Source organism: Pigmentiphaga sp. MLSB6-MA01 (assembly GCF_058793475.1).
Genome location: NZ_JBXAFV010000004.1, coordinates 1 through 55,266, shown reverse-complemented (window position 1 = coordinate 55,266; position 55,266 = coordinate 1). Strand labels below are relative to the sequence as shown.

Genomic DNA, 55,266 nt, shown 5'->3' with positions numbered 1-55,266 from the left:
GGACTGCCGCGGGTCGGTGCGGGGCTGGGAGGGGCCGGCCGTCGCTTCGTCCGGATGGGGCGCGGGGGTGGGAGCCAGGGTGGGTCTGATCGGGAACATGGTGCACGGTACGCAGAGGGTTTTCTGCATCGTGGGTAACCCGGTTCCGCCCAAAGTTCCTCCGCGGTCGCCGCGGAGGGGGGGACTGCCGCATCCCGCCAGGGTTCAGGCGGTTCCCGCCGCGTCCATCGCGTTCGCGTTGCCGTTGAACAGATCCGCCGGCAGATGCCTGACCGCCTCATAGGTCGTGCTGATGTGCTCGGACAGCAACTGGCCGGCGCGCTCCCCATCCCGCGCCAGCGAGGCTTCCAGGATGTTGCGGTGCTCGTCGTGCACGTCGCGCGGAATCGGCTTGCGGGTGACGACCAGCCGCCGGTAGCGCTCGGCCTGCTGGTACAGGATGCCCAGGAAATGGTGCATCCAGCGCGAGGTACAGGCGCTGATCAGCGCCTGGTGGAACTCGCGGTTGCGGTCTTCCCATTCGTCGAAGCGGTTGACGGGGTTGGTGGCCAGCCGTTCCTCGGCCCGGCTCAGGCGATGGAAGGCGGCGATGATGCGGCTTTCCCAGACGTCGTCGCCGGCCTGGATGGACTGTCGCAGGGCTTCGCATTCCAGCAGGATGCGATTGCGGGTGATGTCCAGGAAATCTTCCATCGAGATGGGCGTGACGTGGAAGCCGCGCTGGCCGTGGGAGACCACCAGCGCGTCGGACACGAGCAGCGACAGCGCCTCGCGCAGCGTGCCCGCGCCGACCCCATACGAATCTTTCAAGTGCTCCACGCGCAGGCGCGAGCCGGGCGGGAGCTTGCCTTCGATGATGTCGCGGCGCAGGGCGGCATAGGCCGTGCCCACGAGCGTGGTGGGAGCGGCGGCGTGCGCCAGGGGCGGTAGTTCCAATGGGATTCCAGGCATGCGTCTCGGGCGGCTGCGTGCCCCCTCTCATGAGCGATGGCTAGATTCTAGTCGATTCTCGACGAAATCCTCTCGCATTAGGGAAATCCATAAAATCTCGATAAAAATATTTCCAACCGATATTTTGTGGCGTATCGTGTCTGTCTACGAACGTGCAGGGGGCTGCTTCCATGGCCCCAAGCTGGAGACACCGGTGATTCATCTACACGACATCCGCTACGTGCGGCTCGGCACGCCCGACCTGGACGGCTCGGTGCGCTACGCAACCGAAGTCCTGGGCCTGGAAGTGGCCCGCCGCGACGGCAAGGCGGTCTATCTGAAGTCCGACAGCCGCGATCACACGCTCTGCTATTTCGAAGGCGATCCGCGCGACCATACCTCGGCTTTCGAGGTCGATACGCCCGGGGAACTGGACCAGGCCATGGCGCTGCTGGAGCAGTCCGGCTACGCGGCCACCCGTGGCAGTGTCGAGGAAGCCGAGAAGCGCCACGTGCGCGACTTCATCAACTTCAAGGACCCGTCGGGCAACAGCGTCGACCTGGTCCACGCGCCGCACCACAGCGGCCGCCGTTATTTCCCGTCGCGCGATGCGGGCATCACGGGGTTCAGCCACATCGGCCTGCGCACCCTCAATCCCCGCCGCGACGAAGCCTTCTGGACCCAGTTGCTCAGCGCCAAGGTCAGCGACCGCATCGGCGAGGCGCCCCTGCTGCGCATCGACGAAGTGCACCACAAGATCGCGCTGTTCCCGTCCAGCTATCCGGGCGTGCAGCACATCAACCATCAGGTCGAAAGCATCGACGATGTGATGCGGGCCTATTACATCCTGCTGGAGAAGCGCATTCCCATCCGCTTCGGCCCCGGCCGCCATCCGACCTCGGGCGCGATGTTCCTGTATTTCGAAGGTCCGGACGGCATGATCTATGAGTATTCGACGGGCGTGCGCCTGATCACCGAAGAGGACGAGAAGACCTACCGTCCCCGCACCTTCCCCGCCATCCCGTCGTCGTTCTGCATGTGGGGATCCAAACCCGATATTCCGGAGTTCAAGACTTGAGCCAGCACGACAATGCACCGACCGCCCGGCAGCAGAGCCTGGTGCGGGCGGCGGCGCGCGCCCTGGCGCGTGCCAATCTGGTCCATGCCTACGGCCATTGCAGCCTGCGGCTGGACGCCGACCGTTTCCTGGTCTGCGCCGCCAGGCCCATGGGCATGATCGGCCCGCACGAGGCCGGCACCGTGGTGCCGGTGAACGGCGAACTGCCCGAGGGCGTGCTGGGCGAAGTCCGCATCCACCAGCATATCTATCGCTTGCGCCCCGAGGTCGGGGCGGTGATCCGCAGCATGCCGCGCGACGTGATGACCCTGTCGTCCGCGCGCGTGACGCCGGCGCCGCGCCATGGCATGGGTTCGTATTTCTCGCCGGCCGTGCCGCTGTGGGACGATCCTCAACTGATCCGGACCGACGAACAGGCCGCGGGCGTGGCCGCGAAGCTGGGCGCCGCCTCGGCCGTGGTCATGCGCGGCAACGGCGCGGTGGTGGCCGCGCCCAGCATCGAGCAGGCCGTGGTGCTGAACTGGTACCTCGAGGACGCCGCGCGCATCGAGCTGCAACTGCGCGCGGCCGGATTGGCCGACGGTCCGACGCTGTCGCCGGAAGAGGCCGCCCGCCGCGCCACCGGCGCCGGCCGCATCTTCGAACGCATGTGGGAATACCTGTGCGACGGGGATCCCGAATTTGCAGATGTCATCTAAAGGTATGTCCATGAACGAATTCAAGAATTTCATCAATGGCCAGTGGGTCGCCACCGGCAAGACTTTCGAGAACCGCAATCCCGTCGACAACAGCCTGATCGGCCCGGTGCACGAAGCCGGCCAGGCCGAGGTCGACGCCGCCGTGCGCGCCGCCCGGGCGGCGCTGTCCGGCCCGTGGGCGACGATGAAGGTCCAGCAGCGCGTGGAGATGCTGCATGCCATCGCCGATGGCATCACCCGCCGCTTCGATGATTTCCTGGCGGCCGAGATGGCCGACACCGGCAAGCCGCACGTGCTGGCCAGCCACGTGGACATCCCGCGCGGCGCCGCCAACTTCAAGGTTTTCGCCGACCTGATCCGCAACGTGCCGGGCGAAAGCTTCGACATGGAAACCCCCGACAACGGCTTCGCGCTGAACTACTCGGTGCGCGTGCCGCGCGGCGTGATCGGCGTGGTCTGCCCGTGGAACCTGCCGCTGCTGCTGATGACCTGGAAGGTCGGTCCGGCCCTGGCCTGCGGCAACACCGTCGTGGTCAAGCCTTCGGAAGAAACGCCCGCCACCGCCACGCTGCTGGGCGAGGTCATGAATGAAGTGGGCGTGCCGCCGGGCGTCTACAACGTGGTCCACGGCTTCGGACCGGACTCCGCCGGCGAGTTCCTGACCCGCCATCCCGACGTGGACGGCATCACTTTCACCGGCGAGACCCGCACCGGCGAGGCCATCATGCAGGCCGCCGCCAAGGGCGTGCGCCCGGTGTCGTTCGAGCTGGGCGGCAAGAACCCCGGCATCGTCTTCGCCGACGCCGATTTCGACAAGGCCGTGGCCGGCATCGCCCGCTCGTCCTTCGAAAACAGCGGCCAGGTGTGCCTGGGCACGGAGCGCGTCTACGTGCAGCGTCCCATCTTCGAGAAGTTCGTCGCCGCGCTCAAGGCCAAGGCCGAAGCGTTCAAGCTGGGCGACCCGCATGACCATGCCACCAACTTCGGTCCGCTGGTCTCGCAGGTGCATCGCGAGAAGGTCCTGGGCTATTACGCCAAGGCCCGCGAGGAAGGCGCCACCGTCGTGACCGGCGGCGGCGTGCCCGACATGCCCGGCGCCATGGGCCAGGGCGCCTGGGTGCAGCCCACGATCTGGACCGGCCTGCCCCAGAGCGCCGCGGTCATCCGCGAGGAGATCTTCGGCCCCTGCTGCCACATCACGCCCTTCGACACGGAAGAAGAGGTCATCAAGATGGCCAACGACACGCCGTACGGCCTGGCCGCCACGGTGTGGACGCAGAACGTGGGCACCGCCCACCGCCTGGGCAAGGCGCTGAACGTCGGCATCTGCTGGGTGAACTCGTGGTTCCTGCGCGACCTGCGCACCTCCTTCGGCGGCGCCAAGCAATCGGGCATCGGCCGCGAGGGCGGGGTGCACTCGCTGGAGTTCTACACCGAACTGCGCAACGTCTGCGTGAAACTGTAAGGAGCACGCCATGCCTCTCATCCAGGTGCAAATGATGGAGGGCCGCACCGACGAACAGCGCGCGGCCCTGATCGAGGAATTGACCGAAGCGACCCACCGCGCCATCGGCGCTCCGCGCGAGTCCGTGCGCGTGGTGCTGGTCGAAGTGCCCAAGACGAATTTCGGGATCGGCGGCAAGACCGCCAAGGCGCTGGGGCGCTGATTTCCCGCTATTTCCCGACGAAGGAGACATAGTCGATGATGAAGAAACAAACCGCCGTCCTGATCGCGGCGGCCCTGATGGCCGCCGGCGCCGCGCATGCCGAGGTCAAGGTTGGTTTTTCCGGCGTGCTGTCGGGTCCCATGGCCGCGCTGGGCCAGGACCAGTACGACGGTTTCATGCTGGCCGTCGAACAACTGGGCGGCAAGCTGGGCGGCCAGCCCGTCACCGTGCTGCGCGAGGATGACCAGCTCAAGCCGGACGTGGGCGCGCAGATCGTCCAGAAGTTCATCGAGCGCGACAAGGTCGACGCCATCGTCGGCCTGGGTTTCTCGAACGTGCTGATGGCCGAGATCCGCCGCATCAAGGATGCCGGCGTCGTCGCGTTGTCGACCAACGCGGGCCCGGCCCCGATCGCGGGCAAGAGCTGCATGGCCAACCTGTTCGTGATGGGCTGGCAGAACGATGGCATGTCCGAGGCCATGGGCAAGTACGCCAAGGAGCAGGGCTACAAGAACGTCTACCTGATGACGTCGAACTACCAGGCCGGCAAGGACAAGCTGGCCGGCTTCAAGCGCTTTTACGGCGGTACGATCCAGAATGAGGTCTACACCCCGCTGGGCCAGCTCGACTACGCGGCCGAGATCGCCGCCGTGCAGAGCGCCAAGCCCGACGCGCTGTTCGTGTTCTATCCCGGCGGCGTGGGCGTGAACTTCGTGCGCCAGTTGAACCAGGCGGGCCTGATGGGCAAGCTGCCGTTCCTGTCCGAGAGCCTGATCGACTCCAACTCGCTGGCCGCGCTCAAGCAGCAGGCGATCGGCTCGGTCTACGGCACGCCGTGGGCGCCGGTGCTCGACAATCCGCAGAACAAGAAATTCGTGGCGGGCTACGAGGCCAAGTACAAGCGTCCTCCCACCGAGTACGCGGTGGCCGCCTATGACGCCGCCTACCTGCTGGATGCGGCCATCACCAAGCTGGGTGGCAAGGTGTCGAACAAGAAGGCCTTCGCGGCCGCCGTCAAGGAAGCCGGTTCCAAGTTTCCCACGGCTCGCGGCAAGTTCGCCTTCAACACCAACAACATGCCCATCCAGCACTACTACGCCTACGAGATCGTCAAGAGCGGCGACGGCGTGGGCTACAAGCAGCTGTCGCAGGTCCTGACGGACCACAAGGACGCCTACGCTGCTGAATGCAAAATGTAGACCCCCCCTACGCGCTGACGCGCGCCCCCCAGGGGGAGATGCGGGTGGACCGGCAAAGCCGGATCCACCGCATCCTGGGTCTTTGTGGGGTCGTCTTGGTGCGGAGTACCGTTTACTTGCCCTGATCCAGGGCGCCGTGGATCCGGCTTTGCCGGTCCGCCAGCGCCGCCCCCTTGAGGGGGCCCGCGTAAGCGGGTAGGGGGTGGGCTTTCCTTCAGGGGTGGCACCGATGGATGGCGATGACGGGCGCCGTTATGCTGGGTGGCGATCGCCGCCACGGGATCGGGGAGTGCATGGGCACTAAGAACGAAAGAACCGGGTATGCGGGGAAGACCCGGGTTTTGACACGGAAGTCTGTCAATGAATAGTTCGCTGTTTTTGTCGCAGTTGCTCAATGGTGTGCAGCTAGGCGTGCTGTTGTTCCTGCTGTCGTCAGGGTTGACCCTGATCTTCGGCATCATGAATTTCATCAACCTCGCGCACGGCTCGCTGTACATGGTCGGCGCGTTCATCGGGGCGGCCAGCTATAACGCGAGCGGGTCGTTCATCTTCGCCATCGCCGCGGCCATCATCGCCGCCGGGCTGGTGGGGCTGCTGCTGGAGCATCTGGTCGCCAGGCCGCTGTACCGGCACGACCACCTGTACCAGGTGCTCGCCACCTTCGGCCTGATGATGTTCTTCAATGAACTGGCCATCGTCGTTTTCGGCAATCGCCCCTATTACGCGGCCATTCCATCGGTCCTGAACGGCGCGGTGACGCTGTTCGGCTCGCAGTATCCCGTCTACCGTATCCTGATCATCGCGGTCGGCGTGCTGGTGGCGCTGGGTGCCTGGTACCTGATCCAGAAGACGCGCTTCGGCATGCTGATACGGGCCGGGGCCAGCAACTCGCCCATGGTCAGCGTGCTGGGCGTGAACATCGACCTGCTCAAGAAGCTGCTGTTCATGCTCGGGGCGGGGCTGGCAGGCCTGGCGGGCGCGCTGGCCGGGCCCATCCTGTCGGTGCAGTCCGGCATGGGCGAGCCGGTCCTGATCCTGGCGCTGGTGGTCATCGTGGTGGGCGGCATCGGCTCGATCCGCGGCGCGCTGGTGGCGGCGATGCTCATCGCCGTGATCGACACGCTGGGACGCGCCTACATTCCTCACATGCTGGGCTCGTTCATGCAGCCGGCCTCGGCCAACGCCGTCGGTCCGGCGACCGCCTCCATGCTGATCTACATACTGATGGCGCTGGTGCTGGCGTTCCGGCCCAACGGCATCCTGAGCAAGAGGTAACCCCCCCTACGCGCTTACGCGCGCAAGGGAAGCCCACCCCCTACGCCCTTCGGGCGCCCCCTCAAGGGGGCGATGCGGGTGGACCGGCAAAGCCGGATCCACCGCATCCTGGGTCGAGGGGCGCCTGTTTCATGCAGTGTGGAAGACAGCAATTGAAATTCTTGCAAGGTACATGACATGAACCGCGTCAAATTCGGGGCCTGGATGATTCCGGTCTTGTTCATCCTCCTGGCGGCCGTGCCGTTCGTGGCGCAGGCGATAGGCGAGCCGTTCTACGTGACGTTCTTCGCGCGCGTGCTGGTCTATGCGCTGGCCGCCTGCGCGCTGAACCTCGTGCTGGGCTTCGCCGGCCTGGTCAGCTTCGGCCATGCCATGTTCATCGGCCTGGGCTGCTATGCCGTGGGCATACTCAGCTACTACGGCATCAGCGACGGCTGGCTGCAACTGCTGACGGCCGTGGTCGTGTGCGCGCTGGTGGGCCTGGTGGTGGGCACCGTGTGCCTGCGCACCTCGGGCATCGGCTTCATCATGATCACGCTGGCCTTCGCCCAGATGTTCTACTTCCTGATGGTCAGCATGACCACCTTCGGCGGCGACGACGGCCTGAACATCAACGAACCGAGCAACTTCGGACTGTTCGAACTGTCGGGCAGCACCGAGGTCTACTGGGCGGCCTGGGCCGTCCTGCTGGCGGTCACGATATTCCTGGCCCGGCTCAAGAAGTCGCCGTTCGGGATGGTGCTGCAGGCCACCCACATCAACCCGCGCCGCGTCAATGCGTTCGGCTACTCGGTCTTTCGCGTGCAACTGGCCGCCTATGTCATGTCCGGCGTGCTGACCGGCCTGGCGGGCCTGCTGCTGGCCAACCTGACGGCCTTTGCCTCGCCCAGCTACATGTCGTGGCCGGTGTCGGGGGAACTGATCGTCATGCTGGTCATCGGCGGGCTGGGCACGATCACCGGTCCCATCGTGGGCGCGATCGCCTTCCTCGTCATGGAAGAATTCTTCAAGGGCCTGACCCAGCACTGGATGCTGATCATGGGGCCGGTCATCGTCGTGATCGCCCTGCTGAGCAAGAACGGCTTCGCGTGGCTGACCCGCCGGCGCGAAGAACCCGCCGCGGCGCCAGCCGCGGCCCCCAAGGTCGCCGCCGCTTCCGCGGGAGAATCGCAATGAACGCCATCGGACTGCGTACCCAGGACCTGGTCAAGCGCTTCGGCGGCCTGCGCGCCACCGACGGCGTGACGCTGGAGATCGAACCGGGCGAGTTGCACGCCATCATCGGCCCCAACGGCGCAGGCAAGACCACGCTCATCAATCTGCTGACCGGCGAGCTGCGCTCGGACGAGGGCAGCATCGTGCTGGGCGGCGAAGAGGTCAGCGGCACGCCGGTGCAGCAGCGCGTGGGCATGGGGCTGTTGCGCTCCTACCAGATCACGTCCATCTTCGACGCCTTCACGGTGGTCGAGAACGTATGCCTGGCCGCGCTGCGCAGGAAAGGTGTGCGCTGGGCCGTCTGGAGGCCCATGTCGTCCTACGGGGATGTCATGGAGAAGGCGCGCGCCGTCATCGAGCAGTGCCACCTGTCCGACGTGGCCGACACCGTGGTGTCCAACCTGGCCTATGGCCAGCGGCGCCAGCTCGAAGTCGCCATGGCACTGGCGGCGGATCCGCGCATCCTGCTGCTGGACGAGCCCATGGCAGGCATGAGCGCGGCCGAGGGCGCCGCCGCCATCGAACTGCTGCGCTCGCTGAAAGGCCGCTACACCATCCTGCTGATCGAGCACGACATGAACGCCGTCTTCTCGCTGGCCGACCGCATCAGCGTGCTGGTCTACGGCAAGATCGTCGCGACTGGCTCGATCGAGGAAATCCGCAATCATCCCGAAGTGCGCCGCGCCTATCTGGGCGACGACGCCGATGCCTGAGGCAGGAGTTCACGCATGCTTTCCATACAAGGACTGGCGGCCAAGTACGGTTCGTGCCAGGCGCTGTTCGACATCGACCTGGAAGTCAAGCGCGGCGAGGTCGTGGGCCTGATCGGCCGCAACGGCATGGGGCGCACCACGGTGATCAACTGCCTGTTCGGCCTGCTCAAGCCCGCGGCCGGCAGCATCACCTTCGACGGGCAGGCGCTGAACGGCATGGCGCCGTACCGCGTGGGCCGGCTGGGACTGTCGCTGGTGCCCGAAGGCCGCCAGATCTTCCCCACGCTGACCGTGGAGGAAAACCTGATCGCCACGTCCAAGCGCACGGATGCCTCGGCCTGGACGCTGGAGAAGATCTACGACCTGTTCCCCCGCCTGAAGGAGCGGCGCGCCAACCTCGGCACGCAGTTGTCGGGCGGCGAGCAGCAGATGCTGGCCATCGGCCGCGCGTTGATGACCAACCCCCGCCTGCTGGTGCTGGACGAGGCCACCGAAGGCCTGGCCCCCATCGTGCGCGCCGAGATCTGGAGCGTGCTCGCCCGGCTCAAGCAGGAGGGCCTGACCATGATCGTGGTGGACAAGAACACCAAGGCCTTGCTGCGCTTGTCCGACCGCAACTTCATCCTGGACAAGGGAGTGACGGTCTGGCGCGGCACGTCGCCGGAGTTGTCGGCGCGCCCTGAATTGATCGCCCAGTATGTAGGCGTCTAGGGCGGGCCCACCCCCTGGCGCTTCGCGCGCCCCTTCAAGGGGCGGCACTGGCGGACCGGCAAAGCCGGATCCACGGTGCCCAGGGCCCCCGGTTGAGGACGGCTGGTGTTTTTCCCGTTTGTGGCCATGGGACCACTTGGAGCAGCAATGAGGTTGAAGGACAAGACGGCACTGGTGACCGGTGCCGCGGGCGGTATCGGGCTGGCGATCGCGAAGCGGTACAGCCAGGAGGGCGCCAACGTGGTGCTGGTGGATCGCGCCGAGAAGGTCCAGGGCGAGGCCCTGGCGGCCATGGCCGGTCCGGCGCGCGCGATGCGCGGCGACGTTACCGATCCGGCCCAGGTGGCCGAGATGGTGGCCTTGTGCGAGCGCGAGTTCGGCGGGCTGGACATCTGCGTGTGCAATGCCGGCGTGATCCGCGCCGCCGAGTTCCTGGACGTGACGCTGGAGGATCTCGACTTCGTGATGAACGTCAATGTCCGCGGGACTTTCCTCGTGGCCCAGGCCGCTGCCAAGGCCATGGTGCGCGGTGGGCGCGGCGGCAGCATCATCACGCTGTCGTCGATGACGGCCGAGCTCGCGATGTCCAACCAGCTGGCCTACGGCGCCAGCAAGGGCGCGGTGCGGCAGATGACCAAGGCCATGGCGCTGGCGATGGCGCCGCACGGCGTGCGCGTCAACGCGCTGGGGCCGGGCAGCATCGATACCGACATCATGTCGACCATCACCGATGACCCCAAGGCACTGCATACGGTGTTGTCGCGCATTCCGATGGCGCGGCTGGGGCGGCCGGAAGAGGTGGCCGGCGCCGCGGTGTTCCTGGCCAGCGAGGACGCCAGCTACGTGACCGGGCAGACGGTGTTCGTGGACGGCGGCCGGCTGGCGCTGAACTACACGGTCGATGTGCCGGGCGCGCCCAGGGAATAGATACAGATACCGCGCGTGGTCCCGCGATGTGTGAAGGCCCCGGGGGCATGCGCCGCCGGGGCCTTCGTACGTCAGGGGTGGTGCTTGCGCGGCGCCGGTCAGTCCAGGGAAATGTTGGCCTTCCGGATCACCGGTCCCCACAGTTCGTGATCGGCCTTGATGCGGGCGGCGAACGCCTCCGGGCTGGCGGTGTAGACCACCGAGCCATGCGCTTCGTAGAGCTTCTTCATGTCCTCGGCCTGGACCGCCTTGGCGATCTCGCGGTTCAGCTTCTGCACGATGTCCGCCGGTACGCCGGTCTGGGCCACGATCCCCAGCCACACGGTATCTTCCAGGCCCGGCTGGCCCTGTTCGGCGAAAGTCGGCACGTTGGGCAGGCTGGGCAGGCGTTCCCGCGTGTTGACGCCCAGCGCCTTGAGCCGGCCGTCCTTGACCTGGGGCTCGATCAGGGCGGAGCCGGCCAGGTAGAGCTGGGTCCGGTCGCTGATCGTGGAGTTGAGCGCATCGGGGCCGGACTTGAACGGGACGTGCAGGATATCGGCGCCGGTCTGCAGCTTGAACATCTCGAACAGCACGTGGGGCGGCGAGCCGGTGCTGGAGGATGCGTAGTTCAGCACGCCGGGCCTGGCCTTGGCCAGCGAGACCAGTTCCTTGAGCGAGCCCGCGGGCAGGGCGGGGCTGGCGGTCAGCACCATGGGGATGACGGCGATGGGGCTGACCGCCTGGAGATCGGCCTGCGGATCGTAGGGCAGCTTGCTGAACAGGTACTGGTTCCAGACGGCGTGCGCGTTGGTGACCACCGCCAGCGTGTAGCCGTCGGCCGCGCTGTTCTTCAGGTTGGTCATGGCGAGCAGGCCGCCCGCGCCGGGGCGGTTGTCGATGACCACGGCCTGCCCCAGCGATGTCCGCATCTTCTCGGCGATCGGGCGGGCGAACAGGTCGGGCAGGCTGCCCGGCGCGCCGTTGACGATCAGGTGGATGGGGCGCGCGGGATAGGCGGTCTGGGCATGGGCCGGCGCGGCGGCAAGCATGAGCAGCCCCAGGGCGGGGGCGGCAAGGTAGCGGTGTGGGTGCATGGCGGTGTCCTTGCGGGGGGATGGGGTCAGGCCACCAGGCGGCGGCGGGCGATCTCGATCATCATCGACATGCCGACGGGCAGCACCTCGTCGTTGAAGTCGAATTCGGGGTGGTGGCACATGTGGCCGCCGTTGCCCAGGAAGAAGTAGCAGCCGGGCTTTTCCTGCAACATGTAGGCGAAATCCTCGGAAGCCATCAGCGGCGGAATGTCGGGCTCCAGGCCGTCCTGGCCGACCACCGCCAGCGCGGCTTCGCGCACGACCTGCGCCTGCTCGGCGTTGTTGATGGTCGCGGGCGAGGTCTGCAGGTGTTCGAACTCGATGCGGCAGCGGTGGGCCTGCCCGGCGCCGGCGCAGATTTCCTTCAGTCGCTTGAGGATCTCGGCCTGCACCCCGTGGTCCAGCGTGCGCACCGTGCCTTCCAGCACGGCCTCGCCGGCGATGACGTTGATGGCGGTGCCGGCGTGGAACTGGCAGACGCTGACCACCGCGGTCTGCAGCGGATCCACCGAACGGCTGACGATGGTCTGCAACGATTGCACCAGCGCGCTGCCGACCACCACGGGATCCACGGTGCGGTGGGGGCTGGCGGCATGGCCGCCGACGCCATGGATGCGGATGCGGAACAGGTCGCAGGCCGACAGCGTGGCGCCGTTGCGCACGCCGACGCGGCCGGGTTCCAGCGGGGGATGGTTGTGCAGACCGTAGAGTTCATCGCAAGGAAAGCGTTCGAACAGGCCGTCCTGGATCATGGTCGAGCCGCCCCGCAAAGTTTCCTCGGCGGGCTGGAAGATCAGGTTCAGCGTGCCGCGAAAGTCGCGGTCGGACGCGAAATGGCGCGCCACGCCCAGCAGGATGGCGGTGTGGCCGTCGTGGCCGCAGCCATGGAAGCGGTTGGGCCGCACGGACTGGTAGGGCAGGCCGGTCTGTTCCTGCATGGGCAAGGCATCCATGTCGGCGCGCAGCCCGAGGTTGCGGCCGGGACCCTGCGCGCCGTGGACGACGCCGACCACGCCGGTGCCGCCGATGCCGGTATGGGTTTCTATGCCCCATTCGCGCAGGCGTTCCGCGACGAAGGCCGCCGTCTCGTATTCCTCGAAGCCGAGTTCCGGGTTGCGGTGGAGCGTGCGCCGCCAGGTGGTCATGTCCTGGGCGTGCGTGTCCGAGACCTCGATTTTCATTGCGTTCCTATCGGTTGAAGCAAAAAATAGGATGCTATTTCAACTATTGAAAATTGCACTCAGTATTTACCCCGCTGGTGGCGCGCGGCATACAATGCCGCCATGCCCCGCCGCCCGCACGAGACCGCCGTGACCAAGAAACTCGAGACCTATTTCACCTACAAGCTCGACCTCATCAAGAGCGAGGCGGTACGGCAGGTCAACGAGCTGTATCGCAAGGAACTCGGGCTGGTGGTGCGCGACCTGCGGGTGCTGCGCCAGATCGGCGATGCGCCGGGCATCAGCGTGTCCGCCTTGCAGGCCGCCACCTTCATCGAAAAAACCGTGTTGTCCAAGGTCGTGTCGCGGCTCATCGAGCTGGGCCTGGCCGAACGCAGCATCAGCACGCGCGATGCGCGGGCGTTCGAGCTGACCCTGACCGCCCGCGGCCGCCGCGTGCGCGAGCAGGCGGACCGTATCGGCGGCGGGCACGAGCGAGAGGTGATGTTCGGCGATTTCAGCGAACAGGAACTGCGCCAGCTCGATGCGTTGCTGGACAAGCTCATGCAGTCGCTGCGGGCCGCGCGCGACGGCGGCGCGGGGGAAGCGGCCTGACGGCCCGTCAGCGCAGGGGCGGCTCGGCCGGCGCGGCGGCGATGCTGCGCGCCAGTTCGTCCCACAGGGCCTGTGCAGGCCGGCTCAACGTCGCGTCGCGCCGCCGGATCAGGCAGATGCGCCGTGCGATGGTCGGTCCGCTCAGGGGGATGGTCGCGACGCGGGTGGCCGCCGCCAGCGCGAGGTGGGGCAGTACCGCCATCCAGCCGCCGTGCTCAAGGAAACCGATCATGGACGACAGGTGCTCCACCTCGTCGAACCAGGGCACGGGCACGCCCGCCACGGCCAACGCGGCGTCGATCTGCTGGCGGTTGGCGCTGCTGCGGCGCAGGGCCAGCACCCGCTGGCCGGCCAGGTCGGCCCAGGCGGCCTGGCCGCGCGACGCCATCGGATGGCTGGGCGCGCAGGCCAGCACATAGGGGTCGTCGCGCAGCAACTGGCTGGCCAGTTCGGGCTCGTCCTCCCACATCACGGTGATGCCGAACTCTGCCTCCCGCCGCAGCACGGCGTCGCGCACGCGCGCGCCCGTGTCGTCGCGCAAGTCCACGCGCACGTCCGGATGGCGCTGCCGCAGGCGCGACAGGGCGGCGGGGAACAAGGAATACGCCACGGTGGTGATGCAGGCCACGGTCAACTGGCCGCCTTCGCCGCGCGCCATGCGCGCCGTGCCGGCCAGGCAGTCGTCCAGGCTGTCCAGCAGCGGCGCCAGGCGTTCGTGCAAGGTCTGGCCCAGCGGCGTCAGTACCATGGTGCGCGTGGTGCGTTCGATCAGCCGGCCGCCCAGGGCTTCTTCCAGTTTGCTGATGCGCCGGCTCAAGGCGGAGGGCGAGAGCGCGAGTGTGTCGGCGGTCTTGTTGAAGCCGCCGCAGCGCACGAGGGCGCAAAAGGCTTGCAGATCGGGAAGGTCGCAATTGGTGCGCATGAAGCAATAATATCGCAATAATTTGCACTGGATTTCATTATCGGGCGCCGGCATCATGGCCGCTCCTCTTGCCAGTGATCGCCATGCCCGTCATCAAAGCTTTCGTTTCCAACCCCTTGCTGGCCGGCGCGCCGCTGGACGCGCTGGGCGCCGCCACCGAGCGCGCCTGCGTGGACGTGCTGGGGGCGCAGGCCGTCCAGGTGCAACTGCTGGTGGTGGCGGCGCACGCCGTCCCGCGCGGCTGCCCGGTCTATCTGGAGGTCCGGTTCCGGCGCAACGAGCGCCGCGGCGCCCCGGTTGTCGCCCGTTTCATGGATGCCATGGAAAGCGCCTTGGATGCCTGTTTCGGCGCCTTGCCGCGCATCCGCTGTTTTTCCGAGGACCAGGATTTTCTCCATGCCCGCAACTGAGTCCGCCCCCGGCGAGATCTGCCTGCGCGCGATCGACGGCTTCCATGTCGGCGGCGCCGTGCATACGCTGCGGGGCCTGCCGGTGGAGACCAGGCGCCTGGCCCAGGGGGCCGAGCCCCGGCCGGTCGATCCCAACGGCGATCATGTCGTCGGCCAGATGTATGTGCAGGCCTACCGGCTGGCGCGGCCCCGGCATGCACTGCCCGTACTGTTCTGGCATGGCGGCGGCATGACGGGCGCGAACTGGGAGACGACTCCCGATGGGCGTCCAGGCTGGCTGTGGCGTTTCCTGAGCGCCGGGTACGACGTCTACGTATCGGACGCCGTGGAACGCGGCCGCGCGTCATGGGCGCGCTATCCGGAGCTGTACCGCGATGCGCCGCTGTTCCGCTCGCTGGAAGAGGCCTGGGACATGTTCCGGATGGGGCCTGCCGACGGCTACCGCACGGATCCGGCCGGGCGCCGGGCCCACCCCGGGCAGCAGTTTCCTGTCGGCGCGTTCGAGCAATTCGCACGCCAGTGGGTGCCGCGCTGGGCCGGCCACGAGGCCATCACCAGCGCCGCCTATCGCGCGCTGCTGGACCGGGTAGGGCCCTGCATCGTGATCGGGCACAGCCAGGGCGGCGGATTTTCGCTGCTGGCGGCCCAGGAACGGCCGGTGGCCGTGCGCGCCGTGGTGGCGCTGGAGCCTTCGGGGGCGCCAGGGGCCGGACAGGCGGGAACCCAACCGCACCTGCTGGTCTGGGGCGACCATATCGCCGATCACCCCATCTGGCGCCGCTACCGCGCCACGGTGGACGCGTATGCCGCCGCGCTGGCGGGCCGGGGCGCACCGGTCGGCGTGCTGGACCTGCCCGCCGACGGCATGCGCGGCAATTCCCATTTCCTGATGATGGACCGCAACAGCGACCTCATCGCCGACCGGGTGCTGCATTGGCTCGACGCGCTCGACCTGCGGCATTCTTGAACCAGAAACCGGAGACAGCATGACAAAGAGCATCCGCCTGGGCGCGTTCGCCCTGGTTTCCCTGGCCGCATTCGGCGCCGCCGGCGCGGCCGACTCCTATCCCCAACGGCCCGTGACCGTGCTGGTGCCGTTCGGCCCGGGCAGTGGCGTGGACACCACCGCCCGCATCATCGGCGAGGCGCTGTCGCGCGAACTGGGCCAGCCGCTGGTGATCGAGAACCGCGCCGGCGCGCAGGGCGCCATCGCGGCCCAGGCGGCGGCGCGCGCGGCCGCCGATGGCTATACCTTGTTCTTCACCACGCAGACGACCCAGGCCGCCAATCCCGCGTTGATGAAGAAACCGGGCTACGACCCCGTCAAGGACTTCGCGCCGGTGGGGCGCGTGGCCTACACGCCGGCCCTGCTGGTCGCCAACCCCGCGTTGCCGGTCAACAGCCTGGCCGATCTCGTCAAGCTGGCCAAGGCCCAGCCCGGCAAGCTGTCCTACGCGTCGGGCAGCGCCGGCACCCTGGTGCCGGGCGCGATGTTGACGACCGCCGCCGGCATCCAGATGCTGCACGTGCCCTACAAGAGCATTCCGCTGGGGCTGAACGACGTCATGGCCGGCCACGTGTCGGTCATGTTCACCGACATCGTGACCGGCACCCAGCAGGTCAAGGCCGGCAAGGTCCGCGCGCTGGGCATCAGTTCCGCCAAGCCGTGGCCGCTCCTGCCCGAGGTGCCGCCCATCGCCGAGCAGTATCCCGGGTTCGAACTGCTGGCGTGGTATGCGCTGTACGTGCCGGCGGGCACCCCCGCGCCGGTGATCGAGCGGCTCAGCCAGGCGCTGGAGAAGACCACCCGCGATCCGGCCGTGCGCGAGCGCCTGGTCGGCCTGGGGCTGGAAATGTCCTACAGCACCCCGGCTGAGCTGGCCGTTTTCGGCCGTGCCGAACTGGAAAAATGGAGCCGGGTCATCCAGGCCGCGGGCATCGAGAAGGAATAGGGCGGCCCCGGGGGAACGAGGCGCCCCGGGGGTAGCACGGACCCGGCGCCGAGGGGCTAAAATGCCGGCATGTCCCAGTCGCCCACCCCCCCCTTCGTCCATCTGCGCGTCCACTCCGAGTTCTCGGTGTCGGACGGCATAGTCCGCATCTCCGACCTGATCAAGAAAGTCGCCGCGCTGGAGCAGCCGGCGATCGCGCTGACCGACCTGTCGAACCTGTTCGGGTTGATCAAGTTCTACAAGGCGGCGCGGGGCAAGGGCATCAAGGCCATCGCCGGCTGCGACGTCTGGGTGACCAACGATGCCGACCGCGACAAGCCCTACCGGATGCTGTTGCTGGTGCGCGACCGCGCCGGCTACCTGAACCTGTGCGAACTGCTGACGCAGGCCTTCCTGACCAACCAGCACCGTGGCCGCGGCGAGATCCGGCCCGAATGGCTCGATACCTACGGCGCGGGGCTGATCGCCCTGTCCGGCGGGCGCCAGGGCGACGTGGGCCAGGCGCTGGAAACCGGTAACCAGGAGGCCGCGCTGGCATTCGTGCGCCACTGGCTGAAGGTGTTTCCCGCGGGCTATTACATCGAGCTGCAGCGCGCCGGCCGCGAAGGCGATGAGACCTACGTGCAGGCCGCGATGCGGCTGGCGGCTGAGTGCGGCGCGCCGGTCGTCGCCACCCACCCGGTGCAATTCATCGAACGCGACGATTTCCGCGCCCACGAGGCCCGGGTCTGCATCGCCGAAGGCGAGATCCTGGCCAACCCGCGGCGCCAGCGGCTCTACACCGAGGAGCAGTACCTGCTGTCCTCGCAGGAAATGGCCGAACGGTTCGCCGACGTGCCGTCGGCCCTGGCCAATACGGTGGCGATCGCCACGCGCTGCAACCTGACGCTGGAGCTGGGCAACCCCAAGCTGCCCAATTTCCCCACGCCCGAGGGCGTGACGCTGGACGAATACCTGGTGCAACTGTCCAGGGAGGGGCTGGCGCGCCGCATGGCGCAGCTCTTCCCCGACGAACAGGAGCGCGCCGCGCACCAGGAGGAATACGACCAGCGGCTGGACAAGGAATGCCAGACCATCATCGACATGGGCTTCCCCGGCTACTTCCTGATCGTTCAGGACTTCATCAACTGGGGCAAGAACAACGGCGTGCCCGTGGGCCCGGGCCGGGGCTCGGGCGCCGGCTCGCTGGTGGCCTTCAGCCTGGGCATCACCGATATCGATCCGATCCGCTACGACTTGCTGTTCGAGCGCTTCCTGAACCCCGAACGGGTCTCCATGCCCGACTTCGATATCGACTTCTGCCAGGACAACCGCGACAAGGTCATCGAGTACGTCAAGCAGAAGTATGGGCGCGACGCGGTCAGCCAGATCGCCACTTTCGGTACGTTGGGCGCGAAGGCGGTCATCCGCGACGCGGGGCGGGTGCTGGATCTGCCCTACCTGTTCTGCGACGGCCTGTCCAAGATCATCCCGCACTCGCCGGCCGATCCCTGGAGCCTGGAGCGCGCGCTCAACGAAGAGCCCGTCTTCAAGGAACGCTATGACAACGACGAGGAGGCGCACGCGCTGATCGACCTGGCCCAGCCGCTGGAAGGCCTGACCCGCAACATCGGCATGCACGCCGGGGGCGTGCTGATCGCCCCGGGCAAATTGACCGATTTCTGCCCGTTGTACTGCCAGCCGGGCCAGAGCCACATCGCGGTGTCGCAGTTCGACAAGGACGATGTCGAAGCCGTGGGCCTGGTGAAGTTCGACTTCCTGGGCCTGCGCAACCTGACCATTCTGGACTGGGCCGTGCGCTACGTGCGCGAGTTCAACGAAGGCATGCGCGACTTCGACGTCATGGCGCTGCCGCTGGACGATCTCGATTCCTACAAGCTGCTGAGCGACGGCAACACCACCGCCGTGTTCCAGCTGGAATCGCGCGGCATGAAGGAACTGCTCAAGAAGCTGCGCCCCAGCAACTTCGAAGACATCATCGCCGTGCTGGCGCTGTATCGCCCGGGGCCGCTGGGTTCCGGGATGGTGGACGACTTCGTCAACCGCAAGCATGGCCGCGCCAAGGCCGAATACTTCCACTCGGATCTGGAGGCGGTGCTCAAGAGCACGTACGGGGTCATCGTCTACCAGGAACAGGTGATGCTGATCTCGCAGATCATCGGCGGCTACACGCTGGGCGGCGCCGACATGCTGCGCCGGGCCATGGGCAAGAAGAAGCCCGAGGAAATGGCCAAGCACCGCGAAATCTTCCAGTCGGGCGCCGAGAAGAAGGGGTACGACCCGGACATCGCGGTCACGCTGTTCAACCTGATGGAGAAGTTCGCGGAATACGGCTTCAACAAGTCGCACACCGCCGCCTACGCGCTGATCGCCTACCAGACCGCGTGGCTCAAGGCCCACCATCCGGCAGAATTCATGGCCGCCACCATGTTGTCCGACATGGACGACACCGACAAGGTCCAGATTTTCTGGGCCGACACGGTGGCCAACAAGGTCAAGGTGCTGCCTCCGGACATCAACCTGTCCAATTTCCGCTTCGAGCCGGTGCTGGATGAATACTCGGCGCGCGGGTTGCCGCCGCGCACCATCCGCTACGGATTGGGCGCCGTCAAGGGCACCGGGCAGAGCGCGGTGGAGGAAATCCTGCGCGCGCGGGCCGAGAAGGGGCCGTTCGTCGATCTGTTCGACTTCTGCCGCCGCATCGACCGCCACCTGGTGAACCGCCGCGCCATCGAGGCGCTGATCAAGGCCGGTGCCTTCGATACGCTCGCGTCCAGCCGCGCCGCGGTGCTTGCCACCCTGGGCACGGCCATGGATGCCGCCGAGCAGGCCGCCCGCGCGGCCAGCCAGGTGTCGCTGTTCGGCGGGGACGACCACGCCGACCTGGCGGGCGATCTGGCCGATGTCGAGCCGTGGGATGAACGCGAGCGCCTGGGCCAGGAAAAAACCGCGCTGGGGTTCTACTTCAGCGGCCACCTGTTCGACGCCTACCGCACCGAAGTCCGACGGTTCGTGCGCAATCCCTTGTCCAACCTGCAGCCCAGCCGCGACCTGCAATGGATGGCCGGCATCCTGTCGGCCGTGCGCACGCAGATGACGCGGCGCGGGAAGATGGTGTTCGCCGTGCTGGACGACGGCAGCGCGCAAGTGGAGATCTCGGTATTCAACGAGCTGTACGAACGCCATCGCAGCCGGTTGCGCGAAGACCAGTTGCTGATCATTTCCGGCAAGGTCAGCAACGACGAATACTCCGGCGGCATGCGCATCGTGGCCGATGACCTGTTCGACCTGCAGATGGCGCGCGAGGCCAAGGCCCGGGCGCTGTCCATCCGCCTGAACGGCAATGCGCACGCGGACACCCTGCGCGAAGTCCTCAACCCGCATCGGGCCGACCCCGAGAATGGCTTCCCGGGAACGCCGGTCGAGATCGTCTACAACCGGGGCGATGCCAGGTGCGTGGTGCGCCTGAGCGAGGACTGGCGGGTGCGGGTGCCGGACGTGCTGATCCAGCAGCTGGGCAAGCTGACGGGGCAGCCGGCCGATGTCGCGCTGGAGTATTGACAGGGTGATTGTCCTGCCGAGGGCTGTTCGTCCGGACGCGTGGTTCCCGGGCCTCCAGGGACTGGTCGCGGCATTGCTGGTGCTGTTTCCGGTGTTCCTGCTGCCGAAGATGTCCGTTTCCAACGGCGTGTTCACCCTGCTGGCGTGCTGGGGGCTGGGGTGCCTGCTCGTGCCGGGGCGTGACCGGGAGCGTTGGGGCACCTATTGGCGCAGCGTCGCGGGCCTGAGCCTGGCTTTCTTGCTGTGGCCGGCGGCGGTGGCCATCCATCAGGCGGCGGCCGGCCTGCCAGTCAGCGTTCCTTACCTGTTCACGCGTTTCATCCTGTTGTTCGTGCTGGCCTGGGGATTGGTCAGGCTGGGGGGGAAGCGACTGGCGTGGATGGCCTGGGGCTGCGCGGCGGCGGCGATCTACGCAGCGGTGTGGATCCATTTCGCCACCCTGGACATGCGGCCCGATCACGTCGGCATCTACAACATCATTCCTTTTTCCAACCTGGCGTTGTTGATGGGCGCGCTGGCGGCCCTCTCCATCGGGTGGGATGAACCACGGCACTACATGGTCCACGGCATGAAGCTGATGGCCTTGTTGGCGGGCATGTACGTTGCCTATGCGGGACAGACCCGCGGCAGCTGGTTGGCGGTGCCGGTGCTGGCCTACGCCGTTTGTGCGTCGTACCGCCATGGCCCCCGCAGGCTGCGGGTAGCCGCGTTGGTGGCGCTGGCGGTCGTCGGCGTATCGATCGCCGGTACCAGTGACATGGTGCGGGAGCGTGTGGCCGAGGGGGTGGTGGCGCTGGCCGGCAGCCGGGACACGCTGGATAGTTCGAGCGGTGGCCGCATCCAGGTGTGGCGGGCGTCTTTGAGGATCTTCGCGGAACATCCCTGGACCGGCGTCGGACTGGAACATTTCAAGGCTGAACTCGGCGAGCAGGCCGAGGCTGGTCTCATCACGGGGGACGCCGCCGAACTTCCCCATTCCCACAACGACATCCTGTATGCGATGGCCACCTACGGCGTTCCCGGCCTGATCGCGGTGCTGGCGCTTTACCTGGCGCCGGCGGTCTTCTTCGCCAGGAAGCTGCGTAGCGCCGCGCCTCATGTCGCCTGTGCCGCGGCGATGGGATTGACCACGGCCGCGAGCTTTTTCATCTTCGGGTTGACCGAAACCATGTTCAGCGTTTCGATAACCAATGCTTTCTATGTCCTGATCATGGCCTGGCTGGCGGCATCCGTCGTATGCCGAGAGCAGGATTGGGGAGCGGCCGGTGGCGAGGGAGAGATGCGTCCATGATGCCGGTATACGTCATCAATCTCGAACGCGCCGCCGCGCGCCGTGAACGGATCGGCGCGCAACTGGACCGGCTGGGCCTGCCCTATGCGTTGTGCCAGGCGGTGGAGGGAGCGAAACTGGACGCCCAGGCCGTCTCCGCCCTGTACGACGAGGCCGCCGCCGCGCGCGACTACCGGCCATTGTCGCGCGGCGAGCTCGGGTGTGCCCTGAGCCATCTGGCCGTCTACCAGCGCATGCTGGACGAAGGTGCCGACTATGCGTTGGTGCTGGAGGATGATGCCGCCCCTGGCGAGGAGGTGCCACGGGTACTGGGGGAGCTGGAGCGTGTGCTGGACCCCGCGAGCCCGACGATCGTTCTGTTGTCCCACATCGACAAGTACACGCGCTGGGGCCGCCGCCCCTTGGGCGCACAGGCGCACCTGGTCAGGCGCTACGGACATTGGTGGCTCGCCCACGGTTACGTGGTGACGCGGGCGGCGGCCGAGCGCATGCTGGCGGCCCTGCGACCGGTATGGAGCGCCGCCGACTTCTGGGCCGGGTTCGAACGCCGGGGCATCGTCCGGGTCCAGGCCGTCGTGCCTTGCTGCGTGGGACTGACCGAACTGGCGCGGACGTCGTTCCTGGAGGGCGGGCGGGTCGACCTGGACACCGCCGAAAAATCCCGGCGCAGCGTCGGCTATTACTTCAAGCGCTATCTGTATCAGCGCTTCCTGCATCAGATCCTGGTGCGGCCTTTCCTGCGGGTCGCCAGGCAGCGCCCGCCGTCTCAGCCGCCGGCCTGAGCCGCCGACGCCAGGTCCAGCATGATGCGCGCGTGCGTCAGGACGTCCGCGGTGTAGGACAGATGGGACAACGGCGACGACAGCCTGGCGCGGTCTTCCCGGACCCGCGTCACGCAGCTGGCGATGGCCGCTTCCAGGGATGCCGGGGTGTCCAGGTCGAAGGTGACGCAAGCTTCGCGCGACAGCACTTCGGCGCAGCCGGTGCCGCGCGGCAGCACGGCCGGGGTACCGCATAGGGCGGACTCCGGCCCGACCAGGCCGAAGGGTTCGTAGCGCGAGGCCAGTATCGTGAAATCGGCGGCGCGATAGCAGTTCTCGATGTCCTGGCGGTAGCCGATGTAGCGGATCCGGGGCGAGTGCGATTCGACCGGCCGGCCTGCGACAAGCAGGCATACCGGCAGCGTCGTGGCCTCGAAGAACGAGGCCAGTTCCTCGTATCCCTTGCGGCCATGGCCGGTGGACGGGAATAGGAACGCGACCTGTCCGTCGGGGATGCCCAGCGCCTGGCGCAATTCGCGGCGGCGCTCCGGTGCCACCGGCACGAATCGCGTGGTATCGATCGGTGGGTAGGCCACATGCCGCTTGTCGGCGGGTATGCCGTAATACTGTTCCAGCTCTCGGGCCATGAATCCGGAGTGCGCGACGACCGTGCGGGCATGGGCATAGTGGCGGGTTTCGAGCCGGATCTGCCAGCGGTCCGACCATTTTGGCGAGCGCTGGGCATGGGCCAGGAATCCCCGGTGCGTGCCGCCGCAGATGGCGATGTCGGATACGGTGGTGCGGCTGCATCCGATCAGTACGTCTACCCCGTGGCGCTGTCTGAGCGTGCGGACCCTCGCCGCAAAATAGTGGTCGCGCAGTTTCGAGGGCAGGGCCCGGACGTTGATGCGGACCGGTTCCACGTAGGCATGTTCGGGAATGCCGGTGTCGAATCCGCGGGCGAAAACGAGGGGGCGCACACCCAGTTGATGCAATCCACGGACGAGGTCCATGGTGTAGCGTTCCATGCCGCCGCCGTAGCCAAAGCGGTGGCAGGCGATAGCGAGTTTCATGGCAAGGCTTCCGGGGAAGGGGCGGGAACGGCATCCTGGTCACCCGGGTGCAGGCGCAGCAAGGCGACGGCCTCTTGGCGCACGCGCTCCGGAGCCAGGCGGTCCAGGCATTCGGCATGGCTGTCGCGATGCCGCTCGCAGCCTTCCTGCTGGCACGGCACGCAGGCGCGGAAAGGTTCCTGCAACAGGACCACGTTGCCGCGCACTTGCCGGGGCGCGCGCTGGTTCCAGGGAGGCTCCAGGCCATCGGGCGGACTGGGCCCCCATTGGCGTGGTTCGGTGGGGCCGAACAGCGCCAGGGTGGGGGTGCCGCTGGCGGCGGCCAGGTGGGTCGTGGCGGTGTCCGGCCCGACGTACAGCCGGGCCAGGCGCAAGAGGTCGGCCAGTTCGCCCAGGCCCAGGCAGCCCTGGATGCGAATGACGGCCGCGCGGGTCGGATCGTTCAGCGCCGCCACGACTTCGTCCAGGTAGCGTCCTTCCGCTTCGCCCGGACCGCCGCTCAGGAGCAGGCGCAGGCCCTGGCGCCGCAATTCATCCATGAGGCTGGCCCAGCCCGCCGTGTGCCACCGCTTGTAGCGCCAGCGGGGAGAGGGGTGGATCACCGCGAAGGGTTGGCGCGGGTCGAAGGGGGCGGCGCCCTGAACACAGGAGGACAGCTTGTCCGTCCAGGCGGCGGGGCTTATCAGGCCGGAGGGAGGAATGACGGTGCGGGCCGCCGGCACGCCCAGCAATTGAACCACCTGTTCGTTTTCGCGGATGCGGTGGGTGATGCCATCGACGGACAGGGCGTGCCGCAGCAACAACCTCTTCCACCACGAATGGCTGCGTTCGGTCGGAACCAGCCCGATCCGCTGGCGCGCCGCCACGAAGCCGAACAGGTGCGGCTTGTCGCCGGGCTGCGGGACGACGGCCAGGTCGTAGCGGCGCCAAAGCTCGCGGGCCAGCGCGCGGATCTCCCCGCGCGCCGGGCGTTCGGCGATGGTGTAGACCCGGCGGACGTCCGGGTTGTTCTGCAGCATGCCTTCGGTCCCCTTGAACACCAGCATGTCGACCTCGCAGCCGGGATAGTGCTGGCGCAGGGCGTGGGGCAGGGGCGTGGTCAGGAGGACGTCGCCCAGATAGCGCAGGGCGACGACCAGGATCCGCGGCGGGGCCGTCTTGCGCATCATGTGGCGGCCCCGGCCAATTGTTCGACGGCGGCCAGGACGTCGGACAGGGCCGGCCATTGGCCCTCGGCGCCCAGGCAGACGGCGTCGGGAGACCACGGGCCGGTGCGCTCCCGGCGCGTGACGCCGAACAGGGTGATCTGGCGGGCGCCGGCCGCCGCGGCGACGTGGGAGGTACCCGAGTCGTTGCACACGACGGCCGCGGCGCGGGCGGTCAGGGCGGCGAAGGCGCCCAGCGGGAGGGGCGGCAGCACCGTGGCGGAAGGGACGGCCGCGCGCGAAGCCTCGGCTTCGTGGGCCGGCGGGCAGATCACGCAGGTGTGTCCGCGCTGTCCCAGCGCCTGGGCCAGGTCGCCGAACCCGGGCCAGGCCTTGGGCTGGCCGTGGTGCAGGCCGGCGGCGATGGGGGCCAGCACGATGAAGCGGCCGGTGATGCCAGCTTGCGCCAGTGCCCGGGCGGCGGCTTCGTGGTGGGTTGCCGTCAGGGGCAGCGCGAGACGGGGGCCGGGCGTGGGCGGCAAGTCGCCGGTGCCGGGCTGCCAGCGACGCAGCGTATCGTGAGCCAGGCGGTAGAACACTTCCACCTCGTGCAAGCCGCGCGGTTTGGGCAAGGCCCAGCCCAGCAGCAGCGAGCGGCCGTCGCCGCGATAACCGGCGGATCGTATGCCGGCCAGGCGGAACAGCGCGGCGCTCGACAACGAGTTGGGAAACACCAGTCCGCGCACCGGCCCGCGGCCGGCCAGCGACTGGCGCAGCGTCCGCCTGTTTTCGCCGAAGGAGCGGCCGAGCGCGACGAATGCATCGCCGGCCGTCAGTCCCGAGAACAGGTCCCGGGCCCAGGAGCGCCCGCACAACACCAGCGGGTAGCCCTCCCGCCGCAGCAGATCGAGAGCCGGCAGGCACATGCAGGCATCGCCCACCCAGTTGGGCAGTCGTACATAGAGGGAATCGGCGCGTGGCATCAGGAGCGGGTCGGGGCAGTCCGGCCGAGAGCCGCCTGCGCGTACAATGTGAAGCTTCGTATTGTAAGCGGGCCTGCCGCCGCGGGAATGTCGAAGCGGCATTCGGTCAGGCTCCGGAAAATTCCCTCGTGAACTCCCATCCCGTCAAAGCCGACTTGTGGCGCCGCGTTTATACGCGGGTCCTGAAATACTGGAAGGCGCTCGCGCTCGGCATGCTGTTCCTGACAGGGGTGGCGGCGTCGCAGCCGGTCCTGGCGATGCTGATGAAGCCGTTGCTGGACGGCGGCTTCAATGGCCAGAATCCCGACTATGTCTGGAAGATCCCGCTGGCCATCGTCGGTATTTTCCTGGTTCGCGGCGTGCTGAACTTCCTGAGCGATTATCTCCTGGCCTGGTCGGCCAACCATGTGCTGGCCGATCTGCGCGGGGACATGTTCGATCGCCTGTTGCGCCTGCCCGACTCCTATTTCAAGCGCATGGGATCGTCGTTGCTGCTCAATCGGTTCGTGGTGGATGCCGCGGGCGTGATGCAGTTGGCGACCGAGGTCATCACCGTCCTGGTGCGCGAGACGCTGATCGTGGTGTCGCTGGTGTGCGTGCTGCTGTATCTGTCCTGGCAGCTCACGTTGATCGCGCTGGTGGCCTTTCCCTTGTCCACCTTCATCATGCGCGCCATCGCCCGCCGCATCCGCAGGATCAACCGCGAAACCATCGCGATGAACGGCGAGCTGACCCGCATCGTCAGCGAGGCCATCGACGGGCAGCGCGTGATCAAGCTGTTCAGCGGCTACGAGCACGAGGAAGGCCGATTCCTCCAGGTCAATGGCAGGTTGCGCCGCTTTGCCATGCGCAACGCGGTGGCGACGGCGGCGTCGGCGCCCATCACCCAGGCCATCTCCGCGGTCGCCCTGGCCATCGTGGTGGCGACCGCGCTGGGGCAGTCCGGCGCCAACCAGATCACGGTGGGGGGCTTTGCCGCGTTCGTCACGGCCATGCTGCAGATACTGGACCCGCTCAAGCGGTTGGCCAACGTCGCCAGCCCGATGCAACGCATGCTGGTGGCGGCCGAGAGCGTGTTCACCCTGATGGACGAACCGCCCGAGTCGGACGCCGGCACGCGCACGCTGGCGCAGCCGGTGCGCGGCCGCATCGAGTTCGAGCGGGTGTCGCACCGGTTTCCCGAAGCGGCCCGCGATACCCTGACCGGCATTTCCTTCACGGTCGAGCCAGGGCAGACGGTGGCGTTCATCGGCCGGTCGGGCAGCGGCAAGACGACGCTGGTGTCGATGCTGCCGCGCTTCGCCCTGCCGTCCTCGGGGGCGATACGGGTGGATGGGGTGCCGATCGAGGAACTGTCGCTGACCAGCCTGCGCGACGCGATTTCCCTGGTCAGCCAGGACGTGGTGCTGTTCGACGAGACCATCGCGGCGAATGTCAGCTACGGCGCCAATAGCGAACCGTCCGAGCAGGTCATCCGGCAGGCGCTGGCCGACGCCAATCTGCTGGAGTTCGTCGATTCGCTGCCGCAGGGCATGCATAGCCGCGTGGGCGAGAACGCCGCCCGGCTGTCGGGCGGACAGCGGCAGCGCCTGGCTATCGCCCGCGCGCTGATCAAGGATGCGCCCATCCTGATCCTGGACGAGGCCACCTCGGCCCTGGACAACGAATCCGAACGCCAGGTACAGGCCTCGCTGGAGCGGCTCATGAAGGGCCGCACCACCCTGGTCATCGCCCACAGGCTGTCCACCGTCCAGAATGCCGATCGCATCATCGTCCTGGACCAGGGACGGATGGTGGAGGAGGGGGCGCACACCGATCTGCTGGCCGCCGACGGGCTGTATGCCGCGCTCTACAAGATGCAGTTCAGCGAGGCTTCCTGATCCCGGATGAAGCCATTCAAGATAGCGCTCGCCAACGTCTTCGTTGGCATCTACAAGATATTCCTGGGGCGCCCCGGGAGCCGGCAGTCTTTCGACAAAGGACGCGAGTTCGGGAGCATCGCGATATTCTCGACGACGGCCCTGGGGGATCTGCTCATGAATACGCCGGCGATTCGCGCGATCAAGAGCCGGTATCCCGAGGCGGTCATCACGCTTGTTTCCGGCAATCGAACCGCCGGGCTGGTGCGGGGCAGTCCGCATTTCGACAACGTGGTGTATTGGGACCACAAGGCCAAGACCATGCCGCGCGCCATTTCGGCGTTGCGCAAGTTCAGGCCGCAGCTGGCGGTCATCCTCCATTCCAAAGAGCCCTACGATGTCCTGGCGGCGGTTTTCTCCGGCTGCGAACATGTGTTCAAGAACATCGGCCGCGACGAGTCGAATGGCATGGGCAAATGGCTGACCGGGACAACGACCCACGATGGCGGCCATCTGATCCGTTCCAAGCTGGAACTCGTGAAGTTGCTCGGGTGCGACGTGGCGGACCGGACGATGTTCGTGCCTATTCCAGTTCCGCGTCTGGCCAGGCCCGCTGGAAGGGTGGCTGTCGGTTTCCAGCTGGGGACGTCGCAACCGGTGCGTTGCTGGCCGGTTGAGCGGTTCGTGGAACTGGCAAAGAAGATTCTTTCATGTTCGCCGCTTCATGCCATCGTCCTGGTTGGAGACAGCCGGGAGCATGAGTACGAAAATGCGTTCCTCGCGGGCCTGTCGCCCGACGAACGCGAGCGGGTCGAGAGCTACGTGGGAAAGACCTCGCTGCCGCAGTTGACGGCCGTGGTCGACAGCATGGACGTATTGGTTACCGGGGATACCGGGACCATGCATCTGGCAATCGCCTTGAAGGTCAGGACGGTCAGCCTGTTCGTGACGGCGGACCCCAGACAGACCGGACCCTATCAGGACGACCACCTGCACCAGGTGATATATGTCCCTTTCAAGCCAGATGATTTCAATCCCGCGCAGCGCGATCGACCCATGAGCGTCATCGGCTGCGACGAGGTGCTGGAAAAAATCCTGATTGCGACAGCCGGGCCGGTGCCCGTGGAGCGGACACCGGCCTGACCGCCTACTTCATCTGGCACTCGCCCGCGTACGAGTCCTTGCTGTGTTCGTAGATCACGCCCTTGGTCACGAACGCCGGCTTGCCGTTCGCGTCCTTGGCCACGTCGACCCGATAGAACGGTGCGATCGGGAACTGGTTGGTGTTGAACGCGAAGGAACCGCGCACGGAGTCGAACTTGGCCTCGCGCAGGGCCGCGCGGAACGCGGGCTTGTCCGAGACGTTGCCCTTGGTCTTGGCCAGGGCCGAGGCGATCAGGCTGGCGGCATCGTAGGATTGCGCCGCGTACATCGAGGGTTCGCGGTTGTACTTCTTGCGGAAAGCATCGGCGAATTTCTTGTTGGCCGGATTGTCCAGGTCGGGCGAGTAAGGCGCCGCCGTGACCGCGCCCAGCGCCGCGTCCTGCAGGGCGGGCAGCGTGGAGCCGTCGATGGTGGACGTCGACAGCATGCGGATCTTGTCGAACATGCCGGCCTGCCGGTACTGCTTGACGAAGTTCACGCCCATGCTGCCCGGGTAGAACGTATAGATGGCCTCGGGCTTGCTGGCGGCCAGCGCGGAGATCTCGACCGAGTAGTCGGGCTGGTTGACCTGGGTGAAGGTCTCGCCCACCACCTGGCCCTTGAAGGTCCGCTTGAAGCCTTCCATGGCGTCCTTGCCGGCCTGGTAGTTGGCCGCCAGCAGCTGGATCTTCTTGATGCCCATCTTGTTGGCGAGTTCGCCGCCGGCCTCGTGCAACTGGTCGTTGTTCCACGAGGTGGAGAAGAAGTAGGGCGAGCAGCCCTTGCCCGTGATCGGGGTGGGGCCGGCGTTCGAGCCGACCAGGAAGACCTCGGCGCTGGTGATGGGGCGATGGACCGCCATCATGACGTTCGAATAGATCAGGCCGGTGATGAGGGGCACCTTGTCGCGCTCCAGCAACTGGCGCACGACCTGCAGGCCGACCTCGGGCTTCATCTGGTCGTCTTCCTTGAGGATTTCGACGTCGACGCCGCCCAGCTTGCCCTTGCCCTGTTCCACGGCCAGCATGAAGCCGTCGTACTGGTCCTGGCCCAGCACCGAACCCGGACCGGACAGCGTGGAGACAAAGCCGATCTTGACGGCGGCGAAGGAGGGGACGGCGAAGGCTGCTTGCAGTATCGATGCGATGGCTATCAGTTTGGCGGTTTTCATGCGGACTCCTGGCTTGCCTGCTGGGTGGAAGGGGCCGGACCTCCGGCTCCCCGGGGTACTGCAGTCGGCGCGATGCTCGGACGCGGGGAGGTGATTATTGTTACATCCGCGGCCACCGCGCACTGAGGGGAAATTCCCCTTGACCATCGCGCTCCCGGCGGTGCGTCCGTCCGTCCGGCGCGTCGCAGGCGCCGGGATCGGGCGCAGCGGCGCCATGGGAGTTTTCTTCGCTTTACGTTTTAAGTTTAAAGTAATTTTTGGAATTCGAAACGAAATTCGTGTTCGTCTTCCGGCGCCGCGCGGCGGATGTGGCCGGCGGTGGGGGCGGGGAAGTGGGCGGGCAGGATCAGCGTGCCGTCCCGGGCGCAGGCTTCCAGCAGCGATTGCCGGGTGCGGCGGGCGTGGTCGGGGTCGGCGCAGAAGCGCGTGCTCCAGTGGGGATAGCAGCACTGCAGCGGGTGGTGGAAGGCGTCGCCGGTCAGCAGGACGCGCTGGTCCGCCCCCAGGATCTCGACGGCCACGTGGCCGGGCGTGTGTCCGGGCGCGGGGACCAGGCGGATGGCCTCGTCGATGCGGTGGTCCATGTCGACCAGGTCGGCCAGGCCGGCCTCGAACACGGGCAGGACCGAGTCGCCCACGTAGTCGCCGGTGCGCACGAGGCCGGGATGGCCCTCGTGTTCCTTCCAGTAGGCCCATTCCTCGTGGGTGAAGAGATAGCGCGCGTTGGGGAAGGTGGGCACCCAGGCCCCGTCCACCCGCCGCGTGTGCCAGCCCACGTGGTCGACGTGGAGGTGGGTGGAGACGACGACGTCGATGTCCTCGGGGCGCACGCCGGTCGCTTCCAGGCGATCCAGCCAGCCCCAGTGCTGCTGGTCGAAGTCGGGGCGGGCCCGCGCCTTGCAATCGCCCACGCAGGTGTCCACCAGGATCAGGCGGCCGCGGCTTTTCAGCAGGAAAGACTGGATCGAGATGACCAGCCGGTCGGAGGCGGGGTCGTAGAACCGCGGGGCCAGCCAGTCGAGATTGGCCTGGATGGCCTCGGGGGTTGAGTCCGGGAAGATTTCGGCGGGCCGCAGCAGCGGGCCCTCGGCCTCGACGAGGCGGGTGAGTTCGACCCCGCCGAAGTCGAACCGTGCCGTCATGCGGCGCCCGGGATGTGCTTGCCGGGATGCACCGTGCCGCACGAGGGGCAGCGGCGTTTGTCTTCGCTGGCGTAGAAAGCCTCGAACAGCGGCGGCAGGTCGGTCACGATGCTCTTGAGCTGGACCTCGACGCGGTGCACCAGGTGACCGCAATGCAGGCAGTACCACTCGAAGCCGTCCAGCAGGCCTTCGGGGCGCTGGCGTTCGATGACGAGACAGGCACTGCCGGTCTCGGGGCGCTGCGGGGAGTGGCGCATGTGCGGAGGCAGGAGGAATATGTCGCCTTCCTTCAGGTCCACGCGCTCTTCCTTGCCTTCCACCCAGAGCTTCAGGTAGGCATTGCCCCGGATCTGGTAGAAGAATTCCTCCAGCGGATCGTCATGGTAGTCGGTGCGGTGGTTGGGGCCGCCGACCACGGTGACGATGAAGTCGGAGTCCTGCCAGATCTGCTGGTTGCCGACCGGCGGCTTGAGCAGATGGGCATTGTCGTCGATCCATTTCTGGAAGTTGAGCGGAAGACCGTATTTGTACATGGTGCTCTCGTTGGGTCGGTAGGTCTGCGCCCGCGGAGCGGGCTCCCGCGCCGGGATGAGGCGGTCGTGGCCTATCGTAGGCTAATTGCAGTCTATGTGAGCCATGCGCCCCACGAGAAATAGAAGTTGGCGCCCGGGGTATGCGCATTGGCTATGGCGCTTTGGGGCCCTGCGCTTCGAGGGAAGCGTCAGGAGGCCGCGGGGCGTCGGACATCGCAGATGCGATGCAGGTATTCGATCAGGTGCTGGCTGGCGGGCGTGAGCTGCCGGTTCGCCCGCACCGAGTAGCCCACGCGCCCGAACAGGCCGAATTCGGCCAGGGGGAGGAGTTTGAGCAGCCCGTGGTCCAGGAACTGCGCGGCGGCGTCCTGCGGCATCAGGGCGATGGCCTCGCCGCGCAGCAGGATGCCCAGGTTGGTCAGCAGCGACAGCGATTCGATGTGGCGGGGCGGGATGCCCAGCCCGGTGCGGTGGAAGGTCTGCTCCACCGCGGAGCGCAGCGGCGATTCGGCGGACGGCAGGATCCAGGGCAGCTCCATCAACTGGCCCAGTTCCAGGTTTTCCGCGCGCGCCAGCGGATGGTGGGCGCCGACGACGGCGTGCAGCTTTTCCTCGTACAGCGTGTGGTGGGTGAGCGGATAGGCATAGCCCAGCGCGATGTCGCGCTCGGGCAGGCGCCCCACGACGATGTCGAGGTCGCCCGTGGCCAGCGCGGGAAAGAGTTGCGACGAGGGGCCTTCGGAGACGGTGACGCGGATGCCCGGGTGCTCCCGCATCAGCATCGAGATCGCCTCGGGCAGCAGCTTGGCCGACGCCGCGATCAGGGTGCCGACGATGACGTGCCCGCTTTCCCCGGTCAGCGCGGCATTGAGCTCGTCGGTCATGTAGCGCAGCTCGGCCATCAGCGTCTTGACCCGCCGGCCCAGCAGGTGCGCCAGCTCGGTCGGGACCACGCCGCGGTTGGACCGCTCGAACAACGGCGCGCCCACGAACTTCTCCAGCTCGTAGATGGCCTTGGTGACGCTGGGCTGCGTCAGGTTCAGCTCATTGGCGGCGCGCGACAGCGACCGGCGCTCGAGCACCCGCTCGAAGATCTGCAATTGATGCAGCTTGAGCTTGTGCCCCAGCGCATTGGGAGTCAGACGGAAATTGGACATGGCGGCCGCAGGGGACATTCCCCCGCGATTATCGCCCATTCCCACTCTTACAGCTTCACGCAGACGTTGGTCGGTTCGGTATAGAAATGCAGCGAGTGCCGGCCGCCTTCGCGCCCGATGCCCGACAGGCCGCTGCCGCCGAAGGGCGTGCGCAGGTCGCGCAGGAACCAGCAGTTCACCCATGCCAGGCCCACCTGCATGGCCTGGGCCACGCGATGGCCGCGGGTCAGGTTGGTGGTCCAGACGGCCGCCGCCAGTCCGTAGTGGGTGTCGTTGGCCAGTTGGATGGCTTCTTCTTCGGTATCGAAGGGGGCGATGTGGCAGACCGGGCCGAACACTTCTTCCTTGATGCAGCGGGCGGTCTCGGGCAGGCCGGTCCAGATGGTCGGCTGGATGTAGGCGCCCTGGTCACGCTCGTCGCCGAAGGTCGGCACGCCGCCGCCGGTGACTACCGTGGCGCCTTCCTCGACCGCCAGGCGCAGGTAGGACAGCACCTTCTCGCGGTGTTCATGCGACACCAGCGGACCCATGGTGGTGGCGGTGTCCATGGGGCGGCCCAGCACCAGCTTTTCGGCTTCCAGCTTCAGGGCGGCGACGAAGCGGTCGTAGATCGGCCGCTGGACGTAGACGCGTTCGGTGCACAGGCAGACCTGGCCGCAGTTGGCGAAGACCGAGCGGGCCACGCCGGCGACGGCCGCGTCGAAGTCGGCGTCCTCGAACACCAGCGCGGCGTTCTTGCCGCCCAGTTCGAACGATACCGGCTTCACGCCCGGCGCGACCGCCTTCATGATGGTGCTGCCGGTGGCCGATTCGCCGGTGAAGGTGATGCCGTCGATGTCCGGGTGGGTGGTGATGAATTCACCGGCCGAGTTCGGCCCGAAACCGTGGACCACGTTGAACACGCCGGCGGGCAGGCCGACCTCGGCCGCCACTTCGGCCAGCAGGGTGGCGGTGGAGGGCGTGACCTCGGAAGGCTTGGCCACCACGGTGTTGCCGAAGGCCAGCGCGGGCGCGACCTTCCAGGTGAACAGCAGCAGCGGCAGGTTCCACGGCGAGATCACGCCCACCACGCCCAGCGGCTTGCGGTAGGCGTAGTTCAGCGCCTGCCGTCCGTCCGGGGTGTCGGTCATGAAGCTTTCCATGTCCAGCGTGCGGGCGATCTCGGCGAAGGCCCGGAAGTTCGCCGCGCCGCGCGGGATGTCGATCTGGCCGGCCCAGCCCACGGGCTTGCCGGTGTCGCCGATCTCGGCCGCCAGGAAGTCGTCGAAGCGGCGTTCGATGCCGTCGGCCAACGCGTACAGGTAATCGGTGCGCTGGTTGACCGGCAGGGCCGCCCAGGCCGGCAGGGCCTGGCGCGCCGCCGCCACGGCGGCGTTCACCTGGTCGCGGCTGGCTTCGTGCACGCGCGCCACCAGTTCCCCATTGGCGGGGTTGAGTTTGTCGAAGGTGCGGATGCCGTCTTCGAAGCGGCCGCCGATGAAGTTGCGCAGGGATTTGACCGACATGGTGCTGGGTTCCGTTGGGGTTATAGTACGTATACGTCATAATATAGTGGAAACCAGCGCGATCGGTCCATCCCCCGGGGCCATAACAACTTCGGTGCCAGCCATAACCGGTTCGAAGAATGGCCAGGGGGCCCGGCTGCCGGGCGCGCGACATCAGTTAAGATCTCAGGTCCGCTCCGGCCCGCCATCATGAATCGACCTACCGCCCTGCGGCGCCAGCCCGCCGCACCGTCTCCCGAACCGGAAACCGTGCCTTGCACGGACGCCGTGCGGGCGTTCGAACTGACGGACGTCGTGTCGCATCTGTTGCGGCGCGCGCATTTCCGGGCCGAGGCGCTGTTCATGCAGACCTTCCACGACGAGGACCTGACGCCGCGCCAGAAGGCGCTGCTGATCACCGTCTGCAAGCATCCCGGCGCCACGCAGAACCAATTGGCCGAGGACATCGCGCTGGACCGCAATTCGCTGGCCGACATGATCAACCGCCTGGTGCGCAAGGGATACCTGCGGCGCCGGCGCTCGGCCGACGACAAGCGCGCCTATGCCGTCACCATCACGCAGGCGGGCGTGGATGTGCTCGAGCGCGTGCTGCCCCGCGACAAGGACGTCGAGGACGCCATCATCGCGGCCCTGCCGCCCGAGTACCGGGCGCTGTTCGTCAAATGCCTCAAATTGATGGCGGGGGTGGGGCCATGATCGGCCGCCATTGTCCAGGCACAGGTTTCTCCCGTATATTTGTACGTATACGGCATAAAGGTGTTTTTCTCTTTTCTTCAACTTCCAAACAGGACTACCCATGGGGCAGATAGGACAAGGGGGCGTCGCCGCCGAGGCGATCGCCGGGCTTGCGCAGCGCCTGCGCAGTGCTCATGAAAGCCGCGTCGCGATCGATCCGATCCGCGATCAATTGCCGGCCGGCGACCTGGACGCCGCGTACGCGGTGCAACAGGCCAATACCGACCACTGGATCAAGCAGGGCCGCCGGCTCGTGGGCCGCAAGATCGGCCTGACCTCCAAGGCGGTGCAGGCGCAGCTGGGCGTGGACCAGCCCGACTACGGCATGCTGTTCGCCGACATGTCGGTGTGCGACGGCGAGGAAGTGCCGCTGTCGACCCTGATCCAGCCCAAGGTGGAAGCCGAGATCGCCTTCGTCATGGAGCGCGACCTGGCCCAGCCCATGGCCACCATGGCTGAACTGATTTCCGCCGTGGCCTACGCCGTGCCGGCCATCGAGATCGTCGACAGCCGCATCGCCAACTGGAAGATCAGCATCGTCGACACCATCGCGGACAACGCCTCGTCGGGCCTGTTCGTGCTGGGCAACCGGCCGGTCAGGCTGGGCGACTTCGACGCCCGCCTGTGCGGCATGGTCATGGAGCGCAACGGCGACCAGGTCTCGATCGGCGCCGGCGCCGCCTGCCTGGGCCATCCCTTGAACGCCGCCCTGTGGCTGGCGCGCAAGATGGCCGAGCGCGGCAATCCGCTGCGTGCCGGCGACGTGGTGCTGAGCGGTGCGCTGGGTCCGATGGTCGCGGTGCAAGGAGAGGAAATTCTGGAAGCGCGCATCGCCGGTCTCGGTTCGGTGCGCGCGGTGTTTGGCGCCAAGGAGCAAGCATGAGCGGTCCGCTGTTGTCCCTACCCGAAGTGGCCCGCGAGCTGGACGAAGCCGCCAGCACGCCGCACGCCGCCGAACAGTTCGTGGAGCGCCGCCCGCTCACGCTGGCCGAGGCCTACGAAGTGCAGCGCATGCTGATCCAGCGCCGCGTCGACCGCGGCCATCGCCGCATCGGCATGAAGATGGGCTTCACCAGCCGCGCCAAGATGGTCCAGATGGGCGTGCACGACATGATCTGGGGCCGCCTGACGCATGACATGCGCGTGGACGAGGGCGGCGAGCTCAAGCTGTCGACCCGCGTGCATCCGCGCGTCGAGCCCGAGATCGCTTTCCTGCTGCGCAAGCCGCTGTCGGGCATGGTGTCGCCGATCGAGGCCCTGGACGCCGTCGAGGCCATCGCGCCCGCGCTGGAAATCATCGACTCGCGCTACAAGGCCTTCAAGTTCTCGCTGGAAGACGTGGTGGCGGACAATGCCTCGTCGTCGGGCGTGGTGCTGGGAGCCTGGCACAAGCCCAGCATCGACTTCTCCAACCTGGGCCTGATCATGTCGTGCAACGGCAAGGCCCAGCAGGTCGGCACCACCGGCGCCATCCTGGGCCATCCCGTGCGTTCGCTGGTCGCGGCCGCGCGCCTGGTGGCGCAGGCGGGCGAGATCCTGCCCGAGGGCTCCATCGTGATGGCCGGCGGCGCCAGCGCCGCCGAGGCCCTCGTGGCCGGTACCTGGGTCGAACTCGAGATGCAGAATCTCGGTCGCGTGGGCTTCCACGTAACGGCCTGAGGCGGCTCCCCGCCGCTGCCGGGCAGCTCCGGTCGGGGCTGCCCGACGCCCTGGCCTGCGCTCTCCGGGCGTATGGCCAGGAGCTATATTTCCCTTGTTTCTATATAACTTTGTGTTATGTGGATATGGGGACTTGGTCTGAACCAGCCACTGGCCAGGTCTTAGAATTCTCAGGATGCCCACCCCCTGCGCGCCGCGCGCAACCATCATGAGAATCCTCGCCGTCCTTTCCGCCTGGCTGGTCGCGCTTGCCGCGCAAGCCGGGGCCCATGCAGCGTCCCCCATCCTGTCGCCCGACGAACTGAAGGCGGCGCTGGCCTCGCCCTCGGTCACGGTCATCGATATCCGGCCGCCCGCCGACTACCTGCAAGGCCACATCCCCGGTGCGCTGTCCGCCCCCTATGGCTCGTGGCGCGGCCCGGCCAACAGCCCCGGCACGCTGCCGCCGCTGGACAAGCTGACCACCCAGGTGCGCAAGCTCGGGCTGACGCCCGAGCGCCACGCCGTGGTGGTGTCCTCGGGCGCGGACGTGACGGACTTCGGCGCCGCCGCCCGCGTGTACTGGACGCTCAAGTACCTGGGCCTGACCCAGTTGTCCATCCTGAACGGCGGCGTGCAGGCCTGGCAGCAGGCGCAGCAGCCGCTGAGCCAGAACGCGCCGGCCCTGCCCGTGCCCAGCCGCTACGAGCCCAGGCTGAACACCGCCATCAAGGCCACCCAGGCCGACGTGCTGGCGGGTACCCAGGGCGGCGACACCCGCTTGATCGACGCGCGCCCCAAGAATTTTTTCGAAGGCCTGGTCAAGGCGCCGACGGCCTCCGTGCCCGGCACCATACAGGGTGCGAAGAACGTCCCGCACAGCGTCTGGTTCGCCCCCGGCAGCACGCAGATCGTCTCGGCAGCCGAGGCCCGCGCCATTGCCGCCCGGGAGTTCCCGGACGCAGGCGGCGACAACATCGCGTTTTGCAACACCGGCCACTGGGCCGCCACCGACTGGTTCGCGCTGTCCGAACTCGCGGGCCTGCCGCACGTGCGCATGTACCCGGAATCCCTGGCCGACTGGACCAACGCGGACCAGGCCCTGCCCATGGACAACGCGCCGGGCCGGGCCAGCCAGATTTCGGAAAAATTCAAGAAGTTGTTCGGCAACTCGTGACGCGCCGGCCGTAAAGGAATTCCCCTGATGCAAACGACGCTTTCCCAGGCGGGCTCGCCCGCCATCGCTGCCTCCGCGTCCTCCGCGCTTGGCCATGCCCGCTGGCCGCTGACGGCCGCCATCCTGCTGGCCGTGCTGGCGCTGGCCTGGTTCGTGACCGTGCGCCAGTCGGTGCTGTTCGTCATCGGCATCGGCATGGGCGGCTTGCTGGCCGGCGCGCGCTTCGGCTTCACCACCGGCTGGCGCCGGCTGATCGAGGCCCGCGACGCCAGCGGCGTGTTCGCCCAGATCGTGCTGCTGGCCGTGGCGGCGGCCATTTCCATTCCGTTGCTGGCGAAATTCCCCGGCGACCTGGCCGCGGCCCTGGGGCCTCCCAGCATCAGCCTGCTGATCGGCGCGTTCGTGTTCGGTATCACGATGCAGATCGCCGACGGCTGCGGGTCGGGCACGCTGTACAAGGCCGGGTTGGGCATTCCGCTGAACATGGGCGTGCTGCCGTTGTTCGCGCTGGGCAGCTTCCTGGGATCCGTGCATCTGCATGGCTGGTTGTCGCTGGGCGCCGTCGCGCCGGTCAGCCTGGTCCGCGACTGGGGGGCGGGGGGCGCGCTGGCGGCGACGTTCGCCGGTCTCGCCGTGTTTGGCCTGGCGGCCTGGGTCTGGAGCCGCAAGGGCGGCGCGGCCGCTCCCGCGTTGTGGAACCGCAAGCTGCTCCTGGCCGGCATCGGCCTCGCCTTGCTGGCGGTCGCCAACCTGGTGGTGGCGGGCCAGCCCTGGGGCGTCGTCTACGGTTTCGGACTGTGGGCGGCCAAGGTGGCGACGGCGGCCGGCGTGTTCGACCCCGCCGCCAACGCCTTCTGGGGCCAGGCCGGCAACCTGCGAACGCTGGACCAGAGCGTGTTCCTGGACGTCACCTCGATCACCAACATCGGCATCATGGCCGGCGCGCTGTGGATCGCCGCGCGCAAGCCGTCCAGCGGCAAGCCGCTGACGGGTCGCCAGTGGGCGGCGGTGCTGGTCGCGGGTTTCCTGCTGGGCTACAGCTCGCGGCTGGCGTTCGGCTGCAACGTGGGGGCCATGGTCAGCGGCATTTCGACCGGCAGCCTGCACGGCTGGATCTGGGTCGTGCTGGCGTTCGCCGGCTCGTTGATCGGCGTGCGCCTGCGCCGCCGCCTGGGCGTTTGAACGGGAGGACATGGACATGACTGCCTCCCGTACTTCCGCCGTCCTGCTGTTCTGGGCCGTGCTGATCGTCTTCTTCGCCTGGGACTGGACCCACGCCAGCCCGGTCAACCACCGGAAGGAACCCGCCATCCTGGCCATCGGCTCGGGCCAGGCGCCCAGCGGCGGGCACTGCTCGGCGTTCTGATCCGACCGCCCCGGGGAGCCGGCCGGACGAGGCGGGCTCCCGCGGTTCATCGGGCCGTCAGGTACAGATGCAGTGCCCTCACGTCGGTTTCGCTCATCTGCGCCAAGGAGTCGAACGGCATGACCTGCACGGCCGAGCCATCCGGCCGCTTGCCGCTGCGGAACATGGCGATCAGCGAGTCGGCGTCGGGGTAGTGGTCCATCACGCTGCCCTCGCCGGCGGCAAGCCGGGCGGCGGGCGGCCAGTCGGGCGCGCCGCCGCGTATCTTGCCGCCCACCAGGCCCACGCCGTGGCAACCCACGCACATGCTGGCGACGTATTCGCCATGCCGCAGCGTCACGCCTTCGGGCACCGCCTGCCGTGGCGGTTTCGCGTGGTCGATGCGCGATGCGGCGTCGGGGATCGCGCCGAAGCCATACATGGCCTTCATCGGCAGCGGCAGCTCGACGATCGCGGTCCGTCCGGATTGCGGCGGCAATGAACGGAGATAGGCCACGATCGCGGCGAGATCGTCGTCGGTGAAGCCGTTGTAGTCTTCGCTGGGCATCATCATCAGCGCGCGTCCCTGCGGGGTCACGCCGTGGCGGATGGTGCGCACCCAGTCCACGGGCTGGTAGGCGCCCGCCACGCCGGCGGGTGTGATGTCGGGGCCTGCCAGGGTCAGGCCGCCGCCTTGCGCGAACGTCCGGCCGCCGCCGTTGCCGCCGTGGCAGTCCGCGCAGCCTCGCGAGGCGTAAAGATAGCGCCCCCGTTCCAGGACCGTGGCTTCGTCGCGGTAGGCCACGGCGTGTACCGGTACGTCCACCCGGCGGTGCATGCGCCACTCGGCAAGCAGCAGACCGGTGGCGACCGCCAGGGCAGCCAGCGCTGCGGGCGCGCCCAGGGCGATGCCCAGCAGGCGCAGCCATCGTTGGTGTTTCATGGGAAGTTCCTCGTCAAGGGCAAGGCCCGGTGCGGGGCATGGCGGCTTCAGTACGTCATGCGGTGAACGATCCAGCGCACGGCGGCCCGGCCGTCCGAGACGCCGTAACCCAGGCCGCCGGGAGCGTAGGTGCCGATGGCGCCGGCCACATCGCGCAGCGGCATTTGCTTGTAGCCGCCGATGCCGTCGAGACGGTCGATGGGAACGAAGCCGCCGAAGGCGAAGCTGCCGACTTCAGTGACACGGGGCGGATCGTGGGGTTTGCCGCTGCTGGCCAGCACGGCGACCCGTCCGCCGAAGTGGTAGGTGCAGTCGCCGTAGTTGACCACCAGCTGGGCTCCGCTGGACCGGTCGGCATCGATGCCGCTGCCGATGGCGGGGACGCCGCTGCCGGACAGCCGCCAGGTGTCGTCGCTCTTGGCGATCAGGTCGTTCAGGAAGGCGGTGCCTTGGGTGGTCAGCGCCTGCCAGGCACCCTGGAGATCGTTCTGGTAGACGCTCTGCAATTCACCGCGGATGGCGCCGGATTGATGAAGAGAGGTGTGCCCTTCCGGTCCGGGGCCATCGTAGCGATATTCCAGTTCGAGTTCGAAGTGCAGCGACGCGGTGTCCCGCATCCAGCGGCAATCGTGGTACTTGGTGACGAGCACGTTCGAGACCAGCGTGACGGGCGGGACGCCCGGCGCCAGTTCCTGGTAGCGCACGGATACCGCCACGGGATTGCGCGCGGGTACCGCCACGGGCGCGTCGAAGCGCGCGCGATGCGGGATCTCGCTAGGTCCGGGATGCGTGAGCGGAATTTCGGTGATGGTGCCGAACGAGTACCCGCCGCCGGTGACGCCGTTGACGGCCCAGCCGGACAGTTCGCCCACCGCCGCGGGCTGCTCGACGCAGGCATCCAGCGTGGCAGTGATGCCATCGCCATCGGCCTCGGCCGCGCAGGTCACCAGCGAGAGATCGATCGACTCCGCTACGGGGACGGTGGCCGTGCCCGGCCGCAGCTGCGCCCCGGCGACGATCGCCCAGTCGCTGAAGTGCGTGGTCTGTATCTCCAGCGTACGTGCGGCTTCGTCACGCACGGGCCGCAGGTGGACATGCCACCGTCCCTGGTCGTCCTGGGTGGCGATGCTCATGGCTCCCAGCGCGCTGCCCTGCAGCATGGCCTCGTCGACCCGGAAGCGCAGCGCCATGGGCGTGATGCCATGCAGGCCCTCCGGTGTGATGCGGTAGGCCCGGCCGCGGCCGCCGTGGGCGGTGTTGGCGATGGGCTGGATCGCCACCTCCGTGGGGTGAGCGAACGCGCCGGGCGGCACGCTGATCTGGAGCAGGCCGTCGGCGCTCGTCAAGGTGCCGCCCATGGTGCCGATGCTGGCCGAGGTGGAGAGGCCCTCGGGCGCGCCGGCGGGGGTGGCCTGGAGGTCGGTGGGCTCGGACGGCGCGGAGGGTGGTTCACCTGGCCGGGGAGCCGCCGCGGATGATGGGGCTTCGCCGCCGCCGCAGGCGGAAAGCAGCCAGGCGGCGCTGGCGAGGGCTGCCACCGCACGGCGCGGCGAAAGACAGGAAATGAGGTCGAACATGGCGGGCATGGGGCGATAGTGGGAATGCCCGGATGTTCGTCCTTTGCCGCGGCCGCCGGTAGACCTCTATTTGGGTACCGCCTTGTCGGGTGCCGGGCTCAGGTAGGGCCGCAGTTCCTCCGGATGCTGGCGCAGGTAATGCAACAGCGTGCGGCGCTTCTCGGGGCCGCGCGCACCGGTGTCGGCTTCGTTGCCGGCCAGGCCGTCGAACAGGCTGGGCATGGCCTGCAGCGAACGCTGCTGTGCCGAGCGCCAGAGTTTTTTCACGCCATGCAGCGACATGCCCAGTTCATCGCCGATTTCCTCGTCCGTGAGTTGCGTGACCGCCAGCCGCAGCAGCCGGCGTTCGGCGGCCGAGAAGCCAAAGCGCGGCGGAGTGAACTGGAAGGCATCGCGCACGGGCGAACCCGGCAGCAGGCGCGCGGCTTCGTCGCGGCTGAGGCCGTAGAGTTCGGGGACGCCTTCTTGCCCGCGTGCCGTGCGGGCGCGAAAGCCCATGCTTTGCAAGTAGGCCACCTGTTCGCCCAGGCCTTCCTGGTAGAGGTGCTGCAGGCGGTAGCCCGCGTGTGCCTGGCGGAATCTTGTCATGGCCACGCCCAGCATCTCCACCGTGTCGGGGTTGGCCAGATCCTTGAGCACCTGTTCGTAGTGCAGGACGAGAAAGGCGACTTCCCCGCGGCCGCTCAGGCGCGCGAGCTCCTTGTCGGAAGGCGGTTGATAGCGTCCGTCGGCCAGCGCGGCATAAAGCGCCGCCGACGCGAAGGGCGGCGGCGAGTGGGCCAGGCGCTGCCGCCATTCGCCGTCGAGCGCGATCGCCATGCCCAGGCCCACCAGGCGTTGTCCGGGCGGCCGATTCAGGTCTTCGATGACGTCGGCGTTGAAACCGCTCTGGCCGAGCAGGCGGGTCCAGACCACCGGCAGCGCGGCGCGCAATGAAGGGGCCAGGGGCAACCAGGCAGGCACCAGGGCTTGCGCCTCGGCAAGGTCCGCATGGCCCAGCAGGCGGCCATGCAGGCGCTGGCCGGAACCGTCGAGCATCGAATTTTCTCCCAAGTGCAACTTTCATGCATATGCAATAAAGTTGCATTAATATCGGTTCTGAGCAAGAATTCCGGTCGCGGCAGGGCACGGTCCACACGTGCCGGCTGCCGTATTGCGCCACTTATATCGAAAAAGGAACCGTAGCATGTCGGGAAGGCCGAACCCCCTCGTATTGGCACTGATGAGCATTTCCTGGGGTTGCGTGCCCGCGGCGGCCTGGGCGCAGGCCGCGCCGTCCGCCGAACCCGCGCCGCCGACCCTCAGGGAAGTCACCGTGTCCGCCACGCCCCTGTCGCGCAGCGAGCAGGACCTGGCCGCGCCGGTGACCGTGCTGGACGAAGACGCGTTGCTGACCAGGCGTGCAGCCACGCTGGGAGAAACGCTGGAGCAGGAGCCGGGCATCACATCGTCGCATTTCGGCGCGGGAGCCAGCCGCCCCATCATCCGGGGCATGGACGGCGCGCGGGTCAAGATCGTGTCCGATGGCGCCGAGGTCCAGGACGCTTCCACCATCAGTCCGGATCACGCGGTGGGGCTCGAGCCCATGCTGTCCCAGCGGGTGGAGGTGCTGCGCGGCCCGGCGGCCCTGCTGTATGGCGGCGGAGCGGTGGGCGGCGTGGTCAACGTGCTCGACAACAAGATTCCGACCGAGATGCCCGAGAACGCCGTGGAAGGCAGCGTGGAGCTGCGCGGCGCGACCGGCCCGCGCGAGACCGCCGGCGCGTTCGAACTGACCACCGGCGGCAAGGGCCTGGTCTTCCACGCCGAAGGGCTCAAGCGCAACGCCAACGACTACAAGGTGGGCCGGGGCTGGGCCGGCGGCAACCGGGTGGACGGTTCGTACAACCACACCGAGACCGGCAGCGTGGGCCTGTCGTGGGTGGGGGACCGCGGCTACATCGGAGTGGCCTACACGAGCCAGCGCAATCGCTATGGCCTGCCGGGCCACGATCATGCCTACGAAGGCTGCCACGCTCATGGCGCGCACCTGCACTGCCCGGGCGACGGCCATGGCCACGAGGATGAGGACGGCCATGATCATGGCGAGGACGGAGGCAGCCATGGCGTGCCCTTCGTGAAGCTGCGCAGCCAGCGCTGGGATGTGCGCGGCGAACTGCGCGATCCCTTCGCCGGCTTTACCCGGTTGCGTGTGCGCGCCGGCTTCACCGATTACCAGCATGACGAGATCGAGGGCGACACGGTCGCCACCACCTTCAAGAACAAGGCGCACGACGGCCGCGTGGAACTGGAGCATGCGCCCATCGGCGGGCTGCGGGGAGTCATCGGCGCGCAGACGACCCGCCGCGCCTTCAGCGCCCTGGGCGAGGAGGCCTACGTACAGCCCAGCGTCACGCGCAACAACGGCCTGTTCGCGCTCGAGGAATACACGGTGGGCAACTGGCGCTTCGAGGGCGGGCTGCGGCACGAATGGCAGCGTATCGATGTGCAGGGCGGCGCGCCCGATACCCGGCACAGCGGCACCTCGGTGTCGGCCGGCGCCGTCTGGAAGTTCGCGCCGCAGTATTCGCTGGGCGTGTCGGCGTCGCGTTCGCATCGCCTGCCGACCGCCGAGGAGCTCTATGCCAATGGCCTGCACCTGGCCACGTCCACCTACGAGATCGGCAACGCCAACCTGAAGAAGGAAACGTCCAACAACATCGATCTCACGCTGCGCAAGTTCGCCGGGCCCACGACCTTCTCGGTCTCGGTGTTCCACAACAAGATGGATAACTTCATCTATGGCCGCACGCTGGACGTCTACCAGAATCTGCAACTGCTGGAGTACACGCAGCACGATGCCACCTTCACCGGGCTGGAGGCCAAGGTGCGCCACCAGATCGACCGCATATTCGCCGTCTCGCTGATGGGCGACTACGTGCGCGCGAAACTGGATGGCGGCGGCAATCTTCCGCGGATTCCCGCCTACCGGATCGGCACGCGGCTCGACGCGAAGTGGCAAGCCTGGAGCGGCGACGTCGAACTGTCATACGTGGGGCGGCAGGACAAGGTGGCCGATTTCGAGACCGAGACGGCCGGCTATACGATGCTGAACCTTGGCGCCGCCTACGAAGGACGCATGAGCGGAACCCGTTATCAGATCTATGTCCGGGCCAACAACCTGACGAACAAGCTTGCCTACCGGCATACGTCGTTCATCAAGAATGCCGCGCCGCTGATGGGCCGGAACATCGTCATGGGCGTGCGGCTGACGTTCTGACCGTTATCCGGGTGAGCGGGTGAGCGGCGGCGCGAGCGCGGCCGATGGGACGCCGAACAGGTATCCCTGGGCGTATTGCGCGCCGAGCCCCGCGAGGCGGGCCAGGCTGGCCTCGTCCTCGACGTGCTTGAATACCACCTGGCACGAAAGTCCCGCCGCTGTTTCCAGCAGCGCGGGAAGTTCGCGCTCCGGATCGGCCACCGTGCGCAGGTCCAGCTTGATGACGTCCGGCGCATGCAGGTGCAGCAGCGACTGCGCTTCGACGGCGTTGTTGGCATGCACGCCCGACTGGAAACCCGCTTTCCTGTAGTTTCCCAGGATCATGCCGGCCAGGAGGACGTCCCGCGCGGCTTCCGCGGGCAGTTGCAGCACGATGCGGGCAGGCGGGATGCCCAGCGCTTCTATCATGCGCCGGAAGGCCAGGCCATGGTCCTGCGTGATGGCGGCCAGCAGCCGGCCATGGACCCGCAGGTAGAGCGGGTGGGCGGCATCGGATTTCGAAAAATAATTCAGCGTATGGACCAGGCGGCACAGCCGGTCCAGGCGTACCAGCGTGGCGTCGTCCGCCGCCCGCGAAAACAGGCCCCAGGGGCTGATGACGTCGCCGTCGGTCGCGTGCGAACGGGCGTAGGCGTCATAGCCGGCCACCGCGCGCGTATCGATGCGGATCACCGGCTGGAAGCCGCTGGCAAGCTCGAATTCGTAGAACCTGCCCAGGACGGTGCCATCGGGGGCCAGCCGCAGCGCAGCATGCAGATCGGGCTGGCTGGAGAGTTTCTGGATCAGTGTCCGGATTGCCGCGTAAGCCACGGAATGCTCCTGAAGGGACGTAGGGAGGGTTCCGCCGAGCGTACCGCCGATCACCATAACGCCAAACGATTGTTTTGCCGATCGGATATTTCTTCAGGTTCTGAAGGCTCAATAGCGTTGGCCGAGCAGCAGTTCGTCCAGCAGCCGGCCATAGAGCGCGTGGCGCTGGGGCGCGATCCGGCCGGCTTCCAGGGCTTCCAGCACGGCGCATCCCGGCTCGTGGATGTGGGTGCAGTTGTAGAAGCGGCAGTGGCCCAGGTAGGGCGAGAATTCGGGGAAACCCTGCACGATCTGCGCGCTGTCCAGGTGCTGCAGGCCGAAGGCCTGGAATCCCGGCGAGTCGATCAGGTCGGCTCCGGAGGCGAGCGTGGCGGGCAGGTGGTACAGGCGGGTGCTGGTGGTCGTGTGCTTGCCGGCGCCGAGCGCCTGCGAGTGCTCCTGGGTGGCGGCCAGGGCGTTCGGGACCAGGGCGTTGAGCAGGGTGGACTTGCCCATGCCGCTCTGCCCGAGCAGCAGGCTGGTCTGGCCGGCCAGCCTGGGCGCCAGCGCGGCCTGCGTGGCGGCGGTGTCGCGAGCGCAGAGCTCGAGCACCGGCACGCCCAGCGCCTGGATGGGCGCCAGCTTGCGGCGCGCGGCCTCGAGGCCGGCCGGGCGGTCGACCTTGTTCAGGATGACGACGGGGGAGATGTCGGCATTGAAGGCGCCAACCAGGGCGCGGCCGACCAGTTCGTCGGAAAAATCGGGCTCGGTCGCCACCACGATGAGCAACTGGTCGACGTTGGCGGCGAACTGCTTGGTCCGCATTTCGTCGGAGCGGTAGAGCAGGTTGCGGCGCGGCAGGACCGACTGGATGGCGCCTCCGGCCGGACCTTCGGGGGCCACCTCGACCCGGTCGCCCACGGCGGCGGTGCCCTTCTTGCCCCGCGGGTAGCATTGGCGGGTCGAGCCGTCGTCGCATTCGACCGTGAAATGCCGTCCGAAGGCGGCCACGACGCGGCCCTGCAGGCCGGTTCCCGGAGTATGCCTGGGCGCTTTCATGGTTCGTAGCGCGCGTCTATCTTGGCCGCACAGATGAAGTCGTTGATGGAGATCCCGCCTATCTCTCGGGTGCTGTAGTGGACGCGTACCCGGCCGTGGCCCACCAGCATCTCGGGGTGATGGTTCTCCTGGCCGGCGACGTCGGCGACGGCGTTCACGAAGGCAATGGCCCGGGCAAAGTCGGCGAACTCGTAGTCGCGCTCCAGGACCTCGCCGCGCCGCGCCCAGATGGGCAGCACATGGATCTGCTCGTCGATGTGCGCGGAACTCATGGGCGACCGGTTTTTCATCGGCACGCAACGGCCCGCGCGCAGTTGTTCGATACTCAAGACGCGATTCATGCCGGTTCCTGGAGACGATCGAGTGGGGCGGCATGCGGCGCGGCCCGCAGCCTGCCTATGCGTATGCTGGCGGGCGGATGCGAGTCGTAGAAGGCCGAGTGCACGGGGTCGGGGGTGAGCGTGGCGGCGTTGTCGTCATAGAGCTTGACCAGCGCGGAGACCAGGTTGGCGGGATCGGTCTGTTCGCTGGCGAAGCGGTCGGCTTCGAACTCGTGCTTGCGGGAGTACCAGCTCGCGAGCGGGATGAACGCGAAGGTGAACACCGGCGCCACGAGGAAGAACAGGATCAGGGCCAGGCCGTCATTGTGCCCCTCCAGCAGGGGCAGGGTGCCGAGTCCGGTGTAGAACCATACTTGCCGGGACAGCCAGCCCAGCAGGGCGAAGAACACCAGCGACACGCCGAAGCTGAAGATCAGCCGCTTGAGGATGTGGCGGTGCTTGAAATGGCCGAGTTCGTGCGCCAGCACGGCCTCGATTTCCTCGGGGGCGAGGCGGGCCAGCAGCGTGTCGAAGAAGACGATGCGCTTGCTCTTGCCAAAGCCGGTGAAATAGGCGTTGCCGTGGGCGGATCGCTTGGAGCCGTCCATGACGAAAAGGCCGTTCAGCGCGAAGCCGGTGCGGCGGGCCAGCGCCTGGATCCGCTCGGCCAGCGCCTCGTCGGCCAGCGGGGTGAACTTGTTGAACAGCGGGGCGATGACCGTGGGAAACAGCAACATGACCGAAATGTTGAACACGATCCACAGGCCCCAGCCCCAGAGCCACCAGTAGGGGCCGGCGTCGGCCATGAGCCACAGCAGCGCCGATAGCAGCGGCAGCCCGAACAGCACGGCCAGCGCGAGACCTTTCACGGTATCGGCGGCGAACAGCCGCCAGGTCATCCGATTGAACCCGAACCGGGCCTCCAGCACGAATTGGCGCCACAGCGTGAAGGGCAGGTCCACGACGGAGAGCAGCGCAGCCGCCATCGCGACCAGCAACAATTGGCGGACGAAGTCGGACGAGGCCAGCGAAGCGGCCAGTTCGTTCAGCGCCTGCAGCCCGCCCAGCAGCGTCAGGCCGATCAGCACGGAGGTGTCGAACAGCAGCGCCACGATGTCGAAGCGGATGCGGGCGATGGTGTAGTCGGCCGCCCGCCGGTGGCTGGTTTCTCCGATACGGTCGGTGAACTCGGCCGGTACGCGGTCGCGGTGCAGCGCGACGTGGCGGGTCTGGCGCGTGGCAAGCCACAGGCGCGTGGCGACGCCGGCCAGCAGCATCAAGACGAACAGCAGGGTAAACACGATGACGGCTCGTAGTCAGAGGGGCGTACGCGTAAGCCCCGGCGGATCCCGATTGGGGTCCGGAAAGCGGAGGCGCCAGCCTGTGAGAAAATTGCCATTTGTGCCCGCGCCGCCGCCATGGCGCCGCGCGCGCGATTCATGCATGGTTCCGGAGCACCGATTATATGGCGTTGAACGAAAATCACCTGGTTTGGCTCGACATGGAAATGACGGGCCTGGATCCGGAAAAGGAACGGATCATCGAAGTCGCGGTGGTCGTGACCGACGCCCAGCTCGAAGTGGTGGCCGAAGGACCGGTCCTGGTCCTGCACCAGTCCGACGAGTTGCTCGACGGCATGGACAACTGGAACAAGGCCACCCACGGCCGCAGCGGCCTGATCGACAAAGTGAAGGCTTCCTCGCTGGCCGAAGCCCGGGCCGAGGACATCCTGCTGGAGTTCCTGGGCCAATACGTGCCGGCGGGCAAGTCGCCCCTGTGCGGCAATACCATCGGCCAGGACCGCCGCTTCATGGTCCGCTACATGCCGCGGCTCGAAGCTTTTTTCCACTACCGCAACCTGGACGTCAGCACGTTGAAGGAACTCTGCCGGCGCTGGAAGCCCGAGATCTACAAGGGGTTCGAGAAGAAAAGCCGGCACGAGGCGCTGGCCGACATCTACGAGTCCATCGACGAACTCAAGTACTACCGCGAGCACTTCCTGCGCGTCTAGCGCAGGGGCCGTGGCGACTCGGGAGCGGCCGGTCGCCGGGCGGCCACCCGCCAGTAGAAGCACTGCAGCATGAGCGACGAGATGGCCATGCTGCAGGTGGCCATCAACCACATGGTCCCGGCGCCCGTGGGCGCGCCGGGCATCAGCGCCGCGACCAGTCCGCCCAGCGCGCCGGCGCCGGGGCCGAATGCCAGCCACCATCCTCCCAGCAGGCCGATGCCCCACAGCGCGCCGGCCTGTATCAGCATGGGGCCGACCGCCATCTTGTAGGCGCGCAGCAAGTAGCTGGTCATGCACTGCAGCGAATCGAACAGATGGAAGAAGGCCAGCATGCCCAGCAACCCCAGCGCAACCACGCCGACCTCGGCATCGCTGGTGTAGGCCTGGACGATGGGGCCGCGCGCCAGGATCACGATCGCGATGGTCAGCAGCGCGCCCGCGGTGCTGACCATCAGTCCGGCCGAACCCGTGCGCCGGGCGCGCAGCGGATCTCCCGAGCCGATGGCCTGCGCCGTGAGCGCGCCGGTCGATACCCCCAGCGCCAGCGGCATCATGAAGCACAGCGCGACCAGGTTGGCCATGATCTGGTGCCCGCCGGTGGCGTAGATGCCCTCGCGCGCCACCAGCAGCGCCATGAAAGTGAAGGACGTGACCTCGATCAGGTAGGAGCCGCCCATGGGGAGGCCCAGCCGCAGCAGTTCCCCCAGCATCTTCCTGTCCGGGCGGCCGATGCGCAGGCCGAATTGCCGGTAGAACGGGTCGCGGCGAAGGATGAGGACGCTCAGGCCCACGCTGATCCAGAACACGAGCGCGGTCGACAGCCCCGCGCCCACGGCGCCCAGCGCGGGCAGGCCGAACTTGCCGTAGATGAAGAGCCAGTTGAACAGCGCCTTGAATCCGATGCCGGCGATGTTGATCATCATCACGACCTTGGGGCGTGACACGGCGGTGTTCAGGGCGTACACGGTACGGAAGACGAGCGCCGCGGGCAGGGCGACGATCAGCATGGCCAGGTAGCCGCGCACCTGGGCCCGCACCGCTGGATCCACGTCGCCGGACATCGAGAGCCAGGTATCCGGAAACAGCATCGCCAGGCCGCCAACGATCGACAGGCCCAGCGACAGCCAGACTGCCTGGCCCCAGGCGCGGCCGATCTCGGCCAGCCGGCGGCCGCCGAAGTGCTGGGCGGCGATGGGGATCAGCGCATGCAGCACGCCGGTCAGGCCGATGAACACCGTGACATAGATGGACACCGCCAGCGCCATGGCGGCAAGCGCGACGGGCGAGGCATGGCCGGTCATCGCGGTATCCAGCACCCCGAAGGCCATGCTGGCCCACTGGCCGACCAGGACCGGCCAGCCCTGTTGCAGGATACGGCGCAGGGTCGCGCCCCAGCCGGAAGGGGGCGCGGGCCCGGCGTCGGTCACGGGGCGGGGCGTCCGGCCGGGACCGGGCGCAGCAGGATGAAATACTCGAGGAATTGAGGGGCCCGGCGGAGCTCCGCCGCGCGGGTGCCTTCCCACAGCACGCGGCTGCCGGCGTACTCGCCGCGCTGAAGCGCGTTCCGCAGCACGCTGGCGTTGCCTTGCAGCAGTACGAGGGGGCAGTCGCCGGACAGCTCGAAGCGCAGGTTGTCGAAGACCGCGAACGAGGCGCGCTGCGACAGCCCGAGGCCGGCGCTGCGCACGCACTCTTGCCGGCCCGTGCGGGACCGCTCGGCGGCCAGCGCCTGCGCTATGCCGTTCGAGACTTCGCGATAGCTCTTGTTGTAGTTGATCGAGGGCAGCCACAGCGTCATGATCAGCAGCCAGCACGTGACGACGCCGCCCGCCGACAGTACCGTCCCGCGCCACAGTCCGGCTGGACGCGAGCGGAAGCGCCAGATGATCAGCGCGATCCAGGCCACGCTGGCGGCGACCGCGGCGGTGAAGGCGAACAGCGAGAAATCGGCCTCGAAGCCGGGCGTCTGGCGGGCGATGTTGCGGGCGATCTTGGGCGGCACGCCGGTCATGATGGCGATCCATCCCATCCAGACCACGCAGGCCGTGGCCGAGAACACCATGACGGCGAACCAGTCCAGGGCATTGATCAGGCCCCGCCGCAGCGTGGGCAGCGCGAGCGCGGCCAGCATCGCGCACGGGATGACCAGCGCCAGGTATTCCGCGTCGATCGGCTCGCGGGTGGCGAGCAGCATGGCCAGGCCCGCCAGCATCAGCGCCACCGGGATCTGCACGTGGGGCGAGCGCAGGTAGCCGCGCCACCGCCACAACGCGAGCAGCGCCAGCGGCCCGGTGGGCCACAGGAACCAGGGCATGTTGCGCAGCACGTCGGACAGTCCGCGCGGCGTCAGCATGCCGAACACGCTGGCATTCCAATGCCACCAGCCGCTCATCCAGTAGGGATGGAGCAGGGCGGCGGCGATCCACCAGGCCAGCGACAGCGCCAGGCCGAGCGGCAGGCTCAGCAGCGCGATCCAGCGCACCGCCGGCCGCAGCGCCGAGCAGGTGCCGGCCAGGACGGCGACGGCAAGCAGCGGTGGCAGGACGGCGGGAAAGCCGCGTGCCAGGAACGCGCCCGCCAGCGCCAGCCCCAGAGTCAGCGCGCCGGAGCGTGGATGATCGAGCATGCGGGCGAGCGAATAGAAAACCAGCGCGTGGAAGGCGAGGGCGGCCGGTTCGGCGGACGTTTCGTGGGACCGCCACAGGATGCCCAGGGTGGCCAGCAGCAGGAGCAGCGCGGCGTCGGCCAGCATGCGGCCGTAGTCGCGCGGTTCCGGCTGGCCGCCGAACGGCAGCGCCAGCGGTTGCGCCTCGGCCCGCCGGCCCAGCAGATAGGCGCCATACCAGAGGCTGGTGCTGGCGATGCCGAACCAGATGAGGTTGGGAATGCGTCCCGCCAGGATATGGCCCAGCAGCGGCGAAAAAATCGCCATGCACAGCGCGCCCACCCAGGTCGCCAGCGGTCCTTCCTGCGACACCGCCACGCCGGCCGCCTCGGGCGCCAGCCACTGCGCCCAGCCGCCGTCGTAGGCGGTCCACATCTGCGCCAGGCCGATGACGTCCTCGCTCTTCCAGGGCTCGCGCATGACCAGGCCGGTCACGATGTACAGCAGGCACAGGGCCAGCAGGCCCCAGCGCGGGAGTTTCGTGGCCGCGAGCGCCGTCAGCCGCGCGGGCGTGGGCGGCAGGATGGACGTATGGAAGGGGGACGGGAATCGGTGGGGCATCGAACCGCTGGGATTACCTAACAGGCACAAGACGGATTCTAGTGTCCCGGCAGGCCGGGGCACGCAAAAAAAGGCGGAATGCGAAGCTCGATTGCAAGCAATTGCAGCGGCGGGGCGGATTTTCGCGCCACGCGCCTCGGCAGCGTTGCCGGGAAGGAAGGTTGCCCGCAGAAAAAAGGCAGCCCGCAGGCTGCCTTTTGGTCGCGCGGACGGAGTCCGTCAGGCGGACGTCTTGACGGTACCGGTGGTGCGGGCGAAGCGGGCGCGGAACTTCTCGACACGGCCGGTTTCGACGATGCGGGTCTGCGCGCCGGTGTAGAAGGGATGCGACTCGGAGGTCACGTCGCACTTGAACAGCGGATAGGTCTTGCCATCGAGTTCGATGGTTTCACGCGAGTTCAGGGTCGAGCGGGTAACGAACTTGTTGCCGGTCTGCAGATCCTGGAACACGACGTCGCGGTATTCGGGGTGGATGCCTTCTTTCATGGTCTTCCTTGGGAGTGTGCGGGTCGCCAGCCGGGACGAAGGTTCGCGCCTTGGGGGCGGTTTCCCTTGGGGGGGCGGCTTCCGTGTACCTGCTGGACGGAGCGCCGGTCCGACAACGTGCCCAATTTCTAGAGCTAAGCCCTGAATTATCGCGGGAATCCTGAGTTTGTGCAATCAGCGCGATGTTTTTGGGCGTTTTGCGCGTTAAAGACATCGCTTGGCGGGAGCGATCAAGAAAAGAGAGCGATGCGAAAGAACGACACTCCCCACCAGCCCGGTCGTACCCCAGGATGCGGTGGATCCGGCTCCGCCGGTCCACCCGCATCGCCCCCTTGAGGGGGCGCCCGAAGGGCGTAGGGGGTGGGCTTCCCTACCCGCCCTTCTTCATCATGTCGAAGAATTCGGCGTTGTTCTTCGTCGAACGCATCTTGTCCAGGATGAACTCCATGGACTGGATCTCGTCCATGTCGAAGATGAACTTGCGCAGCACCCACACCTTCTGCAGAACGTCCGGCTTGATCAGCAGTTCTTCGCGGCGCGTGCCGGACTTGTTCAGGTTGATGGCGGGGTAGACGCGCTTCTCGGCCAGGCGGCGTTCCAGGTGGACTTCGCTGTTGCCGGTGCCCTTGAATTCTTCGTAGATCACGTCGTCCATGCGGCTGCCCGTTTCGATCAGGGCGGTGCCGATGATGGTGAGCGAGCCGCCTTCCTCGATGTTGCGCGCCGCGCCGAAGAAGCGCTTGGGGCGCTGCAGGGCGTTGGCGTCGACGCCGCCGGTCAGCACTTTGCCCGAGGCGGGAACCACGGTGTTGTAGGCGCGGGCCAGGCGGGTGATGGAGTCGAGCAGGATGACGACGTCATGCTTGAGTTCGACCAGGCGCTTGGCCTTCTCGATGACCATCTCGGCCACTTGCACGTGGCGGGTAGCCGGCTCGTCGAAGGTGGAGGCGACCACTTCGCCGCGCACGGAGCGCTGCATTTCGGTCACTTCTTCCGGACGCTCGTCGATCATCAGGACGATCATGGTGACGTCGGGATGGTTGGCGGTGATGGCGTGCGCGATGTGCTGCATCATCACCGTCTTGCCCGATTTCGGGCTTGCCACCAGCAGGCCGCGCTGGCCCTTGCCGATGGGGGCGAAGATGTCCATGATCCGGCCGGTCAGGTTCTCTTCGCTCTTGATGTCGCGTTCGAGGCGCAGCGGCTTGTTCGGGTGCAGCGGGGTCAGGTTCTCGAACATGATACGGTGCTTCATGCTCTCGGGCGCCTGGCCGTTGACCTTGTCCACCTTCACCAGGGCGAAGTAGCGTTCGCCGTCCTTGGGGGTGCGGACCTCGCCCTCGATGGAGTCGCCGGTATGCAGGTTGAAGCGCCGGATCTGAGAGGGCGAAATGTAGATGTCGTCGGTGCTGGCGAGGTAGGACGTTTCGGGCGAACGCAGGAAGCCGAAACCGTCGGGCAGCACTTCCAGCACGCCATCGCCGAAGATCGGCTCGCCCTGCTTGGCGCGTCGCTTCATGATGGCAAACATCAGCTCCTGCTTGCGCAGGCGGCTGGCATTCTCGATCTCGAGCGTGGCGGCCATTTCCAGCAGTTGCGAAACGTGCAGCGCCTTCAGTTCATTGAGATGCATCTCGGGTAAAGCTCCGGGGGGAGTTCTTGGTGACGACACGTCCTCGCTGGAGGACTTTGCGCAGAGCATTGGTTGCTCTTGGGGCGGAGGCTGGATCCCGAGGCCGGGGCGCACCGCCGGTGCGCAAGGAGAGGGCGTGGTAAAGGTTGATCGGAAAGGACCGGCGCTGGGCCGGTCCGTGGCTTGCTACCTGTTTACAGCGAGCTGTCCAGGAATGCGGTGAGCTGCGACTTGGACAGCGCGCCGACCTTGGTTGCCACGACCTGGCCGTTCTTGAACAGCATCAGGGTCGGAATGCCGCGGATGCCGTACTTGGCCGCCGTGGCGTTGTTGTCGTCGACGTTCAGCTTGGCGACCGTCAGCTTGCCTTGGTACTGGGAAGCGGCCTCTTCCAGGATCGGGGCGATCATCTTGCAGGGGCCGCACCATTCCGCCCAGTAATCGACCAGGACAGGCTCATTGGCTTGAAGTACGTCGGCATCGAAGCTGGAGTCGCTCACGTGCTTGATCGCGTCGCTCATGGTTTTCCTTCTGGAGGTGTGCGCAAAGCGCAAGAAGAGTGGTGCAGTGCGCGGTAAACGGGTATGTGAATCGATAGATACATGTGGGCGCGTGTGCTTGGATTCCAGACCCCTGCGGGGAATTTTTTTATATGCGCGGATCCTGACGGGAGTACCCCTGGGCGATGCGTGGGAAGCGCGAAACGCGAGGGGAGCGGGGCAGGTAGGCGCCGGAATCGGTCGGCGTAGAGCCCGAGATGAACTAATGGTAACCGCAAAAAAGTGGTTTTTCCAAGTGCCTGCCCCGGGTTGTGTGGTTTTTAGTGCCCAGGGAGGCGGAATTGGGTGGCGAGCCTGACTTCGGCACTGACGGTTTACAGCTATGGCTGCTTCGTTCCCGACCTGACCAGATTCACCGCTCCGCCATGCGAAGGGGCCCGCCAACGAAAGTATAGCACCACCCCCCTACGCCCTTCGGACGCCCCCCCAGGGGGGCACTGGCGGACGGCGGACCGGCTGAGCCGGATCCGCTGTGCCCTGGGGCTAGGCTGAATCGGCATTCATGTTCTTTACCCGGTCTTGTCCGGGGCACCGGGGCCGGGGGGCGGGCGGGGCGCAGCGAAGCCGGTCCCGCTGCGCGGGACTTCCCGGTGGGGACAGGGTGGACGGGGCGGGCGCAGAACTCGGGCGGGAACA

General features: G+C 67.3%; 52 protein-coding genes and 1 other RNA gene (1 of these 53 only partly in view). 27 read left to right on the top strand and 26 right to left on the bottom strand.

Translation table 11 applies throughout. The features are described from left to right. Together AC1Q6E_RS07940 and AC1Q6E_RS07935 are read right to left on the bottom strand one after the other, a co-directional pair. Positions 1-129, bottom strand: partial view of a hypothetical protein gene (locus tag AC1Q6E_RS07940; protein WP_492572523.1) — the start only. The gene continues 1,254 nt to the left of window position 1, outside the view; only the first 129 of its 1,383 coding nucleotides appear in the window; its start codon is at positions 127-129; its stop codon lies off the left edge, out of view. Positions 130-204: 75 nt separating this feature from the next. Beyond that, positions 205-936, bottom strand: a complete 732-nt coding sequence (locus tag AC1Q6E_RS07935; RefSeq protein WP_296556421.1) for a GntR family transcriptional regulator — start codon at positions 934-936, stop codon at positions 205-207. A gap of 208 nt (positions 937-1,144) precedes the next feature. On the opposite strand from AC1Q6E_RS07935, the gene AC1Q6E_RS07930 reads away from it, so the two are divergent. The 10 genes from AC1Q6E_RS07930 (at position 1,145) to AC1Q6E_RS07885 (ending at position 10,413) form a co-directional block, all read left to right on the top strand. After that, positions 1,145-2,008 (top strand): VOC family protein, encoded by an 864-nt coding sequence (locus tag AC1Q6E_RS07930; protein WP_296556420.1) that lies wholly within the window; start codon positions 1,145-1,147, stop codon positions 2,006-2,008. Then, complete coding sequence (locus AC1Q6E_RS07925; protein WP_152796683.1) at positions 2,005-2,706, top strand: class II aldolase/adducin family protein; 702 nt, start codon at positions 2,005-2,007, stop codon at positions 2,704-2,706. Before AC1Q6E_RS07930 ends, AC1Q6E_RS07925 begins: the two co-directional genes overlap by 4 nt. Positions 2,707-2,716: 10 nt before the next feature. After that, positions 2,717-4,171 carry a 2-hydroxymuconic semialdehyde dehydrogenase gene (locus AC1Q6E_RS07920; RefSeq protein ID WP_152796685.1) on the top strand — a complete coding sequence of 485 codons (1,455 nt, stop codon included), beginning with the start codon at positions 2,717-2,719 and terminating at the stop codon, positions 4,169-4,171. A 10-nt stretch (positions 4,172-4,181) separates the two neighbouring features. After that, a complete protein-coding gene (thmT, locus tag AC1Q6E_RS07915) occupies positions 4,182-4,373 on the top strand; it encodes a 2-hydroxymuconate tautomerase (RefSeq protein ID WP_087840781.1) in 192 nt (63 codons plus the stop codon). A 38-nt stretch (positions 4,374-4,411) separates the two neighbouring features. Next, positions 4,412-5,572, top strand: coding sequence for an ABC transporter substrate-binding protein (locus AC1Q6E_RS07910; RefSeq protein WP_152797778.1), 1,161 nt, complete (start codon positions 4,412-4,414; stop codon positions 5,570-5,572). Between the two features lie 360 nt (positions 5,573-5,932). Beyond that, complete coding sequence (locus AC1Q6E_RS07905; RefSeq protein WP_152796686.1) at positions 5,933-6,847, top strand: branched-chain amino acid ABC transporter permease; 915 nt, start codon at positions 5,933-5,935, stop codon at positions 6,845-6,847. Positions 6,848-7,024: 177 nt separating this feature from the next. Further along, entirely contained in the window at positions 7,025-8,023 is a 999-nt protein-coding gene (locus AC1Q6E_RS07900; protein WP_296556413.1) for a branched-chain amino acid ABC transporter permease, read from the top strand. Beyond that, positions 8,020-8,775 carry an ABC transporter ATP-binding protein gene (locus tag AC1Q6E_RS07895; RefSeq protein WP_492572522.1) on the top strand — a complete coding sequence of 252 codons (756 nt, stop codon included), beginning with the start codon at positions 8,020-8,022 and terminating at the stop codon, positions 8,773-8,775. Before AC1Q6E_RS07900 ends, AC1Q6E_RS07895 begins: the two co-directional genes overlap by 4 nt. 15 nt (positions 8,776-8,790) lie before the next feature. Beyond that, positions 8,791-9,486, top strand: a complete 696-nt coding sequence (locus AC1Q6E_RS07890; protein WP_152796692.1) for an ABC transporter ATP-binding protein — start codon at positions 8,791-8,793, stop codon at positions 9,484-9,486. A gap of 147 nt (positions 9,487-9,633) precedes the next feature. Next, the gene (locus AC1Q6E_RS07885) at positions 9,634-10,413 is read left to right on the top strand and encodes an SDR family NAD(P)-dependent oxidoreductase (protein WP_152796694.1); all 780 of its coding nucleotides are present in this window, start codon (positions 9,634-9,636) and stop codon (positions 10,411-10,413) included. Positions 10,414-10,511: 98 nt separating this feature from the next. Here the strand turns inward: AC1Q6E_RS07885 and AC1Q6E_RS07880 are convergent, their stop codons facing one another. Next, positions 10,512-11,489: a Bug family tripartite tricarboxylate transporter substrate binding protein gene (locus AC1Q6E_RS07880; protein ID WP_492572521.1), complete on the bottom strand. Its 978-nt coding sequence runs from the start codon at positions 11,487-11,489 to the stop codon at positions 10,512-10,514. A 26-nt stretch (positions 11,490-11,515) separates the two neighbouring features. Next, on the bottom strand, positions 11,516-12,670 hold the full coding sequence (locus AC1Q6E_RS07875; RefSeq protein ID WP_296556408.1) for a M20 aminoacylase family protein: 1,155 nt from the start codon (positions 12,668-12,670) through the stop codon (positions 11,516-11,518). A 129-nt stretch (positions 12,671-12,799) separates the two neighbouring features. Here AC1Q6E_RS07875 and AC1Q6E_RS07870 point away from each other — a divergent pair, with 129 nt between their 5' ends. Beyond that, complete coding sequence (locus AC1Q6E_RS07870; protein WP_165404770.1) at positions 12,800-13,264, top strand: MarR family winged helix-turn-helix transcriptional regulator; 465 nt, start codon at positions 12,800-12,802, stop codon at positions 13,262-13,264. Between the two features lie 7 nt (positions 13,265-13,271). Here AC1Q6E_RS07870 and AC1Q6E_RS07865 read toward each other — a convergent pair whose 3' ends face one another. After that, the gene (locus tag AC1Q6E_RS07865; RefSeq protein WP_296556403.1) at positions 13,272-14,186 is read right to left on the bottom strand and encodes a LysR family transcriptional regulator; all 915 of its coding nucleotides are present in this window, start codon (positions 14,184-14,186) and stop codon (positions 13,272-13,274) included. 83 nt (positions 14,187-14,269) lie between these two features. Here AC1Q6E_RS07865 and AC1Q6E_RS07860 point away from each other — a divergent pair, with 83 nt between their 5' ends. The 6 genes from AC1Q6E_RS07860 (at position 14,270) to AC1Q6E_RS07835 (ending at position 22,182) form a co-directional block, all read left to right on the top strand. Beyond that, positions 14,270-14,596, top strand: a complete 327-nt coding sequence (locus AC1Q6E_RS07860; protein ID WP_152796181.1) for a hypothetical protein — start codon at positions 14,270-14,272, stop codon at positions 14,594-14,596. Continuing rightward, positions 14,583-15,563, top strand: coding sequence for an alpha/beta hydrolase (locus AC1Q6E_RS07855; RefSeq protein ID WP_152796183.1), 981 nt, complete (start codon positions 14,583-14,585; stop codon positions 15,561-15,563). The genes AC1Q6E_RS07860 and AC1Q6E_RS07855 overlap by 14 nt, the downstream gene beginning before the upstream one ends. A 19-nt stretch (positions 15,564-15,582) precedes the next feature. After that, positions 15,583-16,548 carry a Bug family tripartite tricarboxylate transporter substrate binding protein gene (locus AC1Q6E_RS07850; protein ID WP_492572520.1) on the top strand — a complete coding sequence of 322 codons (966 nt, stop codon included), beginning with the start codon at positions 15,583-15,585 and terminating at the stop codon, positions 16,546-16,548. Positions 16,549-16,617: 69 nt separating this feature from the next. After that, positions 16,618-20,109, top strand: a complete 3,492-nt coding sequence (gene dnaE, locus AC1Q6E_RS07845; RefSeq protein WP_492572519.1) for a DNA polymerase III subunit alpha — start codon at positions 16,618-16,620, stop codon at positions 20,107-20,109. After that, a complete protein-coding gene (locus AC1Q6E_RS07840) occupies positions 20,090-21,400 on the top strand; it encodes an O-antigen ligase family protein (protein WP_492572518.1) in 1,311 nt (436 codons plus the stop codon). The genes dnaE and AC1Q6E_RS07840 overlap by 20 nt, the downstream gene beginning before the upstream one ends. Further along, positions 21,397-22,182: a glycosyltransferase family 25 protein gene (locus AC1Q6E_RS07835; protein WP_296556395.1), complete on the top strand. Its 786-nt coding sequence runs from the start codon at positions 21,397-21,399 to the stop codon at positions 22,180-22,182. Before AC1Q6E_RS07840 ends, AC1Q6E_RS07835 begins: the two co-directional genes overlap by 4 nt. Here AC1Q6E_RS07835 and AC1Q6E_RS07830 read toward each other — a convergent pair. From AC1Q6E_RS07830 to AC1Q6E_RS07820, 3 genes are read right to left on the bottom strand one after another with little or no spacing between them, the layout of a single operon-like run. Continuing rightward, entirely contained in the window at positions 22,167-23,234 is a 1,068-nt protein-coding gene (locus AC1Q6E_RS07830; RefSeq protein ID WP_492572517.1) for a glycosyltransferase family 4 protein, read from the bottom strand. The genes AC1Q6E_RS07835 and AC1Q6E_RS07830 overlap by 16 nt on opposite strands. After that, the gene (locus AC1Q6E_RS07825; protein ID WP_296556394.1) at positions 23,231-24,403 is read right to left on the bottom strand and encodes a glycosyltransferase family 9 protein; all 1,173 of its coding nucleotides are present in this window, start codon (positions 24,401-24,403) and stop codon (positions 23,231-23,233) included. Before AC1Q6E_RS07825 ends, AC1Q6E_RS07830 begins: the two co-directional genes overlap by 4 nt. Then, positions 24,400-25,362, bottom strand: coding sequence for a glycosyltransferase family 9 protein (locus AC1Q6E_RS07820; RefSeq protein ID WP_492572516.1), 963 nt, complete (start codon positions 25,360-25,362; stop codon positions 24,400-24,402). Before AC1Q6E_RS07820 ends, AC1Q6E_RS07825 begins: the two co-directional genes overlap by 4 nt. 128 nt (positions 25,363-25,490) lie before the next feature. Here AC1Q6E_RS07820 and msbA point away from each other — a divergent pair, with 128 nt between their 5' ends. Continuing rightward, complete coding sequence (msbA, locus tag AC1Q6E_RS07815) at positions 25,491-27,242, top strand: lipid A export permease/ATP-binding protein MsbA (protein ID WP_296556392.1); 1,752 nt, start codon at positions 25,491-25,493, stop codon at positions 27,240-27,242. A gap of 6 nt (positions 27,243-27,248) precedes the next feature. After that, complete coding sequence (locus AC1Q6E_RS07810) at positions 27,249-28,364, top strand: glycosyltransferase family 9 protein (RefSeq protein WP_492572515.1); 1,116 nt, start codon at positions 27,249-27,251, stop codon at positions 28,362-28,364. A gap of 4 nt (positions 28,365-28,368) precedes the next feature. Here the strand turns inward: AC1Q6E_RS07810 and AC1Q6E_RS07805 are convergent, their stop codons facing one another. The 5 genes from AC1Q6E_RS07805 to AC1Q6E_RS07785 form a co-directional block, all read right to left on the bottom strand. After that, positions 28,369-29,535 (bottom strand): ABC transporter substrate-binding protein, encoded by a 1,167-nt coding sequence (locus tag AC1Q6E_RS07805; protein ID WP_152796201.1) that lies wholly within the window; start codon positions 29,533-29,535, stop codon positions 28,369-28,371. A 245-nt stretch (positions 29,536-29,780) separates the two neighbouring features. Continuing rightward, complete coding sequence (locus tag AC1Q6E_RS07800; protein ID WP_296556389.1) at positions 29,781-30,677, bottom strand: MBL fold metallo-hydrolase; 897 nt, start codon at positions 30,675-30,677, stop codon at positions 29,781-29,783. Continuing rightward, positions 30,674-31,210, bottom strand: a complete 537-nt coding sequence (locus AC1Q6E_RS07795) for a 3-hydroxyanthranilate 3,4-dioxygenase (protein ID WP_152794108.1) — start codon at positions 31,208-31,210, stop codon at positions 30,674-30,676. Before AC1Q6E_RS07795 ends, AC1Q6E_RS07800 begins: the two co-directional genes overlap by 4 nt. 188 nt (positions 31,211-31,398) lie before the next feature. Next, positions 31,399-32,367 (bottom strand): LysR substrate-binding domain-containing protein, encoded by a 969-nt coding sequence (locus tag AC1Q6E_RS07790; protein ID WP_492572514.1) that lies wholly within the window; start codon positions 32,365-32,367, stop codon positions 31,399-31,401. Positions 32,368-32,414: 47 nt separating this feature from the next. Next, positions 32,415-33,872, bottom strand: coding sequence for a 2-hydroxymuconic semialdehyde dehydrogenase (locus tag AC1Q6E_RS07785; protein WP_296556387.1), 1,458 nt, complete (start codon positions 33,870-33,872; stop codon positions 32,415-32,417). A gap of 189 nt (positions 33,873-34,061) precedes the next feature. Here AC1Q6E_RS07785 and AC1Q6E_RS07780 point away from each other — a divergent pair, with 189 nt between their 5' ends. From AC1Q6E_RS07780 to AC1Q6E_RS07755, 6 genes are all read left to right on the top strand, one after another. Continuing rightward, on the top strand, positions 34,062-34,568 hold the full coding sequence (locus AC1Q6E_RS07780) for a MarR family winged helix-turn-helix transcriptional regulator (protein WP_152794102.1): 507 nt from the start codon (positions 34,062-34,064) through the stop codon (positions 34,566-34,568). Positions 34,569-34,668: 100 nt separating this feature from the next. Continuing rightward, entirely contained in the window at positions 34,669-35,490 is an 822-nt protein-coding gene (gene mhpD, locus AC1Q6E_RS07775; protein ID WP_152794100.1) for a 2-keto-4-pentenoate hydratase, read from the top strand. Beyond that, on the top strand, positions 35,487-36,266 hold the full coding sequence (locus AC1Q6E_RS07770; RefSeq protein WP_296556384.1) for a 2-keto-4-pentenoate hydratase: 780 nt from the start codon (positions 35,487-35,489) through the stop codon (positions 36,264-36,266). Before mhpD ends, AC1Q6E_RS07770 begins: the two co-directional genes overlap by 4 nt. Before the next feature lie 208 nt (positions 36,267-36,474). Next, positions 36,475-37,422, top strand: coding sequence for a sulfurtransferase (locus AC1Q6E_RS07765; protein WP_152794096.1), 948 nt, complete (start codon positions 36,475-36,477; stop codon positions 37,420-37,422). Between the two features lie 27 nt (positions 37,423-37,449). Continuing rightward, on the top strand, positions 37,450-38,604 hold the full coding sequence (locus AC1Q6E_RS07760; protein ID WP_152794094.1) for a YeeE/YedE thiosulfate transporter family protein: 1,155 nt from the start codon (positions 37,450-37,452) through the stop codon (positions 38,602-38,604). Positions 38,605-38,620: 16 nt separating this feature from the next. Beyond that, positions 38,621-38,788: a hypothetical protein gene (locus AC1Q6E_RS07755; RefSeq protein ID WP_296556382.1), complete on the top strand. Its 168-nt coding sequence runs from the start codon at positions 38,621-38,623 to the stop codon at positions 38,786-38,788. Positions 38,789-38,834: 46 nt separating this feature from the next. On the opposite strand, the gene AC1Q6E_RS07750 is transcribed toward AC1Q6E_RS07755, so the two are convergent. The 3 genes from AC1Q6E_RS07750 to AC1Q6E_RS07740 are packed head-to-tail and all read right to left on the bottom strand — an operon-like array spanning position 38,835 to position 42,325. Next, the gene (locus tag AC1Q6E_RS07750; RefSeq protein WP_296556381.1) at positions 38,835-39,710 is read right to left on the bottom strand and encodes a c-type cytochrome; all 876 of its coding nucleotides are present in this window, start codon (positions 39,708-39,710) and stop codon (positions 38,835-38,837) included. Positions 39,711-39,757: 47 nt separating this feature from the next. Next, on the bottom strand, positions 39,758-41,296 hold the full coding sequence (locus AC1Q6E_RS07745; protein WP_492572513.1) for a hypothetical protein: 1,539 nt from the start codon (positions 41,294-41,296) through the stop codon (positions 39,758-39,760). Between the two features lie 57 nt (positions 41,297-41,353). Continuing rightward, complete coding sequence (locus AC1Q6E_RS07740; protein WP_152794088.1) at positions 41,354-42,325, bottom strand: helix-turn-helix transcriptional regulator; 972 nt, start codon at positions 42,323-42,325, stop codon at positions 41,354-41,356. A 148-nt stretch (positions 42,326-42,473) separates the two neighbouring features. Here AC1Q6E_RS07740 and AC1Q6E_RS07735 point away from each other — a divergent pair, with 148 nt between their 5' ends. Next, the gene (locus AC1Q6E_RS07735; RefSeq protein WP_296556378.1) at positions 42,474-44,546 is read left to right on the top strand and encodes a TonB-dependent receptor domain-containing protein; all 2,073 of its coding nucleotides are present in this window, start codon (positions 42,474-42,476) and stop codon (positions 44,544-44,546) included. Positions 44,547-44,549: 3 nt separating this feature from the next. Here the strand turns inward: AC1Q6E_RS07735 and AC1Q6E_RS07730 are convergent, their stop codons facing one another. The 4 genes from AC1Q6E_RS07730 to AC1Q6E_RS07715 all read right to left on the bottom strand — a co-directional run bounded on the left by AC1Q6E_RS07730 (position 44,550) and on the right by AC1Q6E_RS07715 (position 48,015). Beyond that, positions 44,550-45,356 carry an EAL domain-containing protein gene (locus AC1Q6E_RS07730; protein ID WP_492572512.1) on the bottom strand — a complete coding sequence of 269 codons (807 nt, stop codon included), beginning with the start codon at positions 45,354-45,356 and terminating at the stop codon, positions 44,550-44,552. A 108-nt stretch (positions 45,357-45,464) separates the two neighbouring features. Continuing rightward, a complete protein-coding gene (gene rsgA / locus AC1Q6E_RS07725; RefSeq protein WP_296556374.1) occupies positions 45,465-46,394 on the bottom strand; it encodes a ribosome small subunit-dependent GTPase A in 930 nt (309 codons plus the stop codon). Further along, positions 46,391-46,735, bottom strand: coding sequence for a 4a-hydroxytetrahydrobiopterin dehydratase (locus tag AC1Q6E_RS07720; RefSeq protein ID WP_152794081.1), 345 nt, complete (start codon positions 46,733-46,735; stop codon positions 46,391-46,393). The genes rsgA and AC1Q6E_RS07720 overlap by 4 nt, the downstream gene beginning before the upstream one ends. Then, on the bottom strand, positions 46,732-48,015 hold the full coding sequence (locus tag AC1Q6E_RS07715) for a M48 family metallopeptidase (protein WP_296556370.1): 1,284 nt from the start codon (positions 48,013-48,015) through the stop codon (positions 46,732-46,734). The genes AC1Q6E_RS07720 and AC1Q6E_RS07715 overlap by 4 nt, the downstream gene beginning before the upstream one ends. Before the next feature lie 164 nt (positions 48,016-48,179). On the opposite strand from AC1Q6E_RS07715, the gene orn reads away from it, so the two are divergent. Further along, positions 48,180-48,725, top strand: a complete 546-nt coding sequence (orn, locus tag AC1Q6E_RS07710; RefSeq protein ID WP_152794079.1) for an oligoribonuclease — start codon at positions 48,180-48,182, stop codon at positions 48,723-48,725. Here the strand turns inward: orn and AC1Q6E_RS07705 are convergent. From AC1Q6E_RS07705 to ffs, 6 genes are all read right to left on the bottom strand, one after another. Further along, positions 48,722-50,152 (bottom strand): MATE family efflux transporter, encoded by a 1,431-nt coding sequence (locus tag AC1Q6E_RS07705; RefSeq protein ID WP_296556369.1) that lies wholly within the window; start codon positions 50,150-50,152, stop codon positions 48,722-48,724. The two genes, orn and AC1Q6E_RS07705, sit on opposite strands and share 4 nt — an antisense overlap. After that, entirely contained in the window at positions 50,149-51,951 is a 1,803-nt protein-coding gene (locus tag AC1Q6E_RS07700) for an ArnT family glycosyltransferase (RefSeq protein WP_492572511.1), read from the bottom strand. The genes AC1Q6E_RS07705 and AC1Q6E_RS07700 overlap by 4 nt, the downstream gene beginning before the upstream one ends. A 219-nt stretch (positions 51,952-52,170) precedes the next feature. Then, positions 52,171-52,437: a type B 50S ribosomal protein L31 gene (locus tag AC1Q6E_RS07695; RefSeq protein WP_152794075.1), complete on the bottom strand. Its 267-nt coding sequence runs from the start codon at positions 52,435-52,437 to the stop codon at positions 52,171-52,173. Positions 52,438-52,807: 370 nt separating this feature from the next. After that, positions 52,808-54,070 carry a transcription termination factor Rho gene (gene rho, locus AC1Q6E_RS07690; protein ID WP_152794072.1) on the bottom strand — a complete coding sequence of 421 codons (1,263 nt, stop codon included), beginning with the start codon at positions 54,068-54,070 and terminating at the stop codon, positions 52,808-52,810. A gap of 194 nt (positions 54,071-54,264) precedes the next feature. Continuing rightward, a complete protein-coding gene (trxA, locus tag AC1Q6E_RS07685; RefSeq protein WP_152794070.1) occupies positions 54,265-54,591 on the bottom strand; it encodes a thioredoxin TrxA in 327 nt (108 codons plus the stop codon). Between the two features lie 323 nt (positions 54,592-54,914). Next, positions 54,915-55,012: signal recognition particle sRNA small type (gene ffs / locus AC1Q6E_RS07680), an RNA gene on the bottom strand. Between the last annotated feature and the right edge of the window lie 254 nt (positions 55,013-55,266).

Bases quoted from the DNA above. Each gene is read 5' to 3' on its own strand.
- AC1Q6E_RS07745 (WP_492572513.1), bottom strand. From the start codon at position 41,296: ATGCCCGCCATGTTCGACCTCATTTCCTGTCTTTCGCCGCGCCGTGCG.
- AC1Q6E_RS07885 (WP_152796694.1), top strand. From the start codon at position 9,634: ATGAGGTTGAAGGACAAGACGGCACTGGTGACCGGTGCCGCGGGCGGT.
- AC1Q6E_RS07755 (WP_296556382.1), top strand. From the start codon at position 38,621: ATGACTGCCTCCCGTACTTCCGCCGTCCTGCTGTTCTGGGCCGTGCTG.
- AC1Q6E_RS07795 (WP_152794108.1), bottom strand. From the start codon at position 31,210: ATGTACAAATACGGTCTTCCGCTCAACTTCCAGAAATGGATCGACGAC.
- AC1Q6E_RS07890 (WP_152796692.1), top strand. From the start codon at position 8,791: ATGCTTTCCATACAAGGACTGGCGGCCAAGTACGGTTCGTGCCAGGCG.
- AC1Q6E_RS07910 (WP_152797778.1), top strand. From the start codon at position 4,412: ATGAAGAAACAAACCGCCGTCCTGATCGCGGCGGCCCTGATGGCCGCC.
- orn (WP_152794079.1), top strand. From the start codon at position 48,180: ATGGCGTTGAACGAAAATCACCTGGTTTGGCTCGACATGGAAATGACG.
- AC1Q6E_RS07855 (WP_152796183.1), top strand. From the start codon at position 14,583: ATGCCCGCAACTGAGTCCGCCCCCGGCGAGATCTGCCTGCGCGCGATC.
- AC1Q6E_RS07700 (WP_492572511.1), bottom strand. From the start codon at position 51,951: ATGCCCCACCGATTCCCGTCCCCCTTCCATACGTCCATCCTGCCGCCC.
- AC1Q6E_RS07875 (WP_296556408.1), bottom strand. From the start codon at position 12,670: ATGAAAATCGAGGTCTCGGACACGCACGCCCAGGACATGACCACCTGG.
- AC1Q6E_RS07905 (WP_152796686.1), top strand. From the start codon at position 5,933: ATGAATAGTTCGCTGTTTTTGTCGCAGTTGCTCAATGGTGTGCAGCTA.
- AC1Q6E_RS07790 (WP_492572514.1), bottom strand. From the start codon at position 32,367: ATGTCCAATTTCCGTCTGACTCCCAATGCGCTGGGGCACAAGCTCAAG.
- AC1Q6E_RS07805 (WP_152796201.1), bottom strand. From the start codon at position 29,535: ATGAAAACCGCCAAACTGATAGCCATCGCATCGATACTGCAAGCAGCC.
- mhpD (WP_152794100.1), top strand. From the start codon at position 34,669: ATGGGGCAGATAGGACAAGGGGGCGTCGCCGCCGAGGCGATCGCCGGG.
- AC1Q6E_RS07750 (WP_296556381.1), bottom strand. From the start codon at position 39,710: ATGAAACACCAACGATGGCTGCGCCTGCTGGGCATCGCCCTGGGCGCG.
- AC1Q6E_RS07810 (WP_492572515.1), top strand. From the start codon at position 27,249: ATGAAGCCATTCAAGATAGCGCTCGCCAACGTCTTCGTTGGCATCTAC.
- AC1Q6E_RS07850 (WP_492572520.1), top strand. From the start codon at position 15,583: ATGACAAAGAGCATCCGCCTGGGCGCGTTCGCCCTGGTTTCCCTGGCC.
- AC1Q6E_RS07820 (WP_492572516.1), bottom strand. From the start codon at position 25,362: ATGCCACGCGCCGATTCCCTCTATGTACGACTGCCCAACTGGGTGGGC.
- AC1Q6E_RS07830 (WP_492572517.1), bottom strand. From the start codon at position 23,234: ATGAAACTCGCTATCGCCTGCCACCGCTTTGGCTACGGCGGCGGCATG.
- AC1Q6E_RS07695 (WP_152794075.1), bottom strand. From the start codon at position 52,437: ATGAAAGAAGGCATCCACCCCGAATACCGCGACGTCGTGTTCCAGGAT.
- AC1Q6E_RS07800 (WP_296556389.1), bottom strand. From the start codon at position 30,677: ATGACGGCACGGTTCGACTTCGGCGGGGTCGAACTCACCCGCCTCGTC.
- rho (WP_152794072.1), bottom strand. From the start codon at position 54,070: ATGCATCTCAATGAACTGAAGGCGCTGCACGTTTCGCAACTGCTGGAA.
- AC1Q6E_RS07860 (WP_152796181.1), top strand. From the start codon at position 14,270: ATGCCCGTCATCAAAGCTTTCGTTTCCAACCCCTTGCTGGCCGGCGCG.
- thmT (WP_087840781.1), top strand. From the start codon at position 4,182: ATGCCTCTCATCCAGGTGCAAATGATGGAGGGCCGCACCGACGAACAG.
- AC1Q6E_RS07765 (WP_152794096.1), top strand. From the start codon at position 36,475: ATGAGAATCCTCGCCGTCCTTTCCGCCTGGCTGGTCGCGCTTGCCGCG.
- AC1Q6E_RS07895 (WP_492572522.1), top strand. From the start codon at position 8,020: ATGAACGCCATCGGACTGCGTACCCAGGACCTGGTCAAGCGCTTCGGC.
- dnaE (WP_492572519.1), top strand. From the start codon at position 16,618: ATGTCCCAGTCGCCCACCCCCCCCTTCGTCCATCTGCGCGTCCACTCC.
- AC1Q6E_RS07760 (WP_152794094.1), top strand. From the start codon at position 37,450: ATGCAAACGACGCTTTCCCAGGCGGGCTCGCCCGCCATCGCTGCCTCC.
- AC1Q6E_RS07825 (WP_296556394.1), bottom strand. From the start codon at position 24,403: ATGATGCGCAAGACGGCCCCGCCGCGGATCCTGGTCGTCGCCCTGCGC.
- AC1Q6E_RS07920 (WP_152796685.1), top strand. From the start codon at position 2,717: ATGAACGAATTCAAGAATTTCATCAATGGCCAGTGGGTCGCCACCGGC.
- rsgA (WP_296556374.1), bottom strand. From the start codon at position 46,394: ATGAAAGCGCCCAGGCATACTCCGGGAACCGGCCTGCAGGGCCGCGTC.
- AC1Q6E_RS07900 (WP_296556413.1), top strand. From the start codon at position 7,025: ATGAACCGCGTCAAATTCGGGGCCTGGATGATTCCGGTCTTGTTCATC.
- AC1Q6E_RS07740 (WP_152794088.1), bottom strand. From the start codon at position 42,325: ATGCTCGACGGTTCCGGCCAGCGCCTGCATGGCCGCCTGCTGGGCCAT.
- AC1Q6E_RS07840 (WP_492572518.1), top strand. From the start codon at position 20,090: ATGTCGCGCTGGAGTATTGACAGGGTGATTGTCCTGCCGAGGGCTGTT.
- AC1Q6E_RS07735 (WP_296556378.1), top strand. From the start codon at position 42,474: ATGTCGGGAAGGCCGAACCCCCTCGTATTGGCACTGATGAGCATTTCC.
- AC1Q6E_RS07770 (WP_296556384.1), top strand. From the start codon at position 35,487: ATGAGCGGTCCGCTGTTGTCCCTACCCGAAGTGGCCCGCGAGCTGGAC.
- AC1Q6E_RS07785 (WP_296556387.1), bottom strand. From the start codon at position 33,872: ATGTCGGTCAAATCCCTGCGCAACTTCATCGGCGGCCGCTTCGAAGAC.
- AC1Q6E_RS07880 (WP_492572521.1), bottom strand. From the start codon at position 11,489: ATGCACCCACACCGCTACCTTGCCGCCCCCGCCCTGGGGCTGCTCATG.
- trxA (WP_152794070.1), bottom strand. From the start codon at position 54,591: ATGAGCGACGCGATCAAGCACGTGAGCGACTCCAGCTTCGATGCCGAC.
- AC1Q6E_RS07835 (WP_296556395.1), top strand. From the start codon at position 21,397: ATGATGCCGGTATACGTCATCAATCTCGAACGCGCCGCCGCGCGCCGT.
- AC1Q6E_RS07720 (WP_152794081.1), bottom strand. From the start codon at position 46,735: ATGAATCGCGTCTTGAGTATCGAACAACTGCGCGCGGGCCGTTGCGTG.
- AC1Q6E_RS07865 (WP_296556403.1), bottom strand. From the start codon at position 14,186: ATGCGCACCAATTGCGACCTTCCCGATCTGCAAGCCTTTTGCGCCCTC.
- AC1Q6E_RS07780 (WP_152794102.1), top strand. From the start codon at position 34,062: ATGAATCGACCTACCGCCCTGCGGCGCCAGCCCGCCGCACCGTCTCCC.